Annotated in this window: 56 protein-coding genes (1 of these 56 running past the window's edge); 22 read left to right on the top strand and 34 right to left on the bottom strand. The window is 41.7% G+C overall.

Annotated features, from left to right (window positions below):
- Window positions 1–215: 215 nt before the first annotated feature.
- From AB4160_RS15875 to AB4160_RS15860, 4 genes are all read right to left on the bottom strand, one after another.
- On the bottom strand, window positions 216–842 hold the full coding sequence (locus tag AB4160_RS15875) for an acetate uptake transporter (protein ID WP_372000083.1): 627 nt from the start codon (window positions 840–842) through the stop codon (window positions 216–218).
- A gap of 497 nt (window positions 843–1,339) precedes the next feature.
- Window positions 1,340–3,640 (bottom strand): OmcA/MtrC family decaheme c-type cytochrome, encoded by a 2,301-nt coding sequence (locus AB4160_RS15870; protein ID WP_372005474.1) that lies wholly within the window; start codon window positions 3,638–3,640, stop codon window positions 1,340–1,342.
- Between the two features lie 368 nt (window positions 3,641–4,008).
- Window positions 4,009–4,968, bottom strand: a complete 960-nt coding sequence (locus AB4160_RS15865) for a LysR family transcriptional regulator (protein WP_372005471.1) — start codon at window positions 4,966–4,968, stop codon at window positions 4,009–4,011.
- A 121-nt stretch (window positions 4,969–5,089) separates the two neighbouring features.
- Window positions 5,090–5,794, bottom strand: coding sequence for a 16S rRNA pseudouridine(516) synthase (locus AB4160_RS15860; RefSeq protein ID WP_372005469.1), 705 nt, complete (start codon window positions 5,792–5,794; stop codon window positions 5,090–5,092).
- A gap of 139 nt (window positions 5,795–5,933) precedes the next feature.
- On the opposite strand from AB4160_RS15860, the gene glnD reads away from it, so the two are divergent.
- The 7 genes from glnD to AB4160_RS15825 all read left to right on the top strand — a co-directional run bounded on the left by glnD (window position 5,934) and on the right by AB4160_RS15825 (window position 12,897).
- Window positions 5,934–8,579 (top strand): [protein-PII] uridylyltransferase, encoded by a 2,646-nt coding sequence (glnD, locus tag AB4160_RS15855; protein WP_372005467.1) that lies wholly within the window; start codon window positions 5,934–5,936, stop codon window positions 8,577–8,579.
- Window positions 8,580–8,611: 32 nt separating this feature from the next.
- The gene (locus tag AB4160_RS15850) at window positions 8,612–9,103 is read left to right on the top strand and encodes a YcxB family protein (protein ID WP_102519350.1); all 492 of its coding nucleotides are present in this window, start codon (window positions 8,612–8,614) and stop codon (window positions 9,101–9,103) included.
- Between the two features lie 41 nt (window positions 9,104–9,144).
- Window positions 9,145–9,432 carry a hypothetical protein gene (locus AB4160_RS15845; RefSeq protein WP_102475559.1) on the top strand — a complete coding sequence of 96 codons (288 nt, stop codon included), beginning with the start codon at window positions 9,145–9,147 and terminating at the stop codon, window positions 9,430–9,432.
- A 150-nt stretch (window positions 9,433–9,582) separates the two neighbouring features.
- A complete protein-coding gene (locus AB4160_RS15840) occupies window positions 9,583–10,458 on the top strand; it encodes a MipA/OmpV family protein (protein WP_102475560.1) in 876 nt (291 codons plus the stop codon).
- A gap of 2 nt (window positions 10,459–10,460) precedes the next feature.
- Window positions 10,461–10,880, top strand: coding sequence for a DUF3019 domain-containing protein (locus tag AB4160_RS15835; protein WP_076541170.1), 420 nt, complete (start codon window positions 10,461–10,463; stop codon window positions 10,878–10,880).
- The gene (locus tag AB4160_RS15830) at window positions 10,880–11,593 is read left to right on the top strand and encodes a winged helix-turn-helix domain-containing protein (protein WP_102438828.1); all 714 of its coding nucleotides are present in this window, start codon (window positions 10,880–10,882) and stop codon (window positions 11,591–11,593) included. Before AB4160_RS15835 ends, AB4160_RS15830 begins: the two co-directional genes overlap by 1 nt.
- 17 nt (window positions 11,594–11,610) lie before the next feature.
- Window positions 11,611–12,897 (top strand): ATP-binding protein, encoded by a 1,287-nt coding sequence (locus AB4160_RS15825; protein ID WP_372005464.1) that lies wholly within the window; start codon window positions 11,611–11,613, stop codon window positions 12,895–12,897.
- Window positions 12,898–13,043: 146 nt separating this feature from the next.
- On the opposite strand, the gene AB4160_RS15820 is transcribed toward AB4160_RS15825, so the two are convergent.
- Complete coding sequence (locus tag AB4160_RS15820) at window positions 13,044–13,352, bottom strand: DUF1289 domain-containing protein (protein WP_102438832.1); 309 nt, start codon at window positions 13,350–13,352, stop codon at window positions 13,044–13,046.
- Between the two features lie 210 nt (window positions 13,353–13,562).
- Between AB4160_RS15820 and AB4160_RS15815 the strand changes: the two genes are divergently transcribed.
- Entirely contained in the window at window positions 13,563–14,150 is a 588-nt protein-coding gene (locus tag AB4160_RS15815) for a DUF4136 domain-containing protein (protein WP_102438834.1), read from the top strand.
- Window positions 14,151–14,761: 611 nt separating this feature from the next.
- On the opposite strand, the gene AB4160_RS15810 is transcribed toward AB4160_RS15815, so the two are convergent.
- From AB4160_RS15810 to AB4160_RS15785, 6 genes are all read right to left on the bottom strand, one after another.
- On the bottom strand, window positions 14,762–15,205 hold the full coding sequence (locus AB4160_RS15810) for a YiiD C-terminal domain-containing protein (RefSeq protein ID WP_082419996.1): 444 nt from the start codon (window positions 15,203–15,205) through the stop codon (window positions 14,762–14,764).
- Window positions 15,206–15,270: 65 nt separating this feature from the next.
- On the bottom strand, window positions 15,271–15,915 hold the full coding sequence (locus AB4160_RS15805) for a DsbA family oxidoreductase (RefSeq protein WP_055024797.1): 645 nt from the start codon (window positions 15,913–15,915) through the stop codon (window positions 15,271–15,273).
- A 120-nt stretch (window positions 15,916–16,035) separates the two neighbouring features.
- A complete protein-coding gene (locus AB4160_RS15800; RefSeq protein ID WP_055024798.1) occupies window positions 16,036–16,347 on the bottom strand; it encodes an EthD family reductase in 312 nt (103 codons plus the stop codon).
- A gap of 45 nt (window positions 16,348–16,392) precedes the next feature.
- Window positions 16,393–17,193 (bottom strand): SDR family oxidoreductase, encoded by an 801-nt coding sequence (locus tag AB4160_RS15795; protein ID WP_055024799.1) that lies wholly within the window; start codon window positions 17,191–17,193, stop codon window positions 16,393–16,395.
- Between the two features lie 141 nt (window positions 17,194–17,334).
- Window positions 17,335–18,156 (bottom strand): AraC family transcriptional regulator, encoded by an 822-nt coding sequence (locus AB4160_RS15790; RefSeq protein WP_198589623.1) that lies wholly within the window; start codon window positions 18,154–18,156, stop codon window positions 17,335–17,337.
- Window positions 18,157–18,321: 165 nt separating this feature from the next.
- Window positions 18,322–18,915, bottom strand: a complete 594-nt coding sequence (locus tag AB4160_RS15785) for a TetR/AcrR family transcriptional regulator (RefSeq protein WP_055024800.1) — start codon at window positions 18,913–18,915, stop codon at window positions 18,322–18,324.
- Between the two features lie 109 nt (window positions 18,916–19,024).
- Between AB4160_RS15785 and AB4160_RS15780 the strand changes: the two genes are divergently transcribed.
- Both AB4160_RS15780 and AB4160_RS15775 read left to right on the top strand, forming a co-directional pair.
- Complete coding sequence (locus tag AB4160_RS15780; RefSeq protein WP_055024801.1) at window positions 19,025–19,843, top strand: peroxiredoxin family protein; 819 nt, start codon at window positions 19,025–19,027, stop codon at window positions 19,841–19,843.
- An 18-nt stretch (window positions 19,844–19,861) separates the two neighbouring features.
- A complete protein-coding gene (locus AB4160_RS15775; RefSeq protein WP_055024802.1) occupies window positions 19,862–20,419 on the top strand; it encodes a carboxymuconolactone decarboxylase family protein in 558 nt (185 codons plus the stop codon).
- 198 nt (window positions 20,420–20,617) lie between these two features.
- Here the strand turns inward: AB4160_RS15775 and AB4160_RS15770 are convergent, their stop codons facing one another.
- From AB4160_RS15770 to AB4160_RS15740, 7 genes are all read right to left on the bottom strand, one after another.
- Window positions 20,618–22,783, bottom strand: coding sequence for an AAA family ATPase (locus tag AB4160_RS15770; protein ID WP_372005462.1), 2,166 nt, complete (start codon window positions 22,781–22,783; stop codon window positions 20,618–20,620).
- Entirely contained in the window at window positions 22,780–23,217 is a 438-nt protein-coding gene (locus AB4160_RS15765) for a VPA1267 family protein (RefSeq protein ID WP_102484573.1), read from the bottom strand. The genes AB4160_RS15770 and AB4160_RS15765 overlap by 4 nt, the downstream gene beginning before the upstream one ends.
- A complete protein-coding gene (gene gmtX / locus AB4160_RS15760; RefSeq protein WP_102439775.1) occupies window positions 23,217–23,894 on the bottom strand; it encodes a gamma-mobile-trio protein GmtX in 678 nt (225 codons plus the stop codon). Before gmtX ends, AB4160_RS15765 begins: the two co-directional genes overlap by 1 nt.
- Window positions 23,894–26,563 carry an integrase family protein gene (locus AB4160_RS15755; protein WP_372005460.1) on the bottom strand — a complete coding sequence of 890 codons (2,670 nt, stop codon included), beginning with the start codon at window positions 26,561–26,563 and terminating at the stop codon, window positions 23,894–23,896. Before AB4160_RS15755 ends, gmtX begins: the two co-directional genes overlap by 1 nt.
- Window positions 26,563–28,020: a gamma-mobile-trio recombinase GmtY gene (gmtY, locus tag AB4160_RS15750; RefSeq protein WP_372005458.1), complete on the bottom strand. Its 1,458-nt coding sequence runs from the start codon at window positions 28,018–28,020 to the stop codon at window positions 26,563–26,565. Before gmtY ends, AB4160_RS15755 begins: the two co-directional genes overlap by 1 nt.
- A gap of 166 nt (window positions 28,021–28,186) precedes the next feature.
- Window positions 28,187–29,332 carry an HlyD family secretion protein gene (locus AB4160_RS15745; RefSeq protein ID WP_102475562.1) on the bottom strand — a complete coding sequence of 382 codons (1,146 nt, stop codon included), beginning with the start codon at window positions 29,330–29,332 and terminating at the stop codon, window positions 28,187–28,189.
- Between the two features lie 2 nt (window positions 29,333–29,334).
- Window positions 29,335–29,730, bottom strand: a complete 396-nt coding sequence (locus tag AB4160_RS15740) for a DUF3302 domain-containing protein (RefSeq protein WP_241900959.1) — start codon at window positions 29,728–29,730, stop codon at window positions 29,335–29,337.
- Window positions 29,731–29,961: 231 nt separating this feature from the next.
- Between AB4160_RS15740 and purT the strand changes: the two genes are divergently transcribed.
- On the top strand, window positions 29,962–31,158 hold the full coding sequence (gene purT / locus AB4160_RS15735) for a formate-dependent phosphoribosylglycinamide formyltransferase (RefSeq protein ID WP_372005456.1): 1,197 nt from the start codon (window positions 29,962–29,964) through the stop codon (window positions 31,156–31,158).
- A 179-nt stretch (window positions 31,159–31,337) separates the two neighbouring features.
- Here purT and AB4160_RS15730 read toward each other — a convergent pair whose 3' ends face one another.
- From AB4160_RS15730 to AB4160_RS15705, 6 genes are all read right to left on the bottom strand, one after another.
- Complete coding sequence (locus AB4160_RS15730; protein ID WP_303458881.1) at window positions 31,338–31,796, bottom strand: hypothetical protein; 459 nt, start codon at window positions 31,794–31,796, stop codon at window positions 31,338–31,340.
- Between the two features lie 31 nt (window positions 31,797–31,827).
- Window positions 31,828–32,778, bottom strand: coding sequence for a D-2-hydroxyacid dehydrogenase (locus tag AB4160_RS15725; RefSeq protein WP_372005454.1), 951 nt, complete (start codon window positions 32,776–32,778; stop codon window positions 31,828–31,830).
- 14 nt (window positions 32,779–32,792) lie between these two features.
- Entirely contained in the window at window positions 32,793–33,407 is a 615-nt protein-coding gene (locus AB4160_RS15720; protein WP_102475563.1) for an outer membrane beta-barrel protein, read from the bottom strand.
- A 59-nt stretch (window positions 33,408–33,466) separates the two neighbouring features.
- A complete protein-coding gene (djlA, locus tag AB4160_RS15715) occupies window positions 33,467–34,243 on the bottom strand; it encodes a co-chaperone DjlA (protein ID WP_076541194.1) in 777 nt (258 codons plus the stop codon).
- A gap of 107 nt (window positions 34,244–34,350) precedes the next feature.
- Window positions 34,351–35,049 carry an N-acetylmuramate alpha-1-phosphate uridylyltransferase MurU gene (gene murU, locus AB4160_RS15710; protein ID WP_102475564.1) on the bottom strand — a complete coding sequence of 233 codons (699 nt, stop codon included), beginning with the start codon at window positions 35,047–35,049 and terminating at the stop codon, window positions 34,351–34,353.
- Window positions 35,050–35,107: 58 nt separating this feature from the next.
- Window positions 35,108–36,121, bottom strand: a complete 1,014-nt coding sequence (locus AB4160_RS15705) for an aminoglycoside phosphotransferase family protein (protein ID WP_198590507.1) — start codon at window positions 36,119–36,121, stop codon at window positions 35,108–35,110.
- Between the two features lie 135 nt (window positions 36,122–36,256).
- Between AB4160_RS15705 and lptD the strand changes: the two genes are divergently transcribed.
- The 7 genes from lptD to AB4160_RS15670 all read left to right on the top strand — a co-directional run bounded on the left by lptD (window position 36,257) and on the right by AB4160_RS15670 (window position 45,186).
- Window positions 36,257–38,554, top strand: coding sequence for an LPS assembly protein LptD (gene lptD, locus AB4160_RS15700; protein ID WP_102475565.1), 2,298 nt, complete (start codon window positions 36,257–36,259; stop codon window positions 38,552–38,554).
- A gap of 122 nt (window positions 38,555–38,676) precedes the next feature.
- Window positions 38,677–39,981 (top strand): peptidylprolyl isomerase SurA, encoded by a 1,305-nt coding sequence (gene surA, locus AB4160_RS15695; protein WP_102438850.1) that lies wholly within the window; start codon window positions 38,677–38,679, stop codon window positions 39,979–39,981.
- 9 nt (window positions 39,982–39,990) lie between these two features.
- Window positions 39,991–40,977: a 4-hydroxythreonine-4-phosphate dehydrogenase PdxA gene (gene pdxA, locus AB4160_RS15690; protein ID WP_102438852.1), complete on the top strand. Its 987-nt coding sequence runs from the start codon at window positions 39,991–39,993 to the stop codon at window positions 40,975–40,977.
- 6 nt (window positions 40,978–40,983) lie between these two features.
- Window positions 40,984–41,790: a 16S rRNA (adenine(1518)-N(6)/adenine(1519)-N(6))-dimethyltransferase RsmA gene (gene rsmA, locus AB4160_RS15685; protein WP_076541204.1), complete on the top strand. Its 807-nt coding sequence runs from the start codon at window positions 40,984–40,986 to the stop codon at window positions 41,788–41,790.
- Between the two features lie 50 nt (window positions 41,791–41,840).
- Window positions 41,841–42,221 (top strand): Co2+/Mg2+ efflux protein ApaG, encoded by a 381-nt coding sequence (gene apaG, locus AB4160_RS15680; RefSeq protein WP_102438854.1) that lies wholly within the window; start codon window positions 41,841–41,843, stop codon window positions 42,219–42,221.
- A gap of 4 nt (window positions 42,222–42,225) precedes the next feature.
- On the top strand, window positions 42,226–43,044 hold the full coding sequence (locus AB4160_RS15675) for a symmetrical bis(5'-nucleosyl)-tetraphosphatase (protein ID WP_372005452.1): 819 nt from the start codon (window positions 42,226–42,228) through the stop codon (window positions 43,042–43,044).
- A gap of 120 nt (window positions 43,045–43,164) precedes the next feature.
- Window positions 43,165–45,186: a methyl-accepting chemotaxis protein gene (locus AB4160_RS15670; protein WP_102532203.1), complete on the top strand. Its 2,022-nt coding sequence runs from the start codon at window positions 43,165–43,167 to the stop codon at window positions 45,184–45,186.
- Between the two features lie 222 nt (window positions 45,187–45,408).
- Here the strand turns inward: AB4160_RS15670 and AB4160_RS15665 are convergent, their stop codons facing one another.
- The 7 genes from AB4160_RS15665 to rplU all read right to left on the bottom strand — a co-directional run bounded on the left by AB4160_RS15665 (window position 45,409) and on the right by rplU (window position 49,651).
- Window positions 45,409–45,801 carry a DUF3718 domain-containing protein gene (locus tag AB4160_RS15665; RefSeq protein WP_102438859.1) on the bottom strand — a complete coding sequence of 131 codons (393 nt, stop codon included), beginning with the start codon at window positions 45,799–45,801 and terminating at the stop codon, window positions 45,409–45,411.
- An 80-nt stretch (window positions 45,802–45,881) separates the two neighbouring features.
- Window positions 45,882–46,364 (bottom strand): type 3 dihydrofolate reductase, encoded by a 483-nt coding sequence (gene folA, locus AB4160_RS15660; RefSeq protein ID WP_102475568.1) that lies wholly within the window; start codon window positions 46,362–46,364, stop codon window positions 45,882–45,884.
- A gap of 32 nt (window positions 46,365–46,396) precedes the next feature.
- Window positions 46,397–46,864, bottom strand: a complete 468-nt coding sequence (locus AB4160_RS15655) for a threonine/serine exporter family protein (protein WP_102438863.1) — start codon at window positions 46,862–46,864, stop codon at window positions 46,397–46,399.
- The gene (locus AB4160_RS15650) at window positions 46,861–47,625 is read right to left on the bottom strand and encodes a threonine/serine exporter ThrE family protein (RefSeq protein WP_102438865.1); all 765 of its coding nucleotides are present in this window, start codon (window positions 47,623–47,625) and stop codon (window positions 46,861–46,863) included. Before AB4160_RS15650 ends, AB4160_RS15655 begins: the two co-directional genes overlap by 4 nt.
- Window positions 47,626–47,639: 14 nt before the next feature.
- Window positions 47,640–48,806: an Obg family GTPase CgtA gene (cgtA, locus tag AB4160_RS15645; protein ID WP_076541219.1), complete on the bottom strand. Its 1,167-nt coding sequence runs from the start codon at window positions 48,804–48,806 to the stop codon at window positions 47,640–47,642.
- Between the two features lie 262 nt (window positions 48,807–49,068).
- Complete coding sequence (rpmA, locus tag AB4160_RS15640) at window positions 49,069–49,323, bottom strand: 50S ribosomal protein L27 (protein ID WP_055024328.1); 255 nt, start codon at window positions 49,321–49,323, stop codon at window positions 49,069–49,071.
- A gap of 16 nt (window positions 49,324–49,339) precedes the next feature.
- Window positions 49,340–49,651, bottom strand: a complete 312-nt coding sequence (rplU, locus tag AB4160_RS15635) for a 50S ribosomal protein L21 (RefSeq protein WP_076541221.1) — start codon at window positions 49,649–49,651, stop codon at window positions 49,340–49,342.
- A 280-nt stretch (window positions 49,652–49,931) separates the two neighbouring features.
- Here rplU and ispB point away from each other — a divergent pair, with 280 nt between their 5' ends.
- Window positions 49,932–50,903, top strand: coding sequence for an octaprenyl diphosphate synthase (ispB, locus tag AB4160_RS15630; protein ID WP_102438869.1), 972 nt, complete (start codon window positions 49,932–49,934; stop codon window positions 50,901–50,903).
- A 76-nt stretch (window positions 50,904–50,979) separates the two neighbouring features.
- On the opposite strand, the gene ung is transcribed toward ispB, so the two are convergent.
- A complete protein-coding gene (gene ung / locus AB4160_RS15625; protein WP_372005449.1) occupies window positions 50,980–51,645 on the bottom strand; it encodes a uracil-DNA glycosylase in 666 nt (221 codons plus the stop codon).
- Between the two features lie 68 nt (window positions 51,646–51,713).
- Here ung and AB4160_RS15620 point away from each other — a divergent pair, with 68 nt between their 5' ends.
- Complete coding sequence (locus AB4160_RS15620) at window positions 51,714–52,259, top strand: prepilin-type N-terminal cleavage/methylation domain-containing protein (protein ID WP_102475570.1); 546 nt, start codon at window positions 51,714–51,716, stop codon at window positions 52,257–52,259.
- A 119-nt stretch (window positions 52,260–52,378) separates the two neighbouring features.
- Window positions 52,379–52,711, top strand: a complete 333-nt coding sequence (locus tag AB4160_RS15615; RefSeq protein ID WP_303413759.1) for a DUF3144 domain-containing protein — start codon at window positions 52,379–52,381, stop codon at window positions 52,709–52,711.
- Window positions 52,712–52,781: 70 nt separating this feature from the next.
- Here the strand turns inward: AB4160_RS15615 and AB4160_RS15610 are convergent, their stop codons facing one another.
- Window positions 52,782–53,399 (bottom strand): LysE family translocator, encoded by a 618-nt coding sequence (locus tag AB4160_RS15610; protein WP_102438877.1) that lies wholly within the window; start codon window positions 53,397–53,399, stop codon window positions 52,782–52,784.
- A gap of 196 nt (window positions 53,400–53,595) precedes the next feature.
- Here AB4160_RS15610 and AB4160_RS15605 point away from each other — a divergent pair, with 196 nt between their 5' ends.
- A complete protein-coding gene (locus tag AB4160_RS15605) occupies window positions 53,596–54,126 on the top strand; it encodes a thioredoxin family protein (RefSeq protein ID WP_372005446.1) in 531 nt (176 codons plus the stop codon).
- Between the two features lie 87 nt (window positions 54,127–54,213).
- On the opposite strand, the gene AB4160_RS15600 is transcribed toward AB4160_RS15605, so the two are convergent.
- On the bottom strand, window positions 54,214–56,716 hold the 3' portion of the coding sequence (locus AB4160_RS15600) for a TonB-dependent siderophore receptor (RefSeq protein WP_102438881.1). Its footprint extends 65 nt past the window's final position; only the last 2,503 of its 2,568 coding nucleotides appear in the window; its start codon lies off the right edge, out of view; the stop codon is at window positions 54,214–54,216.

The raw sequence follows: 56,716 nt of genomic DNA, 5'->3' as shown, positions 1-56,716 counted from the left end.
CGATGCTAAAAAACTATGGCATATATGGCGTATAACAGCCACAGTATCGGCAAAGCATGGTACATCATCGCCGCTGTGGGACGATTTCGGCAGTAGGGGTTTATCTTTACGGTAAGTGGTTGTTTAAACTGCAACAGAGCTAAAGTAAATTTAAACAAAAAAGCTGACAAGGCTATTCATAGCATTGTCAGCTTTTTTATGGCGCTAATTTAGTATTACGCTGCTTTTAACGACGCTGGTGCTGCAGTGGTTTCAGCTTTACTTGCTGCAAATCTGACTTTTCCAACAGGCAAAATCACCCGGCCATATTCAGCATTCAGCACTTGCGCCATGGCAAAGTAAATGGCGCTTAAGCCACATAAAATACCTTCAAAGCCTGCAATGGTGCCAATTAGCTCGCTGCCGGTAAAATCTCGCGCAGCTAATAGGAAGAATAAAATAGTTAGCAAGCCAAAGACAATTTGCTTGGCTAATGGGTAACGCATAGAGCCAATAAACATAAAGCCAGTAAACATGCCCCAAAGCGCTAGGTACCAACCCATAAAGCTTGCAGGACTTGCCGCAAAACCCATTTTAGGCATGACAAGTAGACCAACTAAGGTTAACCAAAATAGCCCATAAGAAGTAAATGCTGTAGTGCCAAAGGTATCGCCACGTTTAAAGCACATGATGCCGACAATCACTTGGCCAATGCCGCCATAAAAAATGCCCATTGCTAGGATCATTGAATCAATTGGGAAAAAACCCGCATTATGGATGTTGAGCAAAATGGTGGTCATACCGAATCCCATCAAGCCAAGCGGTGCTGGGTTTGCATATGAATGTGTTTGCGGTGTCGACATTGAGTTCCCCTACAGGAAGTAATCAATTAAGTAAGTAGTGACGATAGTGTCGTCACACTAGATTAACTTTGGTTAATCTTAGCGCCGCGCATAATAATGTAACCGCAGGAGGCAATCAAACTAGCAACCAAGGGAGCTGAGGAATAAGCACACTAAACAATGCGATTAATTAGTGTTGCTTTTCAGCTTGTTAAATAAAAAGGTGGCATTAACCCCTCAAGTGAACACCTGAAGACTTGCCAGCTCACAAATATTGCCAACTACCGATCTAACTCACAATAAATCAGCATTAAAGCCTGCTTATAAGTAAACTAAAACACGCTAGAACGTTTAAAAATTGCACTGACTCACAAAAATGAATAATAACGCCATTGGGATCAATAAAAGGGTTAATGCAAACACTGAGGATAAAAAAAGGGAGCCCGAAGGCTCCCAGTGGTTTATTTGCTATGAGAAGCAGGGGATCTCATAGCTGATGAAACATCTCTTATTGCTAACTAGTGTGCGCCTCCAGCATGCATCACATCAACACCATAAGTTTTACCTTCAGCATGACAAGTTGCACAAGATTCAACCGGCAGATTAGCAGTTGAAGCTGGATCGCCCTCAACTATCGCACCATTACTCTTGAAGTGAGCCATTGCAGAGGCACTTGAGTGTGCGTGACAAGTACGACATGCTTCAGCGGTAGGGCTAATGAACATTGTTGCACCAGCATCTACTGCGATTGCACGTTTACCTGAAGTAAGGCCACCATCTGCGGCGAATAAACTCACATCATCTTTATGACAAGCTGAACATTCAGTAGCAACTGCTGGGTAACCTTCTGTTTCCATATCTGAATTTAAGTGTATTGCAGGGAAACCACGGTTATCATCCCAAAGACCTGAATGGAAACGGTGAGCTACAGTGAATAAGTCACGGTTGCTATAGGTTAAGCCTTCAATTGTTTCAAATACTGGGTCGCCATTTTCATCAACTGCATCTGTTTTATATTCAACAGTCGCATGATAAGAACCACCCCAAGTGTCGTTATGACAACCTACACATTGGTCGAAACGTTCGTTACCGTAATGCTTAGCAATACCTAATGAAGTATGACAAGTATTACATTTAGCTTCATCAGCGGTTACCCGTGCTGGGTCACTAAAGCGAGATATCGTTGCGCCGCTACCATCAGCATTGGCTAGATTCCAGTAAGCTGGCGCCATAGTGACTGCAACATAACCAACATCATATTGCGCTTCGCCGCTTGAATCTAAACACTCAATGAGCATACCTTCTGAATCGGCACATACTGAGAATCTAGGTGTTACAGAAATACTCTTTCCGTCTAGATTAAACTCACCTAATTGAGTCACCATTAACTGGCCAGCGGATGCAACAACACCATTTAGATTAACCGAAGCACTGCCGTAGTAAGTACCATCAGTGTCTACCCAACCGGTTTTCATTTCATCGTATTTAGTAAAGTTAGTGAACTCGAAACCATCTTCAACGGCAACACCATCAATAGTGACATCAAATGTAATCACCATTTCATCCATGTCAACTGTTGCGCTTTCAGTGTAACTCACACTATTTAAAGCAATTTCAATTGAATCAGTGGCAATCGCTCTCGCTGCAACATTATGTGCTTGCATTGGGCTTAAGCTACCTGCGCCATGACAACCAGAACAGGCTGCATCACTTTCAGGTACGATACCTCTGTGGTTTTCACCAGTGGCTAAATCTACATCTGTATGACATGACACACATGCTTCTGCGTAGACATTATCATTCCATTGCATCCCGTTATCATGACATGCGGTACATTGATTGATTTCTGATGGGAAGCCAATTTCGCCAAACATATCTGCAGCTTCACCTTCTAGATCGTCAATATGATGACCAGCGTGTAATGTGTGAATCATTGCATTCCAATTAGCGTTAAAGCCTTTTTCTGGATCGTCTTCACCGCCAGCATAAGCTGGGTTATGACAGGCTACACAATTTTCAACTTTTTGATAATTATGGTGGGCACCAATGTTAGCTATGCGGATATCGGTAGCTTCATACCCATCCATTTGAGTATGACACTTAATACAAGAGGCGTTAGACACTGAATCTTTTTCAGATACCGCTAGCTCACCCGTTGCAGGAATAAAGTCAACCGGAGTAGAAAGCAATTTATCTGCAATGCCTTCACCAGTGCTGTCTACAACATCATAGCTACGCACCATAACGCGATGTAAGTTATTGGCATCACCATCTGCAAGTACAACCGGTGCATTGCCTTCATGTTCCCAAGTACCTGTGTAAGTGCCTGGGTTTGCTTCATCTTCAACTAAGGTACAAGCTTCAACTTCTGCGCCGCCGCGGGCTTCTGCCATACCTGTTGGCGTACAATACATACTTGAACCAAATTCATTGGTTAGGGTATGGCTTTCCCACAATAGTGGCGCGCCAGTATCAGTGGTATTGGCCGCTTGATTCATCACATAAAGCGCTACTTTGTCTAAGCCACTAAAGGGCACATCTTCGCCTTTAGCTGTTTTGCCTGTTACCGTAAATTTGATAGCAAAATCATCACCTCCTACTACCACGATATCTGCAGGGGCTAAGCTCAACACAAAATCAGCAGCAGATGCTACTGTATCAACAACACTTCCCGCTGGTGCTCCTGGTGTACCTGGTGTACCTGGCGCGCCGGGTTCTCCTGGGGCACCATCTTTACCATCATCTCCATCACTACAACCCGCTAGTCCAATAGCAGCGATTAACGCTGCTGCTAGAATCGACCTTTTATATGTTCTCATTATCGGATCCCCTATATAGGTATTTAAATCTGCTTTAGCAGTAACTTTAATATAAAAGATACCCCTTTAGATGTATCAAAAGAGTTTCATATATGTGACTGAAATTTAAAGATTTAGATCTTGCAATTTTACAAATCGAAGTTGGCAATTTCGATATATGAAATTTGTATAGGTTATTGAGTTTTATACTGATAATGATTGTTATTAACGAAACAGATTTGCGCTAAAAGAATGGTGGAAACAAGCATAAAAAATGCACAGTTCAAGGTGAATGACTCGACAGCCATAGCGCTTCTCTAGCCCATTAAAATGATATTCAGCGGCAGATCCCCCAGCACAGGGAAATGGCTAAATAGCACATAAGCGATTTAGGCAGCGATTAACTTAAGCACTGAATTAATAATAATCTTTCTGCTGTCATCACAATAGCGGCGGTATGAGGAGGTTCTTTCAATAAGGTGGTATTGCGGCGCGGCGCCATGGCCAAGCAATTTTTCTCTTTCGGTTTCCGGTAAGCTTTCAACACGTAGTGCATTAAAGTGATTTAACACTGCAGCTTCTGATGTGGCTATAAAGCTGAAACTTCGCATGGTCAACAAGTGACAAAACCACTCTTCAATGGAACTAACTCGACTGATATTAAGCGGCTCAATCCCTGATTGACGGCAGTAAATTTGGAAGAAATCTAATTTATCATTAAACCCCTTGGTATCGAGCAGCAAAAAGGGATAGTTAGCTATGTCATCTAAACTTATAGCATCATAGCCCCAAATAGGATGATTCGTTCTAGCCACAATCGAAGTGGAATCACTGTGACCGAGGCTTTCAGATAATAAATCGCTGGCGCTGGCTGGGCCAAGGTTAATCCCTAAATCAATGTCACCTTGGTGGATCAACTCTTCAGAATGCTCATTCCATGTATGCATTCTGACTTTACCTAACTTATCCATTATGTCGTCGCTGCCAAGCGCCATTGAAAGTGAAGTCATAATGATGGGAGTTACCGCAATATTGAGCACGGTTGATGAATTAGTACAGTTACCTTCATGTACGATGCGTTCAATATTTGAGGCTGACTCGCAAAAACTACATATGGGCTGATAAAGGTGCTCTGCTAGCGCGGTAGGTCTTAACCCTTGTTGACGTCGATAAAATAACTCATCATCAAAGGTTAACCGTAACGCCGTTAAACAACGGCTTATTTTAGGAGCTGAAACGTTTAATTCTTTCGCTGCAAGGTTAGCAAAGCCTGTTTCATAAATAGTTTTAAAGACCAACAAACAGAACACGTCTAATTCGCTGATTTTCTTAAGCGCTTTGAAATCCATGCAATTACCTAGTAATAACCTTGTTAATATTAGGCTTAATCTAACATAATTGTAACAAGTAAAACTTGATCAAGCCCAACCTTATAGAATTAATTTAAGTTTTTTTAAGGTTTTATAAGATTTACTTAAGATTGATTTCAGTTTGAGTGAGCGAGCGAAAATCCCCGACTAACAATTGCTTATCCAAGTTAATATTGCCCACCGACTCACGATGTAAACCAATCACCGGATTCCTGAAGCGGCCAAACATACGCTTAATTTGATGGTACTTACCCTCTTGTAACGTCACCCGTGCTTGATACTCTGAGATGATTTCAAGTTGCGCCGGTAAAGTGGTGATATCTTCAAAACCAAAATACATCCCTTGATTAAAAGCGCTGATATATGAGTCATCAATGGGATTTTCTAACGTCACCAAATACTGTTTGTTTACTTTGGTTTCAGGCGACATCAAAGCTTGCGACCATTGGCTGTCATTGGTAATTAACAGTAAGCCAGTAGAATTTAAATCAAGCCTACCAGCAATATGCATCATTTCAATATTGACGCCAGTTAATAGCGACAAGGCCGTGGGATGAATATCATCTTTTGTCGCGCTCACCACACCCACAGGCTTGTGTAACATATAGTATTGTTTTTGCTGGTTCTGAATAAAGTCACCATCAAGCATAATAGCGGTAAACTCATTAATTTGATGGTCCATCTCTTTACAAGTCTCACCATCAACATTGACCCGCCCAGCCAGTAAAATTAGCCTTACCGCCTTTTTAGGTAGCTGTAATTTTTTAGCTAAAAACTGATCTAAACGACTTCGTTTACTTTGCATTTATAAGCTCAATTTAAGTGATTTATTCTTATTTAACTAGTTAAAAGAATTAACTTATTACTAATCAATTTAGTGGATAGTTTGAGTTGGCAAACTAAATCGCATACCCTATTTGAGAGCGAATCTAAAAGGGAGTGATATGTTTTTGCAGCCAGTCTATCCGATTTTACAGCCAAATATGAGTATTGTAGAGCTAAAACAAGCCATTACTGATTTTGATATTTGGCTAGAGCAACAGATTAGTTGTAGCCCAATTACCGAGATCCTGACATTTCGCGCTCAATTTTTTGATAAACTTCTCAGTCATATTTGGCAAAAGTTTACTTTTGATACAAAAGAAATCTCTCTCAATGCTGTCGGTGGCTACGGCAGGCAAACTCTACACCCTTTTTCTGATATCGATATTTGTATTATTCATGACCACAACTTATCCACCGATGATGCCAATAAACTCAGTGATTTTCTGACTCAATTATGGGACTTGGGTTTAGATTTAGGCCATGCAGTAAGGCGCCTAGATGATACTTTTGTCGCCTGTAAAGAAGATGTCACCATCGCCACCACTTTACTTGAAATTCGCAATATTTGTGTCCATGAAAACCATCAACACCAAGTTATCAGCAAACTCTATGGCGAAAGTATTTGGAGTAGCGCAGCCTTTTTTGAAGCCAAGTTTAATGAGCAACAAGTCAGGCATCATAAAGCCCAAGGCACCGCCTTTAATATTGAGCCCAATTTAAAAAATAGCCCTGGCGGCATGCGTGATATTCAAACGATTACTTGGATAGCTCGCAAACATTTCTCCATTGACGATCTTAAAGATCTTCGTCGTCTTAATTTTTTAACTGCTGATGAATACGCAGAACTAATGGAGTGCCAAAACTTTATTTGGCGAGTGCGATTCTCATTGCATCAAGCGTCAAACCGCTCTGAAAATAGACTTTTATTGCAACATCAAGCTGAAGTCGCTCGCCTACTGGGATTTGGTGACAGCGGTAATATCACCATTGAAAAAATGATGCGCCAATTGTTTAGAGCAATGAAGCGTATTCGTGAATTAAACCTGATGTTGATGGCTTATTTCCAACGCGAGATATCGCCACTGAAGCACAATAATTGTATCGATATCAATGACAATTTTGAGATCTTAAATGGTCAAATAAATGCAAAAAATCAAGATGTGTTTATTGATAGACCGCAGATCATGTGGATGTTTTATTATATTGCCGAATACCATCAACAAGTAAAAGGCATTACCCCTGAGACCTTAAGATTGATCAGGCAAGTACGTCGTCGTTTAATGGGTGATTTACAAGACTTTCATGTCTGCCGTGAACTGTTTGTCAAACTATTCAAGCACCCACAAGGCATGGGGCTGGCAATTACCTTAATGCATCAACATGGCATCCTTACCTCATATTTACCCCAATGGCGTGAAGTGGTTGGCCAGATGCAGTTTGATTTATTTCATGCTTATACTGTGGATGAACACACTCATAAACTGCTAAAAAACTTATATGCACTAACCCATGATGACATTAGTCACGATCACAAATTGGCCGCTGATATCTATGCTCGGTTCCAAGCCAAAGAAACCATTTTATTTGCCGCACTATTTCATGATCTTGCTAAAGGACGTGGTGGTGATCACAGTGAACTCGGCGCAGTAGATGCCAAATTATTTGCCAAATTCCATGGTTTAAAAAACTCACAGCAGCAATTAATTAGCTGGTTAGTGGAACAACATCTATTAATGTCCATCACCTCCCAGCGTATGGATATTCAAGATCCTGATGTCATTACTGCTTTTGCAAAATCCGTGGGCAGCCTCACTAAACTTGATGCTTTATATTGTTTAACGGTGGCCGATATTCAAGCCACCAATGATGATCTATGGAATGATTGGAAAGCCAGTTTATTAACCGACCTCTACTTTGCCACCCGTAAAGCCCTCAGGAATGGTCTTGAAAATGTATTGCAACTGCGCAGCGTGGTTAGGGAGCACAAACAAGAAGCCCTTAATATCATCAATGCCGATTCACAATTAACAGATGAACACCAAATACAGGCTCAATCTGCTGCTATTCAAAAACTATGGAAAAACCTGCCGTTATCCTTTTTCGGTAATGCAGAATCCAGTGAAATAGCAAAATACACCCTAGGAATACTTTCGCATCAGCAACAAGCTCAAGCAGATTCTGAATCGTTAATTATTGTTGATGATAGTAATGTCAAAGGCTGTAGTGATGTTTTTGTGTATACCAAAGACAGAGCAGGCTTGTTTATTTCTCTGTTTAATACCCTATCAACCTTGAAGATATCAGTGAAGCAAGCACAGATTTCACAAACTAAAGACGGTTACGTGGTTGAAGCTTTTAAAGTACTCGACTTTGACGGTAAACCGATTTTCAGTGCTCAGCGCCGCAAACAAGTCACCAGCAAGCTACGTCAAGTGATAGACAATAATGTAATGCCGCCGAAAAAGCGCCCTTTAAGACACACCCAAAGTTTTGATAACAAACCCACCATTGAATTTATTCACTCTAAAAAAGCTAACCGCACCTTAGTGCATATTTTAGCGCTAGAAACCCATGAGTTTATGGGGCAAATAGCCAGTGCATTCAGAGCACTAGAGCTTACAATTCATTCTGCAGCCATCAGCACAGTCGGTGAGCGAGCTGATAACGTGTTTACCCTTTCCAACCAATACGGTGCACAGCTTTCAGAAGAAGAACAAACCGATTTACAGGAAAAATTAGTGAAATCGATCACTTCAACCTTATAATTATCTCAATTAATGTTGTCAATGAGCGATACATGTCTACCAGCGAAACAAAAACAACAGCTTATAGCTATAGTGTTGAATATATTTTAGATCGATCTCATTTTGAAGAAACCTTCGATGAGTCAGTTGTCATTAATACCAGTCCAAAGCGTTACTTAAAATCTGTGGCATTTTTAGTCGCTGGATTTTTAATGACCATCACCGAGTTAAGCCCCTATGTTGCTTACTTCTTTATTGGTTTAGGGGCAGTTGAAGCACTGCAAGTTAGGTTTAATCGCGCTTGGTGGTTAATGAGGCAACTAATAAGTAAGTCAGCGAATAACCCAGTAAATTTAACCATTGACGATAACGGTATTCATTCAAAGTCGACTTATATTGATCATCATTTAGCTTGGGATGATGTTTATCGCATTGCAGAAACAAGCCAAGGTTTTTTACTCACAACCCAATTAACCAAGCATTATGTTTCTAAGCGCTGCTTAGATGACACTTGCAGTGATTTTATTCGCAAAAAAATGAACTAAGCATCTGTTTACATAACGTGTTAACACTTAGAGGAACAATTATGACTAAACCATCATTAAGTTTAAGTATTGTCGTAAGCCTTGTTATCTGCAGTTTTTTCAGCACAGATACCAATGCCAATGGAATACCAGCCCCTGAGGATACCGTAAAATCATTAACGGCGGCCTGTGAAAATATGGCCGCTGAAGAACAAATTGAAGCCATCGAAAAACAGCAATTTATTACCGACTGCATCAATGCTCAGTTAATTGAAATGGGCTATCAAAGGCAAGCACCGCTAGAGATTGAACAATCAAATACTGAACCAGTTGAGCAAGAATTAAATTAACGCCGTGACGCCTTTGGTTAAAAACGGCTTAATGTAAATTAATCACACCAGTATCAGTTTGTATCATTAAGGTAAAATCAGTGTAGCTAAATAATGAACAATGTTAACATTATGTTTATTGAAGTTTTATTGATTAGGTAGCAGCCTTAGATGTATCGATTATTGCTCATACTTACCATTGTTATTGCTGGTATCAAGCCAGCGCAAGCTGAAGACACCTGTCAAATTGATGGCGACTGCATTGTGGTTGGTCAATGGGATGTCAGTCTAGCTTTGGGCTGGGGCAATAAAACCAACCCAGTAAGTACCTATAAAGATATACCTATCTATGTCATACCCTCCGTCGCCTATTATGGTGAAAGCTGGTTTTTTGACAACTTCAATTTTGGCTACACCCTGGTAGAGCAAGAAAGTTTTACCCTTAATCTCGCGAGCAGTTATAGCGATGAGCGTGCTTTCTTTTATCGCTGGGACCCATCAAACATTTTTTTACCCCAAGCCAGTAGCTTTGATGAGACGGTTGAACTCCCTGCAGCGGATCTCACAGAATCTAGAGGTATATCACAACCTGAGGTTTTAAATGAGCTTGAAACCAGACACTTCACTGTATATGGTGGTGTGGAATTTTTTTGGTACGGCAAATTAGGTATATTAAGACTCACCGCAGCCCATGATTTACTTAATGTTCATAATGGACAAGAAGCGAGTGCCAGTTGGTCGTACTCTTTAGCTCTTGATAAATTCCGCTTTGATTTATCATTAGAAGCTGATTGGAAAAGTTCGCAAGTTATTGCTTATTACTATGGTATTAGATCAACTGAAAATCTATACTGGAACACGCAATATCAGCCAGGTTCTGGCTGGAATAAAGCGATTGAGCTAACGACACGTTATAGTCTTTCACAACGCTGGGATTTACTTTTAGCGGCACGTTACACCCGGTTAGCTGATGAAATTATTGACAGTCCAATTATTAATGAAAATTACTCTCGCTCCTACTTCATTGGAGCTGCATATAGGTTCTAATCTTGTTCAGTAAACAAGAATATAACCTCTATCACTTTTTCGGTATATTAATACTGATATTTAGTGCTTTCTGCGTCAAAGCTGATACGCTTGAAACGCAAGCACAGCTTTCGGCTACGCCTCATTTATGCCTCAAAGACGCTCAAAACAAACATTGCGAGATGGATATTGAGCTAAATTGGCAACTGAAAACTGACCAACTCATTTGTATTGAATCTAACTATCAAGCAATGAGTCGCTGGTGTAGTGATTCTACTGATGATCATTCATTGCAATTTTCAGTAAAAACCAATAAAGACATTCACTTTGTCTTGGTAAGTAAAAATAATAATAATGAATTGGCGGACGTAATCCTAAAAGTCACCACAATGTCCGAACCTAAAGTTCGCAGACGTTACCGAAATCCTTGGAGTTTATTTTAATGGCACCCCCCCCATCAACTCATAGAGTTCTGTTGGTAGAAGATGATATTCGTCTTGCCAACTTAATTGTGGACTACCTAAAATCACACGATATGCACGTTGAAGTTGAACGACGTGGCGATACCGTTTTAACACGATTGATTAGTTACAAGCCTGATATCATCCTACTTGATATTATGCTGCCTGGACTTGATGGATTAAGCCTGTGTGAAAAATTACCTGACTACTTCTCAGGCCCTATATTGTTAATGAGTGCGCTTGGCTCTCCAGAAGACCAAATCAAAGGCCTAGAATTAGGCGCTGATGATTATGTTGTCAAACCTGTCGACCCAAGCTTGTTAGTGGCACGTATAAACAACCTATTACGCCGTCAGGCACAACCGCCAAAACCAGAATCTCATTGTTTAAGCTTTGGTAAGTTAAGCATCGACCCGCATACCCAAGCGATTCGCTTAGGCAATACCGAGGTTGATTTAACTAGCCATGAGTTTGAATTATTGTGGTTACTGGCGTCACAAGCGGGGCAAGTATTAAGTAGACAATACATCTACCAATACTTACTCAATATCGATTTTGATGGTAAAGACAGAAAAATTGATGTGCGCATATCTCGCTTACGTAAAAAGCTTGGAGATAGTATCGAAACACCATTCAGAATAAAAACTGTTTGGGGACAAGGTTATTTATTCGCGCCTGAAGCGTGGAATAACTAATTAGGTCATAGAAGACTTTGAAAAGACTCTTCATCAGCCTATACCTATTACTTAGCTTAAGCTTTTTAGGTATAGGCTGGACATTAGATAGCCTCTGGCAACAGCAAGTCGATGAATACGAGAACATTGACTCGCCATTAATCGCCTTTGCATTATTATTGTCTTTGCAACCTAAAGAGCAGCGCTTAGCGCAGCTTAAAATCATTCAAAAGCAACACCCCTACCCGTTAGCTTTATTTGAAAAAGATGAAATTGCTTTAAGTGGCAATGTCGAATTCTTGGCCAATGAAATAGTCACCACCACCACTGATAGCAGCCACGAATTGCAATTTATTGCCGTGGGTGATCAAGTGTTAATGGCAGGCCCAGTAGATATCGATCCCCGCGGGTTGCTGCGTAATATTTTTACGATATTCTTTTATTTGATGCTGGCCTTTGTCGCCTTAATTTGGGTATGGCCATTATCCAAAGATCTCAAAACCCTTAAAAAAGCCACGCAAAACTTTGGTGAAGCCAAATGGGATACCCGTATTGAGCTCAATCCCGGCTCTCAAGTCGCACCGTTAGCCAACACCTTTAATGACATGGCGCGGCATATCAGTGATTTAATTGAAAACCAAAAACACCTCTCTAATGCCGTATCACACGAAATCAGAACCCCGCTAGCACGGTTAAAGTTTGCTTTAGCCTTACTACCACAATATTGTTTGCCCAATAGCGATGAGCAACGACGCCAGCAATTTCTTGATGACATGCAAATTGATATCAAAGAAATGGAAACCTTACTGCAAGAGCTATTGACCTATGCCAGCTTAGAAGTGCAACAAGAGCCCACATTAGAGCGCTGCGGCTTAGTGTCCATTACAGAAGAGCTGATCACGCGTTTAACCCCATTAAGCGATAAACCGATTAAATTTAAGCATATGTATAGTGAGTTATATGTGATGGCAGAACCACTGCTGATTGAGCGTGCGATTCAAAATCTTGTTACTAACTCCCAACGCTACACCCATAATGAAATTGTTGTGTCTTTGTCTGAAGATGACCAACACCTGCTCCTAACAGTATCTAATGATGGTCCCGTGATCCCTGAAGAAGATCATGAAAGATTATTTGAGCCTTTTTATCGCAGTAAGTCACAGCACCAAGGCAATAAAGGCCATGGTTTAGGCTTAGCCATTATCAAACGCATCATGTTGCGCCACAAAGGCGATGTCACATTAACCAGTGATGATGACAACACTTGTTTCACTTTAATGTGGACAAAAAGTAAACGCGAACTAGCTGCAGAAAGCGCACATTAATCTCAATGGTTAGCTTAACGCTGAAGCTGACGATAGAAATAATGGAGATTGGCCGTTAGCGGCGCAGGCTGTAATAGACCCACCACATCAAACTCAATAATATTAATTACAGCTAAAGCCTACCTAAAACCACAAGGTTGCAATCACTAATCTAAGCTAAAATCAGCCAAATCAATGTTGTCATCATCAGTTTGTTCATCAAAGTCAAATTGTGGATTAGCCTGAGCTTGCTGCTGTTTTATCGCTATTTGATGGGCTTTAAATTTGGCATATTGTCGGCGGCGCTTTCGCTGCTGGCATAAGCGAATAATATTATGCTTTTGTGCATCAGAAAAATGCAGCCAGTTAAAACGCTCATCTCGATTTCTCAAACAGCCATTACAATATCCGCGCGCATCAGTTTGACACACACCTATGCAAGGACTTGGGACGGAAAAAAAACTTAACTGTTCCATATTTAACTGACGTTTCTCTCCGACAAAATTGAAGTTTTATGCTTCTAACTTAGCATTAATTAACCAAAAAGCCATGTTCAGCGCTGGTTATTTGACCGACGAATTCTGTGTAAGATTGGTTTACTGCAGGCTTTTGATTTAAGCTGATTATTAATTCGCTCAAGAAAACATCCTATAACAAACAGATTCATTGATTAACCGGAGCCACTTATGCTATTTCGTGCGTTATTTACAATGTTACTTCTACTAGGATTAAGCGCCTGCCAAAGCACCACAGGAAAGTCAGACTTTGATACCAAATATGACTTTAGTCAGTTAAAACGATTTCATTTTATTGAAGTGTCAAATCAAGGGGATCAACTTAGCGCCGAGCGGATCAGAGCCAGTATACGTGCCAATTTATTAGCCAAAAACTTTATCGAGCAAGTAGAAAATGACTTAGCCGTGAGTGGTGAAGCCACTGGTAATGACATAACTGGTGACTTTGGCGTCAGCTACGCCTTTTTAACCAAGGACAAACCAAAAAGCTCAGGGCTTTCTATTGGTCTAGGTACTGGTACTAGTGGCAGTAATGGTGGTATTGGGATTGGTACTAGCATGGGAATCCCCATCGGCAGTGACAGCGCTAAAATCCAAGTGATTCAAATTGATATTATAGATTTAAAAGATAACCGACTCATCTGGCGCGGCACTGATGAATATGACTTTGAATCTGGTGGTAATGAAAAAGTCACTGAAACGACCAAAACCATTAATACCATTCTGGCTCAGTTCCCGCCTCAGGCTGCTGTAAAATAACAATTAATCTTATTCTTTATAAGTTGCTAAAATAAAAAGTCCGCGACCAGAGTATACAGTAAAAACCATGTTCATTTGCGCGTGAGTGAGTGACAAACCTTTACTGGCAATGCTTCTTGTGACATTTAAAGCGTACACACTATGTATATTGGTGTGTACGCTTTTTATCCCTGAAGGCTTAGCAAGGCGATGGCATCACTGCGTGAAAACCATCACCCTGCCAAAAGGGTATTTAAGGGACATGATGGTAAAGTAAAATAATAAAGCCACTCCTTACGCTCGCACAGCTCACTACTCGCTAGGCATTTATGATTTTTCTTGACCACCCGCTGAAACACGTTTCTGGACAGAAATCATTTAGAGTACTCTGTCTACGTCGACTAATATTGATTAGAAAAAGTATCCGAAATTATCAAAGATCTATAATTAGTTTCACCCTCTTTATCTACAAAACGAGCGGTGAACGGTAGCCGAAGAGTACAGGGCAAGATCACGAAGCTTTACCTTGTGCTAAGTTTTTTATCTTATACTTCTTTTTGATAACAAACCAAGTCAACCATGTCTAAGCTCAATTTATTCAAGTACTTTGTAGCCTTCATTGCATTTTGACCTTATAACTCTTTATTAAAAACGACGTATACTCCCTCAAAAGTAGCAACCAACTCATCCGCACAAAATAGATTGCAGGCTATTTGAACACGACCTTTTCCCTTGCGTTGAAACGCACGATGAAACCGAGACCACGCCGTAAGGTTGTCATATTTACATACTGCTGTTACATCTTTGCTGGCGGGTTTCAAGTATCGAATGCTATTTTTTTGAATAACAATTTGATGTTTTTTACCCTCCAGCTGGGCATAAACTAAAGACCAACCTGCCAAAATACCAACAACAGACAAGCTGCCGCCAAACACCGTATTCATGTGGTTTGTATTCATTCTCAATGGTGCAGTAATCTCGATATTTTTGCTGCTACAAGTATTCACACCGATACCGAGAGACTTTGATACTGGTATATGATGATGAAGGTAGACTTCAAGCTCTCTATGTTTCATATAGACCGTTGCCTTTTTTAGACCGCCAAAATATTGCAAAAGTCCGTTTTAGAGGGATGCAGGAATTACATTTTAGCTAATTCAGTTAATACTTGCTTATACGTATCCACTGATTGGGCTCCAGAAATAGCGCTCTCGCGATTGAATACAACTGTTGGAACACCTGATATACCCGCTTGTTTCCATTTCTGTTCCAGCGACTGGACATGACTTCGCATATTATCGTCATCTAGGCATTGCATTGCTTCGTCAACATTAATACCAAGACTTTGCAACTCTTGCTCGAGGGTACTCTTGCTGGATATATCTTTTTGCTCGCTATAAAACGAAGCAAATAACCGGTTTTTAAGCTCGGTTTGCTTGCCTACACTTTTTGCATGCTCCAGAAGAATATGAGCATCAAGGGTATTTACAGCTTTTAGCCCGTCAAAGTAGTCGAATTTAAACCCAACGTCTTCTCCAAGCTCTGTCATCTCTTTTCTGAAACGAATGCTATCTTCTAATGTAGTACCGTACTTCCTTTTAAGGTGGGCACGTAGGTCTTCACCTTCAAGCGGCATATCTGGATTTAACTGAAAAGGTTGCCACTCAATCTCAATGCGATCTTCTATCCCAAGCTCTTTTATCGCGGTATTTAAACGCTTATAACCGATAATACACCAAGGACAAATCACATCTGACACTATATCCAATTTGATTTTCTTATTCATATTTAACTCTTTTTTATCAAGCGTTTAGCTTCAATTTTATTTCATTAAATAACACTAAGCTGAATCCAAATTGTTTATTATTCGGTATCCTGCTCATTTTCACCGTAGAGAGTTGCGGTTCTATATTTTTTGCTCACAAAGCTGAATTGTTGGAACGGTATTAGTGAAGTTCGGTACATCAGCTTTTATCTTCTCTGCATTTGGGCCAAATGCCGTTTGAAATGACTCTATAGATTCAAATGAAATTGTACTAATCGCCACATATGCCGCTGCTTCACCAGGAACAACACTTGTTAGCCCTGCATCTACTGTCGCCCCTTTTAGTGCGTCTCCCAGAAGCTCTCCTATCATAGGAACATGTTTGTTGCAGTAGTAATCAAAATCAAAAATCACATCATCGTTATTTGGGTATATTACGTATACTTTAATCATTGCTTTTTCCCTTTTTCTTTCACTAAAGTTTTAAACTGTTGGGGGTTACATTTTGTTCTTGGGCATTGCTTTTCCAATCATTGATTCACCCATTATTGCCTGCTTTTGGTGGGAGATGATCCCAGAAAGAATAGCGGTCATTCGATTACGTTTACCTGGAACCACAACTGCTTTTCTACCCAAACCATTGATAGCTATTTCTGCTACTTCCGCAGGATCTTTTGCAACCATAGGTAGTTTTGACCAGTCAACACCATTATCAGCAGTCATCGGTGTAGTTGTTAACCCAGGAGAAAGAACCGTTACATCAATACCTTTGGGTTTAAGTTCGCCATGAAGAGATGCACCTAGCTGAAGAACATAGGCTTTGGTACCTGCATAATTTGAAAAATATGGGGAAACCATATGACCAGAAAGACTTGATACCATTAAAATACCGCCTCTTTTTCTTTCGATCATCGCTGGTGTAAAGTGGTGAGTCAGTTGCAATACAGAGGTAACGTTAAGCTGTATCATCTTCAACTCTTGCTCTAGAGATGATTTAGCAAACGAACCATTAACTTCAATACCAGCGGCTAGTACAAGTAGCCCAATACTTTTGTCAATTTGCTTAACTTTTTCGACGCCTTCTGACGTACTTAAGTCAGCAGAAACTGTCATTGCTTTAATTCCGTAGCGTTCCGTAAGCAACGTAGCTTGCTCTTCAAGCTCTTTTTCTCGACGAGCGACCAAAACAACGTTCAATCCTTTTGCCGCAATCTGGCTTGCCATTTCTGCGCCAATGCCTGATGTTGCCCCTGTGATAAGTGCCCAATCACCATATTTTTCTTTAAAGCTGATACCCATAATTCGTTACCTTTCTCTGTGTTTAGTTGATGGGGTAACTATATGGAATTTGGAGGTACAGAGCTCTCCATAAAAGTTCAAAAATTGCTCACATTAGTTCAAACGAGCCAACCTGAATAGAAAGGTTAAAATGCGGTGGTGTCAAGTTAAACGAAATTGAGAAGGGGATAGGCCTGTTTGTCCTTTAAAGGCACGGTTAAACGTGGAAACCGACTCGAAACCCGTTTCAAAAACGATGTCGGAGATACGTAAGCTATTATCTTTCAGTAACACTTTAGCTTTGTTGATTTTTAATTTGCTAATGTATTTTATTGGGGGTTCTGAATACACCTCTTTAAACTTACGTTTAAAAGTAGAAACACTCATATGACACAGTGCTGCCAACTCATCCACACTCAGATCCGCATACAGATTACTTTGGATAATATCTTCAAATTTGGCAAAGTTAGGTTTAAACATAGAAGCAAGAAAATCGAGTTCAGAAGGTGCGCCGGTTCTTTTCGCCATAAGAATGACAAATTCACGTAGTTTGCTCTCGATAAGCAAATCATCCGCCAACTCTGGAGAATCCAGCAATATACTGATGCTATCACGATAGTGCTCTAGCAATTTGTCCACTTCAACCTGCAAAATATTATAATCGACCCTGTATTTTGACTGGCTAATATCAAAGTTAAACAGTGACTGAAATATTTCAGGATAGAGAAGGATACCAATCGCTTCACCTGCACCTTCATCATTATGATAGCTAGTGTTTTCATAAAAGTAGTTAGTGCATTTTGCCAGTATTCCGCAGTTTTTGTTCAATGAAGCAGATTCTGTCTGTTCCCTGACGTTAAAATCGCCATTTGTGACAAACGCAAAACACGCTTCACTGTCTACAAATACGCGCGGCATACGTTTGAAACTGGGTATATCTTGTTTTTGAAAAACAATACGTCCATTATATTTTATTGTTTTCATTTAAAGGCACCATTCAATAGTATTGCGATAAGGATAAAGCAGTCTACCTGCTCGATTAACTAATTGGCTCAACTAGAATCGTGTTGCTACGGTGCTGCATTCATAATCATTAGACATCTAAAACTCGACAACAAAACTAAAGCTCGAGAATAGCCTACGCATAATCTATTTTTCAAATGTACTCAATACAAGCATGAATACGTGTATAGATCGAGCGAGAGATTCATGTGGTCTTTGCCCTCTTGATTGAACTTTGAGTCCTTGACGAAACGTAAGGAAATAGTCGGTCAAATGCTCCGCATCTATACCATCAATAAGTCGTTCTGTTTTCTCATATTGAGTAAAAAATGCCAGTGTTGCAATACGACCTTGTTCAAACTTCTTAATAACATACTCATAGAGGGCTGGTTCGTTTGATTTTAATTCAACAATACTGTTTGTAATTAAGCAGCCGTAAGTGAGTAGATCATTCTCTGGATTTAAGAACTCACTATCAAATAAATATTGAAGATTCTCTGATATTAATTTATCTGAGTCGAGTTTCCTGAGTACCACAGACATGTGATGCTCAACATAGAAATCTACTATACATTTAAACACGGTTTCTTTGTTGCCAAACGCGTTGTAAATACTGGTTTTAGTTAATCCTGTAACGGTCGATAATTGATCCACCTTAGTCGACGCATAACCATGCTGCCAAAAATATTTGGCCATAACTCCAAGCACTTCTATCTCGTCAAACTGTCTTTTCTTTGCCATTTATCTATACAACTACATAAAATTCTTATTGACACCTATTGTACTAGTTAGTACATTAATTGCAAATGTACTAACTGGTACAATTAAACAAAACAATGAGGAACAAACGATGTTTTCAGCTATAGCACTATCACTACTTGGATTTGCCTCAACGGTGATTGGAAGTTTGCATTACTTTCTAAAAGTAAAAAAGAACAAGCCTCCCAAAAATCCTATCATCCTTATGCTAGCACTTGCGGCAGGTGTCCTTTTGGGGCTAGGTGCAATTATCAGTGGGATTATAAATATGCATTGGAGCTTTGTTTTCGTTGTCTTAATGTCCAGCTTTTCCATATTTCTTGGTGGTAAATTCATTTGGGTATTCAGTCAAAAAGATACTCCTCTAGGTGATATTAAAGTTGTAATTGGAGATAAGTTCCCACAATTCGAATCAACAACATATGACAACGAGATTTATTCGGCTGATGACATAAAAAATCAACGCGTTCTACTCAAGTTTTACCGAGGTGCTTGGTGTCCATACTGTAGTGCTGAATTAAAAATGTTTAACGATATGAAACCGACCCTAGATCGATATGGCGTTAAGGTCGTTGCGTTGTCGGGAGATACGGCAGAACAAGCAAAAATGCACATCGAACGAGATAGTTTAGATTTTCTTCTTTTGTCAGACCCAGAACTCAAAGTAGTTAAACAATACGGCGTTGAACACCACAAGGCTTTAGGGGCTGACTCGTCTAAAACAAAAACAGTATTAGGGCTGCCATTTCCTACTTCATTTGAATACAAATCAATGTCTATCCCAACATCGGTCTTAATTGATGAACATGGTGTCATCCAATGGATAGATCAGTCTGAAGACTATCGACTAAGAGCAAGCGAAGAACGATTAACTCAAGCCTTACGTAACGCTTTCACCATTAATAAATAATAAACCGAGAGAATTATTATGTTTAACTACCACAATATTGAAACAGCACCAGAAGCTTCAAAGCAAATGATGGAGCAATCTAAAAAATCACTTGGTTTAATTCCAAATTTACATAAAGTGCTAGCAGATGCTCCCGCAACTTATCAAGCTTATTTGAAGACTTATGAGTTATTCACGCAAAGTACACTATTCAGTCCACTCGAAGCTCAAGTGGTTCTGATGACCTCAAACTTTGAAAACAACTGTCACTATTGCGTTCCTGGTCATACGTGGATCATGAAATCAGCTAATATGCCAGAAAGCATTATTGAAGCACTACGGGAAGGAAATGAGTTACCTGATGTCAAACTACAAGCGTTGCATGTCTTTACTAAAGAGCTACTAGATAATCGTGGTCATATAGGTGATGAAAAGTTGCAGAACTTTCTAACGGTAGGATACACTGAGCGGCATGCACTTGAAGTGTTGACAGGCTTAGCTTGCAAACTCATTTCAAATTTCACCAATGCATTATCTCATACACCAGTTGATGCCCCATTAAAGGCTTTTGACTGGACTCACCCTTCAGAGAGGTAAGATCAATCTGAAGAGAGTATCTACTGATACTCTCTTTTAATGGCCGTGTATTTTCATAAGTATATGTGTTGTGGATTAGTAAATTTGGCCACATAGTCAGAACTCTAGGCATAAAGAAAAGTAAGTCAAATTACGAATCTTTAGTATAGCCTCATTCCTGCTCTAGCTTGTTATGGGGCATAAACGAGTTTGAAATTGCTAACTCAATAGTTCTTTTAGGTAACTATTCCGCTTATGAGAGTGACTAGGTGCCTCGGTGATCTGCTTCATGTCATCACTACTACCAACGATATGGATTTCACTTTCAGCTCTCGTGATTGCCGTATAGAACCATGCTCTATCTACTATTCTTCCGTTTTGCAGAGCGATGATGATGCGTGGAAACTGTGACCCTTGAGCTTTATGTAGGGTGATTGCGTAACCCAACTCCATGCAGTCGAGAACGGATTGTGTTATCTCAACCTTTTCACCTGTATCTAGCGTCACTTCACCGTAACTATCCCCAGAAGGTTTGGCGTTAGTTAGTGTGCCAAGCGAACCGTTCTGAACACCTTTGTCGTAATGGTTCTGCGTGAATAGCACCGCATCATTCATGCGAAGGGGCAAAAAGAACTTATCCCCATTGATTTCGAACTCAAGGCTAGTGCTATCTGGGTTAACGGCTTGTTGGGTGAGCTTATTGATTTCTGATACGAGTGCCTTGGTTGGAGCCATGACGCGACTGTTTTCAGGACACTGTTGGTAAAGCTCACAACAGACTTTGGCAATGTCTGTTTTACTGGTTTCGTGAAAGTGTATTGCACCTGTACTTAATTGCTCAGGCGTCACACCTTGATTAATGAGCTTTGAGTATTCGGGGATACCCGTTGAACCTTCCTGTCTCTTAACGATATCTAGCATCGTATTCGCCACCGTTTTTGCTTCAACGATGTCTGCCAACACCTTGCCGCAGCCGATGGGTGGAAGTTGATCGGGGTCGCCAGTGAATATCAATCGTACAGAGGGGTGAATGTGATTCACAAGACGATACATGGTTGGCAAGTCAATCATACTTGCCTCATCAATCACCAGTAGGTGATTTGTTTTCTCGACACTGGGTTCTATGGGGTCTTCACGCAGCAATTTGGCAATAGTCGAGGTAACAAAACCGATGGACTCATGAAGTCTCATTGCAGCACGACCGCTGAGCGCAACGGCGTGTATTTCAAATCCAAGTTGATGGTAAGCCCTGAGAGCCGTTCTGAGTACCGTTGTCTTGCCTGTTCCTGCACCGCCCGTAATACAGCTTACCGAATTATCCAGACACGTTGTTACGGCTTCGATTTGTTTAGGGGTTAATTCGTAGGGAAGCTCCGCAACCGCAGAGCAATACGCAGCATTGGCGTTTTCATCAAACAAGTCATTCCGCTTAATCAGTATATTTAGCCGTTTGGCAACGACACTTTCCATCAGAAGTTGCGCCGTTGGATGGTAGGTTCCTGTGTCGGGGTTTAAAATGTACTGAGCTTTATCATGACCTGATTTGAACGCCTGAGTGACCAGTGTTTTGTCTCTTAATAGCTTGTTGAGGTAAGGGCGCACATTGGCATGAGTGGTATAGGTGTGACCTTTTTCAATCTCCTTGCGAATCGCCATTTCCAGAGCAGCGCTGAGCCTTCTTGGGTCATCCTTCGCAACATCGCTCTTAAAATCCGTTAACTTGATAATGTCTTCAATGGCACCGAACGAAAGACCAAAGCCCATTAAAGCATAAGGATTATCCTTGATAACATCGATGGAGGCTTCACCGTGATGCTTGAGTAGTCGTTGCTGCACACTGGCAGGGATGTTGTACTCGCTCATCCAGTTGCAATGAGCCAGATTTTTATATTTGGCGTACCCCTTAAAGAGCGCTTCCACTGAATCTTCACTCAAAATCGATGTCAGACGCTTTCTGGACTCTGGGGTGTCATTTCTCAGTGTGGCATGGAAGTCTTTACCCAAGAGCTGCCAGAGCGCTCTAGCTTTGCTTTCGCCAATACCCTTGAAGTCACTTTCTCTGGCGATAAATCGTATCAGTTGCTCACCTGTTTCGGGTAAAGTGCATTCAATATGCTTGGGTGATTCATACGTGTGCTGCTGCATTACATAATCACCCATCTCCATATTTTCTATCTGTCGAGCACCTCTGACTGACCAATGCTGACCCAGCGTTGGAAGCACAGGGATGCTATCTGGGTCGGCTTTGATGGTGACGTAATACTTCCCACTATTGGTTTTGTAAGAGTCTTTCGCCAGCGGTACACCGCTGAATATCACCATCTTGGTCGAGCGATAAGGGATACTGGTTACACGCATTTGGTCTTCATGCAAAGCGGTATTCATCGTGGCATCAACCCCATTTCGGATAAAGTTTCAGATAGCTCACCAAAGCGCTCAAGTCGCTTTTCAAGCTCCTTGACCTTGGCTTTCAATTCAATGTTCTCAGCTTCTAATGACGACACCCGCTTTGAATCGAGAAGCTTTCGATTTGCTGTGTTGTCATAGGCTTGAGGTTTGCCCTCATTCTTCTTGGCAGCGTCGGTCAACGGTGGCAGGACACCTTTACCGCGCAGCTCATCTTCTAAGGCTTTGAGTGCTTTCTTGAGGGCAGGATTTTGGTTTAAAGCCGATTTTCCACAACCAATACCCTTTGCCACTTCAATGCGATTAAGCTGACCTCTAAACACGATTTGTTTAAACTCATCGTCCGTCTGTGTGGCTTTCCAGACCTCAAATGCCTCAAGGTTTTGTTGCGCTTTCTGCTGCCCACTTGCCATTAGTCATCTACCTCACCCAATAGCTTGCGAAGCCCTGTGACAAAGCCTCTAGGGAATACTTCGCTGTTGTATTCCATGTCTTTTACCTGACCCGCCTGAGTAGTTTGCCAGTCGTTCTTTTCCATACATTCATCAGAAATTGCATACGCTAAGGCTTTTTTCTCTGATTCGGTGAGTACGCCTGATAGGGATGGCAGCACTTCAACACTTGGCTCTGCGGTGGTGTCAAACTGGCGCACAGGGCGTTTGTCGATGGTAATATTGGCGTGTTGCTTGAGCAAATTAACCTCTTTGCGGTAACGGTTACGCTCCGCAATAATTTGACCAAACAAGGCGCGTACCGCAGGGTCTGGGATGCGCTCTAGCAGTTTATTATCCGCAGGGATGGATTTAGACCGTGAGGTGTTGGATAACGGTTTTTTGGTATTGGTATTGTACTTTGCCGCCCATGCTTCGATGAGTGTTCGGTAGTGCTTGTTACGGGTAGCACGCAACGCCTCATACGCCACCCCGCCATTTTCGACAGACACCCGCCCAATTTGCGTAATGGAGAAGTCACGCTGACCTGATTCTGCATAGGCTTTCAGCGTGTCGTTGAGCTTATCGAGGTTTTGTTGCGTGCGAGGCACTTTACCTTCTTTTAAGTCAGCCAGAATAACATCAATATCGAGTTCCATTAGTCCTCCAATAAGTTCGGTAGTGCGATGCCATCTAGATTAATGGCTTTATCAGTCAGAGCATGAATGCCCTCAGAGAACAGCTTGTTATCAGTCAGGTATTCACCCGCTTCTATGTAGCTCGCCACCTTACGGTAACCTTCGAGCTTGTCGTCAGGGTCAGCAATTTTCGCCATTTGGCGCAGCATAGCATTGGCGGCGATGAGCTGTTGTTTGTCGTCCATTTCCATGAAAATCGGCTCGAAGCCTTTTTTCATCAGCACACGACTGAGTTGCATCGAGCGCTTTTGAATAACAGGGGTTTTACGCAGTTCGTCCTGTAAATCAGGGTAAAACTCCGCGTCATCACAAAGCAGCGATAAGTGCAGTAATTCAGAGTCGGTTTCGATAAACTTCAAGGCATGGCTGACATCTTGCTCAGAGCCAACCGCAATCAGCTTATCTTTGGCGTCATCCTCATTCCTGGCTTCTTCGACGCGAATGATTTTGTTGATAAGCTCAAAGCACGCTATCCAATCTTTGGCGTATTCATCGGCTTCGATTTGCTGTTTTTCATAGCGGCGCTGTAGTGCTTGCAGTTCATCATGCTTGATGAACGGCTTACCTTGCTCTTCACAAAAGAACTGTTCATCTTTGAGGGCTTCTAGTTCACCCTCAATTTCCACAGAGAGGTTAGCCGCTTGATGCGCCTTGTAACTCAGTTGATTGAAGTGGGCATTAAGCGCAGGTAGGTATCGAGCCTCGGTAATAAACCAGCGACAGCGAATACAGTTTTCAGAGCCATGTGGCACGCTACCATAAATGCGCTTACTGACAGTTTTTGCATTATTAATCAACTCACCACCATTCCAGCAGCCGCCAATGGTACTGACTTCATCCGATTTCACGGTGTTGCCTCCAACCAGACACATCCCACACGAGCGTTCTTCCCAGCCTATCGGATTGCGATTAACCAGTGCCGCTTGAATGCTATCATCACTGTGATACACCATCTTGCATTGGATTTGCTCCATCGAAGCATCTTTAAGGAAGTTGCGCACTGATTGTTTGGATTTCGCATCCAACTCACCATGCGCTTCATCCATTTTCTCTGCCATCACGGACGGGGTAATTTTGTTGTAGTAGATAGTCATCAACAGGCGTGTATGCCCCGCCAATAGCTTAGAAATGACAGGCAATGGTAGTTGCGTATCCATTGTATACGCCGTGATGAGTGAGACACGCAAACTGTGCAAGGGAAAAAGTGTGGCAGCCTTATCCCGTTTTGGCGTACCCTCTGGATAATCCACAACCAGTTTTAAGCGCTCGCCGTTATCTAGTGTGTTGCCTTGCTCTGCGAGTTGGTTTTCTAGCGTCAGTAAGAGTTGATACCAGAAAATCGCTGTATTTGAATCGCCTCTAACTGGTTTGTGCTTATTCTCGCCCTTTGCTGATGCATCACGAAACAAAAAGGCAATCTCACCCATGCTTTCTAACTGTTTGTCTGATTTTTTAATTCCAGTATGCTTTCTCAGTAGAGTGGTGCAATCGGTGGGCTTTGCAATCGGGTTGTATTTTTCTTGCCAGTTACGCAGTTTTTCCAGCCAGTACAACACTTCCTCGTTTTGCCAAGGAATGATGTAGCCACGCTCCAGTTCATCTTTGTTCTGGTCAGCGGTTTTGTTGGTGTTGATATACAAGCCTGTGGAATACAGCCCTGTCATGGTGTCGTGAATGCGGCGGAAGACACCTTTTCCGAATGGGCGTTTCTCGCTGCCAAGGGCAAAATCATGTTGGGTGTTCTTTACCCATTGACCGTTTTCATAGCGCCATGTATCGGCTTCACCACTGTCCAGCATACGCACCTGATAGGAACGCAGTGGTAGATGGAGCTTTATTAAAATCACCATCGCTTTGACAGGCGACCAGATTTGGTGAAGGGTGATTTGTTCGCCTTTTCGAGTCACTTCTTTGGTACGCCACACACAATCAGGGTCGGACGCATCAATCAGCTCTGGCTCGACTTCAAACCAGTCACCATCACCGCCAGAAGTTCCTTGTCCTGTTTGCTGCTGCGCCCATGTCCAGTGCTTGAAATGTCGATAGTGATAGGCAGGAAGCATGGATTCATCGTCCTTGAGATTTTGCTCAATGACGGTGAGTTCAGTTTTATCAGGCAACGGACAAAGGATTTGGCGCAAATCCTGAATGTAGCGATACGGTAAAGGGTTACGCACGGTTTCCGTAGTATTATCTTGCCCTTTGATTTTGCTGAGCGGGTTTTGAACCAGTGGCACAAGGTTGCCATTGTCATCTTCTTCGGAGAACACTTTTTCAATAACAAAGTCGATGAAATCACAAGGGATATTAACGCTCTTTGAAATTTCATACGCATCTGTAAATCGACCTTTTGCTAGTTTCTCCAACTCTTCACTGGAGCATTGATATCCCTTGTAGCCCTTAAAAAACAAATCTATATTGTCAATGGCATAGGGTGCATATTCAGCAATATAAGCCTCAAAGAAGCGGCTTAACGCATCCCGCTTATGGTGAATACCAGTGGTTTGTGTCGCCATCCACTCAGCAGCCAACTCCTGCCATTGTTGCCACTCCGCGCCAAGCGTGGTGAGCATCCATGAGAAAGTTAAATCCGATGAGCGTCCGTCGTGTTTTCTGCCTTTGTTCGCCATTATTTACCTTTCAATTTTGGATGTTTGCCAGTGAAGTAGCCCTGCGGGTCGATGTCATCAAAGCCATGCTCAACCAGTGCTTTCCAATCGAGCGCTTTGACTTTGGATTCAGGGTTTGCCAGTTGTAGTGTCGCTTGGGTCAGTTCATCAGAGATTTCCTGCTGACCTTTGCCTGTGTAGGGAATTTGTGAATCTAGGGACTTATGGTGCATGCAGCGTCGAATCACCAACGGGTTCAATCCTGAGCGTTCTAATCGTCTACCGTAATTATGACGATGCCCGTGAGGGTCTTTACCTTCAGCCTTGCTTTGCTCCAAACCAATGCGCTTCAAGCCGTTGGCGTAGTTATCATGGAAAGCGTTGATGGTGTAAGGGTTGCCGAAAGCACTGTGATGAAACGAAATAAACGCATAAGGGTGGTGACAGTCGATGCTGGCTCGGTACTTTTGATAGTTTTTCCACAGTGACATAAACACTTTGCCATAGTCGGTTGGAAACCACTGAACTTGTATGTAGTTGTCTTTATGGTCAACCACACGATTCTTCCAGCCAAGATGAGCTGTACCTTTCATGCGCTGGCGAGGGATACGCGCATACTTTTCTTTTAAGTACGTTTCTCTATTCTGATTTTTAGAGCGAACTTCAGGGTCACTTGGCGCTTTGCCATCGACTTCATTATAAATTCGAACGATTGCACTATCTGGGTTATAGGGATCTTCAAACACATCTGTCACCCAAAGGGTTAAAGCCTCGCTTTCGCGTAGTCCGCCACCGTGCATGAGTAGGAGTATTAATTTGTCCCTGAGTGCCACTCGTGGATCGCTTGCGCCACCAATACCGTTCATATAAAAATCTGTCCAATGCTTTTCAGGAAAGGCGATGGCGTCATCTTCGGTTTTGGTGAGCGGCGTGCGTCCTTTAATGGTTCGCGCCTTACGGATGGTTTTGTTCACAGTCTTATCTTCGATATGACCAAGGAAATCGTTTTGGTTTTTGCGATACCATGCAGCGTAATTCAATCGCTGCTCATGCGGGGTAGCATTACGCAAGGGATTCATGGACGCAGTGCCGTGCTTGTTTGCCAACCAATCTGTAAATGCCGTCAATCGATGAATATGCTTATTCACGTTACTGGTTGAACTTGGCACCCAATACAAACCTGATGGGTCAAGTCCATCCTCACCAATCGTTCCTGTATACAACCGCTTAGAAAAGGTCTGAAAGAGCAACTTCGGATCGTCAAACAATCCTCTATTTGCTTCCATATAATCCAGCAACAAGGACACCGCTTGAATAAACCCATTCATGACGGAGTTACTCACACCGTCTGCCTCTAGCTTGAGTAGGTAGTCTGTGACCGTACTTAACTCTCCTTGCTCAGTTAGCAAGATAGGCAGTTGGCTTTTGATGCCCGTATTGTCCTCTACAATCGTTGCTCTAACTTTTACTGATGACAAACCATGTTTCCCTTATACATATCGTACACACCATTTACTATACACCTGTCATGTTAACTGTGCAAAAAAAAGGCAGATTTCTCTACCTTAATACACATTATACACCCTTTAAGTTACTATATATAACAATCGCGGACTTTTTTATAAAAGAATAATCACATTATCACTAATGCCCTTCAGCAAACAGATAATTGAGCCAACCTTGCATCCGCAATAACACTTTACGAATAATCGAAACATGAGTGAAATGCTCGGTATAAATTGCCGCTTGCCCAGCTACACCTGCAGGCAAGCTGGTGCGTAGTTCATCGTCAGCTAACTCGATTAATACTAACACCCGGCCACGCTTAAATAACTCATTTGAAGAGCGCAGCGCACCGCCAAATTGCAGCTCACCTTCTGACATTGCAGGTAATACCTTAACGACTTTACCTTTATGTACTTGGCCAGGCATAGCATCAAGGATAATTTCCGCTTCATCACCTTCTTTTAAGCGCAGTAATGAATTTTGCCAAAATGCACCAGCAAAGTAGCGGTCTTCATCAGGTATAAATGTCATAGTGGGTCGCAGCGGAATAGGCACAGCCATCACCCCCGGACGCAACGCCATTTGAGTGACTATGCCATCAACTGGTGCTTTCACTTCGGTTTGTTCTAAATTAAAGATAGCGGCATCAAGTTCGGCTTTAACCACTGCTACATCAGTATTTACCCCGTCGATGTTTGACTCAAATGCCAGTCTAAAACGGATTTCTTCCGCTAACGCCGATTTAAAAGCAGCTTCTGCTGCTAAATATGATTGGCGTTTATTATCTAACTCAATTTCAGAAAATGGCGAGTTTCTACCACCTTTACGGCGACCTTCATCATAACGCTCAAAGGCAGATTTGGTTCTGTCACGATTAGCCTCTGCTTGCGCTGCGCGGGCAATCGCACTATCCCATGAGGCTTTTAATTGTGGCACGGCTTGCAGTGCATCTTCCAGTGCCGCTTCTTTTTGTTTAACGACAGCAATGAAAGGGGTTGGGTCGATTCTAAATAGCACTTCACCTTTTTTGACAGGGACATTGGGCTTAACATTGACTTCAACCACTAAGCCTTTTACTGCAGGATTGATTGGGATTGAAACGAAATATTCACGGGCAAACTTAGTATAAGGATGGTTATAGTTCATCAGTACTAATAAAGTACCAATTAATACTATTCCGCCTAACACCGCCGTTGGCACAGTCCATTTGTTGAGTGGGATTTTAAAAATTTTGAATATCGCCACACATAAAGCGGTATAGGTTAATATCAGTAACAGATCCATCGCTACGCTCCTTGTTCTGGCTGCGGTTGAGGTTTAACAGCATCGGTGACGCTTGCTTGTTCCGATGGCGACTCAATAGAGATTAAACGCTCATTTAGGTCATTAACCTTATCTAACAATTCTTTCACTTCACCTTCCAACATAAGCTCTCGCTTCTTACCATCACTAAAGCCCCAGCCTCTATCTTCGCGGTATAAGGTTGCCCAAATCCATAAGAATGGCCAAATAGCGTGTAGGGTAAATAAACTGACCCAACCAGCGATATGCAAAGCATCCTGCTGTGGGTGATTACGCTTTTTAGCAATTTCATAGGGGATATCATGAATCGCGATAACACCGTAAAAAATAACTAATGCTACAAAAAACAGCAGTCCTAGAGCAAAATAATCCAAAAACATATGACACTCCTATCACAATCAAAGCAAAAGAAATAACAACCAAAATCAACAAGCTGGCAACCTCAAGATAACACAAGGCAATAGCTAAAATAACCAATTAAAGTGCTTTATTCGCTATAAAAATAAGAGTTTTCACGTGATCTTTTACACACTTATCGGTTTAGCTAATCAATCAAATACGAATAAAAGGTAAACTGCCTCGGCTATTTTTTCCCCCTACAAGGTTAAATAATGAATAACAATGTCCCTTTCACCTTTGGTACCGCTGAAACTGACGGTGCAGTTAAAGCCATGCTGCTAGGTTGTGGTGAGCTTGGTAAAGAAGTCGCTATCGAATTACAACGCTTTGGCATCGAAGTTATTGGCGTAGATCGCTACCCTAATGCTCCAGCCATGCAAATTGCACATCGTTTTCATGTGGTAAACATGTTGGACGAAAAAGCATTACGAGACGTTATTGAATTAGAACAACCGCATCTAGTGATCCCAGAAATTGAAGCTATCGCTACTCAAACCCTAGTTGAGTTAGAAAAAGGCGGCATCAATATCATTCCAACAGCTAAAGCGACTCAGTTAACCATGGATAGAGAAGGCATTCGCCGCCTAGCCGCTGAAACCTTAGGTATTCCAACATCGCCTTATTTCTTTTGCGATACATTCGCTGAGTTTACTGCCGCAATTGAGCAAATTGGTCAGCCCTGTGTGGTTAAACCTGTAATGAGTTCATCAGGTAAAGGTCAAAGCGTGATAAAAACCAATGCGCAAATTGAACAAGCTTGGCAATACGCTCAAGAAGGTGGCCGCGCGGGTGGTGGGCGAGTGATTGTGGAAGGCTTTATTGATTTTGATTATGAAATCACCTTGCTGACCATTAGTGCTGTCAATGGCATTCATTATTGTGATGCCATTGGCCACAGACAAGAAGACGGTGATTACCGTGAGTCTTGGCAGCCTCAAGCAATGTCAGCAGCTGCACTTACCAAAGCGCAGCAAATTGGTGAGCAAGTAGTAACCGCGTTAGGCGGCTATGGTTTATTCGGTGTTGAGCTGTTTATCAAAGGTGATGATGTTTACTTTTCAGAAGTATCACCGAGACCCCATGATACTGGTTTAGTCACGCTTATCAGCCAAGATTTATCTGAGTTTGCTTTGCATGTTCGGGCTATTTTAGGCCTGCCTATTACCGAAATTAAGCAACATGGCGCAAGTGCCTCTGCGGTTATTCTGGCTGAAGGAAAGTCTGAAAATATTCGCTATCAAGGCGTTGCTGAAGCATTAGTGCAAATGGATACCCAAATTAAGCTGTTTGGTAAACCTGATATTGATGGTAGACGCCGTCTGGGTGTTGCCTTAGCCCGTGATAACAATATTGATAATGCCATAACGAAAGCCATAGCATCGGCGGCAAAAGTTAAGGTTATATTTTAGCTTTACACTATGATAACTCGCCTATTACCACGTCATAATTACGCTTTGTGACCTAGGTTAATGATTGCTCGCTGTAGACATAAACGCCTAACCTCAAGCACATAAAGTACTAAGGTTAGGCTTTTTATTGGATAAATTCGATGTGGTATTAACATCACCTTGAAGGGCTTATGAAGCAGTTAGCTGCTTTTTCTTTTAGGCAGTGCTCTACCTTGCAAATGAAATAACACTAAAATTAACATCCTTAATAAGGATTTAAGTTTACCAGCTTGCTCGAAACGCCCCGCTATCATCAACTTTTGCAAAACAAATATTTTACCGTAAACATTGGCAACCAGCTCATCAGAGCTTTTACCGATATATTTATCAAACTCAGGGTAATCAATAATGGCCTTGGCCAATAAGCTATTAGCAGTTAAACGATTAAAGTCATAACCTTGTATCATTGATTGCTTAAACACATCGACATCAATTCCTGCCACGATTTGATCAGCACTAAGACCCTGTTTTAGCCCTACAGCGATAAAATTGATATTGGCTTCAATTTCAAATAACAGCGCGCGTTGCTGGCCTTTATGCTTCTCAACCCGCGCATGCTCTTTTTCAAATACATCGTAAAGCGCTTTCCATAAACTCATATTGCACAAATATCCTTATTTGTTTTTCTGGCTAAGTAACCTGATTACATGGGCTGTTTTTTAAAAATTGCGCCACATTATCCACGGCAATATTTAACAGATTTTGCCTTGCCTCTGTTGTTGCCCAAGCGATGTGAGGGGTAATAATGGTATTTTTAGCCGCTAATAACGGGTTATCAGCCATTGGCGGCTCGCTTGAAAGCACATCAAGTGCAGCGCTAAGGCGGTTGTCATTTAACGCATCTGCCAATGCTACTTCATCCACTAAACCGCCTCGAGCGGTATTAACCAATAAAGCGTTAGGCTTAAACAACTCAAGACTTTGAGCATTGATCATTTTATCAGTGGCTTGATTAAGCGGACAATGCAACGACACGATATCTGACTGGCTTAATAACTTATTGAGCGTCTGCCATTGAACACCTGCAGGTAAATCCGTTTTGGGTGTCGATGTGTTAATTAACACATTCATATTAAATGCCAGCGCTAACCTTGCCACTTGTTGACCAATATCACCATAGCCAACAACCCCCATAGTTTTGCCTTTAAGCGATGCTAAAGGTGAAAGCGTAAAACAAAAGTCTCTTGATTGACTCCACTGACCTTTTTTTACTGCTTTATCATGTAAATCCACCTGCTGGGTATGTTGCAGTATTAAAGCAAATACCATTTGCGCCACAGCATCAGGGCCATAAGCAGGCACATTGGTTACAACTATCTGCTGCGCGCTAGCCGCTGCGATATCAACCACATTGGTACCTGTTGCCGTCACACCTATGTATTTAAGCTGTGGACATTGGCTTATCACCTCAGCATTGATTACCGCTTTATTGGTTAAAATTATATCGGCATCTTTGCTGCGGGAGATAATATCTGCCGCCATAGTGTGTTCATAAACGCTAAGCTCACCCAGCGCAGCTAACGATGACCAATCTAAATCACCCGGATTTAATGTATGGCCATCAAGTACAACAATTTTCATGTTCGGTCACCTAATTAAAATTTAACCTCTAAACCAATATTGCCCTGCCCTTGCCACATGATATCGGCAGAAATATTCCACACACATTCATTGGGGCCGCAGAAAAAGCTATTGTTTGAGTTAACGAATGTAGCGTAGCCTCTTACATCGGCAAATAAGGCCACTTGAGAGGTAATGTCATAGGCTACGCCGCCGCCAAATCCCATTGAAAAACGGGTTTCAGTTGAAAAGTCATTGCTCGGTCGCATGTGCGTGACACCGGCAGTGACGGTAACGTAAGGTTTAACGCGGCCATTGGGGAAAAATAAACTTCCACCGACATGGAAATAATCAACATCAAGATCAGTAAAGACATCCGCACTAAAAGCATTGCTTCTCAAATCAGTTTTTTGCGTGCTATACAGAAAGTAGATATTACCTGGGTCTTTGGTCGTGACTCCTGCCATAAAGCCATAATGCTCAGATTCGGTTATTTTTAGCTTATCTGTTTGCTGACTATTCAGATCGCCAATGTCAAATTCTGTACTGCCAAAACTATAACCGCCAAAAGGAGCAACAAACACCTCAGCTTGAACAGAGGTTGCTAACAACGCCAAACTTACTAGACTCACAGTCGCTTTATATTGCATAGAAAACTCCCTTTAACATCACTTCTTAATGATGATTATTGTGTTTACCACCCCTGCGCTTATTTCATTCCTCGAGATGTTTTAACTGTTTCATAAGCAGATTGAATGTCTTGAGCTTTACTTTTTGCCAGCTCCATCATTTCTTCTGGCAAACCTTTAGCGACCAGTTTATCTGGATGATGCTCATTCATGAGTTTTCGATAAGCACGTTTGATTTCTTGGTCGCTGGAAGACTCCTGCTTACCCAATAGTGAATAAGCGTCTTCAAGCTGCATGTGGCTGCCATTAGCCGTTTGATGATGGTGAAACTCTGCCTGCCAACGATTAAGTAGCGCATCCAAATGAGCTTGGCCTAAGCCTAACTCTTTGGCTATGGTTGATAAAATCTGCTTTTCTTTGCTATGTAATTCGCCATCAGACAGTGCGGTTTGAATTTGAATTTCAAGAAACATTTGTAATATTTCACGGCGACCTTGGGTCATCACTCGAAATTCGCGCAGGGTTTTGACTAAGTCGAAATTGGCATCGCGTCCATTTCTAAATGCTGTTTGCGCATCACGTCTTGCATCGCCAGTTAACTTCATTTGATCCATCAGCATAGTGGCAATACGAATATCCACATCCGTCACATGGCCAGAAGCTTTGGCAACATGGCCCATAACTGTAAAGGTTGTATTAAAAAACTCAGCTTGACGCTGATGCCCCTTACGCAGCATCTCGGCAAAACCACTGCGTTTATCGTACATATGCCCAAGCCAAAGCCCTAATAGGGCGCCGAAACCTTTACCAAACATGTAGCCGATAATAAAACCGAAAACCTTACCCCAAATACGCATTCATCTTCCTGTTGTTAATTTGTCTTACTGCTGAGCTCATCACTGTCTATGTCGACTGGTTATTTATGGCACATGTCGTCATGTGCTTACTGCGGCTTGCTTACAATTTACGTTTCTGCCGATATGGTGCCTGTTGCCAAGTAGTTTGTTAACAAGTCTAACCGCTCAATGGTACCTACATCACACCAGTAAGTACTGGTACGACTACCGATAATCTTTTTATCAGCCATTTTGTGACGTAATAATGGCCCTAAGGCTTGCTTACCTGCGCCAATGTCAGCAAACATTTTGGGATGATAAATCCCCATGCCTGAATAGGTTAGCTTATTGGCACCCGCTTGCGCTAATTGCGCTCCAATAATCGCAAAATCACCTTCTGGGTTATGCTGAGGATTATCAACTAACCATAAAAAAGCCTCTAATGCGGGTTCTGCTTTTAATTGTGCCATTGCCTGGGTGATATCAGGCAGTTCATCGATATATATATCGCCATTGATAACCAAAAAAGCTTCGTCACCTAATAGGCTTAGGGCTTGTTTAATACCGCCAGCAGTTTCTAAGGCGTTCTCTTCAGCACTATAGTTAATAGTGAGCCCCCACTGACTGCCATTGCCTAGCGCTTGTACTAATTTATGCCCTAACCAAGCATGGTTGATGACAACTTCTTTGATGCCAGCGGCGGCTAACTTTTCTAAATGGTAAACAATTAGCGGTTTACCCGCTGCTGCAACCAAAGGTTTGGGAAGTGAATCTGTAAGCGGTCGTAATCGCTCACCACGACCCGCAGCCAAAATCATGGCTTTCATATTTTAATGTCCATAAGGTTAAGCTTATCTGTGTATATTAACGGTAGCCGCACGAATATCATTGATCTGTCGCATCTGCAGTAAAATGCGTTAGCACCTTTTGTTGCAACCATTGACCAAAGTCTTGTAGCTCTGGGTATAAAGCGGCAATATCAACGATGTAACTAAGGGTAAGTGGAATATCCTTCAAATAACCGGCTTTGCCATCACGCAAATTCAGCCGTACAAAAATGCCGGCGGCTTTTATGTGGCGCTGCATTCCCATTAAATCAAACCAGCGCTGATATTGGCTAAAGCTTACACCATCATCAATTAATCCATGCTGAATACATAAATTAAAATGATCCATTTGAAGCTGATTAACCACAGCATCTGGCCATCTCACATAACAGTCTCGCAGTAATGACACCGCATCATAGGTAACAGGGCCAATCACCGCATCTTGAAAATCAATTAAGGCTAATTGTTGCTGATTTATGAGAATATTGCGGCAATGAAAATCACGGTGCATTCCGACACTAGGCTGCTCAATTGCATTGGCGGTTAACACCCCAAAAGCATTCTCGATAATGCCATGCTCATCTTCACTCAGGGTTAATTGCAAATGCTTCAATAACAGCCACTCGGTAAAAATGGCTAACTCTCGCTGCACAAAAGCGGCATCGTATTGCGGTAAATCCCCCTTAATGGTGGACTTAACCTGTGCCACTTGCGGCAATAACCCTAACGCTTGCTGATAAAAATCAATCACAGATTGGTCATTCAGGCGTGTTATGAGTTGCTCATCGCCTAAATCTGACTGCAATACAAAGCCGTTAATATCATCTTGTGCTATAACTTCAGGTACCTTTAATCCTGATTGTGCGTATGCAGCTGCTAGCTCAATAAAGGGCGCTATAGGTACCAGTTCAACAGGCGAATCAGAGACGATATACGTATTTGCTAAATGCTGAACGCGAAAATAACGACGAAAACTGGCATCACCACAAATGAGTGTTGGGGTGATATCTGTGTTGAAATGTTGACTTAACCACTTACTCAGTAAAATAAATCTTGTATCAGATAAACTCATCTCAATGGCTCTTATGTAAAAATTGCTTTATTATAGCCAACATAACATTTGGAAACAGCTAAAGATAAAATGTTAGCTGTGGCTCTTTTTTCAATTCATTTTGTCTAGACTAAGAATTCATAATCAATTATTAACATGCAGATCCGTTATTTCCTGGCATTAAGCCTGTTACCAAACCTAGTCTTGGCACAAGAGTCTCCTGAAATTGAAGAGGCTCAGCTTCAATGTGCAGTGCAGGCCCCCGTTTCACCGTCAATAAACGACCGTGATAGCATTAGCAATATTTCAGCTGAAGATATTGTCATTATTTCCGATCGCTCTGAAGCAGCCATGGGCGATAAAGCCCATTTTTCTGGTAATGTCAGTTTCAGCCAAGGTAGTCGCCATATCAGTGCTGACGAAGCCATCTTAGATCAAAAAAATGAACAATTAGATGCTAATGGCAATCTGATTTTCAGTGATGAGCAATTTACCGTAACCGCAGATTCATTAAATGCGCAAATGCTGACCAACAGCGCCACCCTTACTGGGGCTAAGTATTGGCTTAATGGCCAACAAATTAACGGCGATGCTCAGCAATTAAAAATTACCGAACAAAACAATTTAGAGCTCAGTAACACCAATTTCACCACCTGCCCCCCTGGCGATAACTCTTGGCGCCTTGAAGCCAAAGAAATACGCATCGACAGCAGTGAAGAATGGGGTGAGATCTGGGATGCTAAATTACGCATAGCCGATGTACCGATTATGTACATCCCCTATATGACCATTCCGGTTTCAGATAAAAGAAAGTCAGGCTTCTTATTTCCCAGTTTTAGCACCAGTACCACCAATGGCGTTGAAGTCAGTGTGCCTTATTATTGGAATATCGCCCCAGAATACGACTTAACCTTTACCCCAACCTATATGTCAGCCCGTGGGTTTTACAGTAAAACAGAATTTCGATACTTAGCCGGTGAACAACAAAATGGTCAATTCAACTTTGAATTCCTTGCTAATGACGACAAGTTAGATAATAGCCCTGACCGTTACCTGTACCATTGGCGCCATCAAGGCGCAATAAATGACAATTGGCGTGTACAAGCTAACTTTACAGATGTCTCAGACAATAACTATTTCAATGATCTCAGTTCTGATGTTAATCGATCAACGGATAATCAGCTTTCACGTATTGGTGAAATTAGCTACTTTGAACGAGATTGGAACCTCGGCATGCGGGTACAAGACATTAAAGTTCTCGGCGAAGAAGAGAGCCCTTATCAGGTTATGCCTCAGCTGAACTTTAACTATCAGACTAATGATTTTTGGAATGGGTTAGATTTTAAATTCAATTCTGAGCTAACCAATTTTCAACATACAGAAAATGACTATGCCACGGCGACACGTTTTCATATGGAGCCTAGTATAAGCTGGCCGATACAGGGGCCTGCAGGTTCTGTGACCAGTGAAGTTAAATTACTGCAAACCCAATACTGGCAAGACAACAATAACAGCAATGATGAACTGGATGACACGGTTAACCGAACCATTCCTCAAGTGCGAATTCACGGTCAAATTAATTTTGAACGTCAGTTAGCCATGCTTGGCAGTAATTACAAACAAACCTTAGAGCCACAATTTCAATATTTATATGTCGGCTACGAAGACCAATCTAATATTGGGATTTATGATACTGCCCAGTTACAAGAAGATTACTTTGGCTTATTTAGAGACCGCCGCTTTTCTGGTTTAGATAGAATTGCAGACACCAATCAAATAACCTTAGGGGTTACAACGCGCCTCTTTGATGAGTCCAATGTTGAAAAATTTAAATTCAGCATAGGTCAAATTGTGTTTATTGAAGATAGTAAAATAAATAGTTACAACGACATAGAAGCGGACGCATCAACCTCTGTGCTTGCCGCTGAAATCGATGCCAATATGTATCAAGATTGGTTTATTAGTGGTGCTGTGCAATTTGATACTGAAAACGGTGAGAATAAGAAAAGTGAAGTCACCTTAGATTTTAGGCCCAGTAATGACAAATTATTACAGTTTAGCTATCGCTATGTGCCTGATTTGCTTAACACCAACACTAATGACAGAGTGAACATATCTCAAATAGGCATGCGCACCTCATGGCCAATAAGTGATGATTTATATTTTGTCGGTAACTTTTATTACGACTTAAATGAATCAAGAAATATTGAAACCTATACCGGTGTCCAATACGAATCTTGCTGCTGGGCATTGCGCTTAAGTTACCATTACCGCATTAAAACTAATTACGATGATGATTTAAATCCAAGTTTAGATACCCGAGAAGAGTTTGAAAGTGGTGTATACCTTAACTTTATCATTAAAGGCTTAGGTGGTTCTGGCCCCCTAGGTGTCGAAGACATGCTTGATGACGGATTATTTAACTATCGTAAACCACTTTACTTGAGGAATTAGCCATCATTTGTGGTAGATTGCTGAACCTACTGGAAAACAAACAGTCCTAATAAAAGATAACAACACTGTATGTGGTATATATTCCACTGCAATTAAAACTAAAAGTGCCAAGGATTTCGTGGATGAAACACTGTAAGAAAATGATTTTTGCTTTATTTACTTTGGCAATGAGCCAAGTAACCATCGCGGCGCCAGTTCCCCTCGACCGCGTATCAGTACAAATTAATGAGGGTATTATTCTTGAAAGTGAAATCACTCATATGGTGGCGTCGGTAAAAGCCAATGCGCTAAAAGCAGGCCAAGGCTTACCGTCAGATAATGCACTTCGCACTCAAGTTATTGAACGTTTAATTTTGACTCACTTGCAATTACAAATGGCAGAACGTATTGGTCTATCTATTGGTGACCTACAGCTTGATCAAACCATTGAGAATATTGCTAAAGAGCAAAAGCTAACGGTTTCTCAAATGCAACAACAAATTGAAAGCGAAGGCATGAGCTATGCGCAATACCGTGAGCAATTACGTGAAGAAATCACCCTAGGTGAAATCCAACGTATTCAAGTTCAGCGTCGTATTCAAGTCTCACCTCAAGAGATCAGTAACTTAGTTAAAATGATCCAAGAGCAAGGTTTAAAAGATGTCGAGTTCCAAGTTGGACATATCTTAATTGAAGTGCCAAATAACCCAAGCAGTGAACAACTAGAAGCATCGAGCAAACGGGCGAATATCGTATTAGACCGCTTAAATGAAGGTGAAGATTTTCGCCGCACAGCTATCGCATCTTCATCAGGGCCTAAAGCGCTTGAAGGTGGTATCTGGGATTACATGAGCGTGAACGAAATGCCAACCTTGTTTGCTGAGGTAGTAACTGACGCTAAAACTGGTGATGTCATTGGCCCAATTAAAAGTGCCTCAGGTTTCCATATTATTAAAATCATGGACGCTCGCGGCCTGCAAACCAAAGAAATCAATGAAGTAAGATCACGACATATTCTGCTAAAACCATCACCGATCCTTTCAGAAGATCGTGCTAAAGCAATGCTAGAAAGCTTTTTAGCTCAAGTTCGTTCAGGCGAAGCTGATTTTGCAGCACTTGCCCGCCAATACTCTGAAGATCCAGGTTCTGGGGCAAAAGGTGGTGAATTAGGCTGGGCAGAACCGACTGTATATGTACCTGAGTTTGCTCAAACATTATCAAGCTTAGAAATTAATGAGTATAGTGAACCCTTTAGAACAACCCATGGATGGCACATCGTTCAACTTGAAGAAAAACGTAAAACTGATGCTACTGCTCAGTTTAATAGCAATCGTGCTCACCAGTTGATTTATCGTCGTAAGTTCAATGAAGAGCTACAAAACTGGTTAGATGAAATGCGTTCAGAAGCCTATATTGAAGTTTTTGAACCTGAGAGTACTCGAGGTTAAGCTAACTTAATGACAATACGTATTGCGATTACGCCGGGTGAGCCGGCGAGTATCGGCCCAGATCTTGTTATTAAACTTGCTCAGCAGCCATGGCCTGCTGAGTTAGTTGTTTGCGCCGACCCAGAATTATTAACTAGCCGAGCAAAAATGCTTGGCTTGCCGCTGACATTAAGACCTTACCAGCCAACGTTACCTGCTAAGGCTCAGGAAGCTGGCACCTTAACCATTGCGCCATTTACTCTTGCTGCAGAAGTTGAATGCGGCAAATTAAATGAGCTTAACAGTGAATATGTGGTCGACACCTTGCGTTATGCGGGTGAGAAAAACATGACCAATGAATTTGAAGCTGTGGTAACGGGCCCTGTTCATAAAGGTATTATTAATCAAGCGGGTATACCTTTTAGCGGCCATACTGAATTTTTTGCATTACAAGCAAATTGCCAAGATGTGGTAATGATGCTGGCAGCGCCAGGTCTGCAGGTGGCGTTAATGACCACCCACATTCCACTGGCTTATGTTGCAAAAGCCATTACACGCGAGCGTTTACATCATATAATACAAATCTTGCACAGTGAGTTAGTGCAAAAGTTTGGCATTACTTCACCTAAAATATTCGTCTGCGGCCTTAATCCGCATGCTGGTGAAGATGGACACTTAGGCCGAGAAGAGATTGATATCATGATCCCTGCTCTGAATGAACTTAGAGAGCAAGGTATTGATATTGTAGGTCCATTACCTGCAGATACTTTATTCCAGCCTAAATACTTACAAGAAGCAGATGTGGTTCTTGCTATGTATCACGACCAAGGACTTCCAGTACTTAAATCTTTAGGTTTTGGAAAATCGGTTAACATTACCTTAGGTCTTCCGTATATCAGAACCTCTGTCGATCATGGCACAGCTTTAGAGCTAGCCGGAACCGGTGAAGCTGATAGTGGTAGTTTTACCTGTGCATTAAATAAAGCCATTGAATTGGCCTCAAAAGTAAGTAGTTAAATTTTAATGAGCAATAAAGTACATTTAGGCCACACGGCCAGAAAACGTTTTGGACAAAACTTTTTAACTGATGAAAGTGTGATCAGTCGGATCGTGGGCGCCATCTCGCCAGATAATGACCATGTTATGGTTGAAATTGGCCCAGGCCTTGGCGCATTAACTGAACCTGTTGCTGAATCAGTTGATTGCTTAACTGTAGTCGAATTAGATAGAGACTTAGTCGAGCGTTTAGAAAACCACCCAGTATTAAAGCATAAGCTTAATATCAATCAGGGTGATGCACTGAACTTCGACTTTAGCCAGTTGCAACAAGACGGCAAAAAGATGAAAGTATTTGGTAATTTACCGTACAACATCTCAACGCCGTTAATGTTTCACTTATTTGAGTTCGCTGAAATAATTGAAACCATGCACTTTATGCTACAAAAAGAAGTGGTTTTGCGCCTTTCTGCAAGTCCAGGCACTAAAGCTTACGGCCGCCTAACTGTGATGGCGCAGTACTACTGTAAAGTGGTACCTGTACTTGAAGTGCCGCCACAAAGCTTTACTCCGGCGCCAAAGGTCGACTCTGCAGTGGTACGTTTGTTGCCATACGATGTAAAACCATTCCCGTGTAAAGATGTCACCGTTTTACGTCATCTATGTACCACAGCCTTTAATATGCGCCGTAAAACACTACGGAATAACTTAAAGCACATGATAACAGATGATGAGTTCAGCGCGCTGAACATTGATTCGACTCTTCGACCGGAGCAAATAACTGTCGAGCAGTATGTGGCACTTGCAAATTTAGTTTGCGATAAAAATCTATAATTCTAAGGGCACTTTTCATTGAAAGTGCCCTTTCGTTTTTAGGAAGTTTAATGTCCTCTGTAGCCCCCAAAATTAAAATAAAAGTTGAGACTAACTATTTAGAAGAGCAGTCATCAGCAGCAGAATCAAAATATTTATTCAGTTATACCATTACCATCATTAATCTGAGCGACATTGCAGTGACACTCAAAGATCGCCACTGGATTATTACTGACTCAAACGGTGAAAAAAGTGAAGTGCAAGGCCCTGGCGTGGTCGGAGAAACACCGACTATCGAACCTAATACAGCTTACCAATACTCAAGTGGCACAGTATTAGAAACACCCGTTGGCTTTATGGAAGGCTCATACGGCATGAGCAGCGCCCAAGGTGAAGCTTTTAAAGCTGCAATCCCAACATTTAGATTAGCCGTCCCAGGGATTCTACAATAATCCTATGGCACATTATTTTGTTGGCGATATACAAGGCTGTTTTGAAGAATTACAACTGATCCTCGCTAAAGTGGACTTTAACCCTTCAAAGGATGAACTATGGGCTGTCGGCGATTTAATCGCCAGAGGTAATGGCTCCTTACAAACTTTACGCTATTTAAAATCATTAGAGGCCAGTGCCAAAATAACTTTGGGTAATCACGACCTGCATCTATTAGCCCTTAACGGCAACATTAAAAGACCCAACCCCAAAGATAAGCTTGCTGAATTGCTAAGCGCTGATGATTTACCCGACTTAATTACTTGGATAAGAAAGCAACCCTTGGTGCAGACACTGCCCTCCCACAATATCATCATGAGCCATGCAGGCATTCCACCGCAGTGGGACTTAGCGACCTTACTCACAGAAGCTAATGCGGTGAGCCAAGCATTACAGCAAGATGATTATATCGATTCACTAATTGCAAAAATGTACACCGATGATGCAGAGCGCTGGGACAGTACAGCCATAGGCTTGCCAAGACTGCGATATTGCATCAATGCCCTAACGCGAATGCGCTATTTGTTTGCTGATGGCAGTTTAGACTTTAAATGTAAATCCCCCATTCAAGACAAACCACCACAACTCACGCCTTGGTTCGAATTCAACTCCCCGTTAAAACAAAGCCACACTTTGGTATTTGGTCATTGGGCGGCGTTAATGGGCGTGGTTAACCAACCTAATATGCAAGCACTGGATACAGGATGTTGCTGGGGAGAGCATTTAACCCTATGGCATTTAGAAACCAACGAAAAAATACAACAGCACAACATAAAATCATAAATAAATAATTAAACTTTCCAGTAACAAAGCCGATACAGTTATTGGATCTCCAATGATCATACAGCCCTGAGTGATCAAAGAGATAAATTCGGGATAAAATAATAACAGCCGGAGTATGCTATGAAAATTAATGTTGCCACCAGAGTGATTGGCGGTTTTACCGTTGTGACTCTCCTTTTGATAGTTTTAGGTGGCGTGTCTTTGCTCACCAACAATAGCATCAAGGACAGTACTAGCACCTTACAACAAGTTAGTTTGCCTGCCCTTACTGCTACCGGTGAATTAACGCAAAACTTAAGCGCCCAGCAAATTCACATTCTATTCGGTTACTACACTGATCAATCAGCTCAAATTCCAGCAGTCAAAAAAAATATAAACACTGAATCAGTGGAATTTAACAAAAAACTCAATAACTTGACTGGGTTAATTTCTGGTAGACAAGAGTTTTCCAGTAACCTTTCTCAGCTTAAAAACAGCTACCATAATTTTGAAAAAAATAGCGCTTTAATGCTAATAGAGCATGAAAATGCATTATTAAAACATGAACAACTATTACAACTTCGAGATAATTTAGAAGACAGCGCAGATGATGCATCATCGATTTTATTAGACCTGATAGATCTAGAGTTGAGTGAAGATACCACTAAACAAAGTATTGCAGCTGCAGCGGGAGTCGTTGATAGTAATTTCATCAATATTATTACCACCATTTATGATTTAGTTGCCGCTAAAGAAAACGCTAAATATGAAGTAATAGTGAATGAGCTAGAGTACATGCTCAACGATACCCGCACAAAGATTGAGCATATCAACTTACAAGGCCGCGGTATTATTAGCGATAGCACTCTTAATGATTTAAACGTAGAAAGTGATGCTGTATTTGCCCTAGTGACAGGTAATAACTCCATAGTTACCTTGAAAGGCCAGCAACTAAAGCATGATCAAACCGCTGCCGAAATGTTAGCTGCAACCGATAAAGACCGTTTAGACGTTAATGCTAGAATGAACGAGCTAGCTAATAAAATTGAAAACTTCACAGCTAAAATAAGTGACGATGCAATTAAAAATATCGATTCGGCTACTATCCAAACAATGCTGGTAGTTATTCTGGCCATTGTGGTGGCAATTATCGTCAGTTACGCCGTAGTGAAACCATTAACTCGCTCATTAGAAAAAGTAAACCAGGCGCTAAATATTCTTGCCTCTGGAGATTTAACTCATAAATTAGATGATACTGGTCACGATGAATTTGCCCTATTGGCTAAAAACTGTAACAGCCTAGTCGATAGCTTAAGTAATTTAATTGTCGGCATTTTAGACCGCTCGAATCAGTTGGCTGCTGCAGCAGAAGAAACGTCAGCAATAACCACCCAAACTACATCTGGTATTCAAGAGCAAAAAAATCAAGTGGATCAAGTGGCCACCGCAACTACTGAGCTAAGCTCTAGCGCCCAACAAGTTTCAATGAGCGCCGATCAAGCCCTTGAACAAATTAAGCAAGCCGATCAAGAAACTCAGCATATGCGCACACTTGCTGAAGAGAATAAAGTCACTATTCTTGCCTTAGCAGAAGAAGTCGCTAAAGCGGGCGTGGTGATCAATAAGGTCCATACTGATAGCGCATCAATCGGCTCTATTCTTGATGTAATTCGTGGTATTGCAGAGCAAACTAACTTACTGGCATTAAACGCTGCGATTGAAGCTGCCCGCGCGGGTGAGCAAGGCCGTGGTTTTGCTGTTGTCGCCGATGAAGTGCGCAGTCTTGCTTCTAGAACCCAAGAATCGACTAGCGAAATTCAGCAAATGATTGAAGTGTTACAACAAGGTGCACAACAAGCAGTGACGGTCATGGAATTAGGCCGCACACAAGCAACCAGCTGTGTCGATAAAACAGAACAAGCTAACTTGGCCTTAGAAACCATTAGTCAGTCAGTACATAAAGCTTACGACTCTGGTAATCACATTGCCCAAGCCGCTCAAGAGCAAAACTTGGTCAGTCAGCAAGTCTCTGAAATGCTAGAGCACATTGCTGCTATTTCAGAAGAAACCGCCATAGGCGCAGATCAAACAGCACAATCAAGTCAGCAAGTAGCAATGCTGTCTGAAGAGCTACAAAGCTCTGTGAAGGAATTTAAAGTTTAACGACTCACAGTATCTAAATGTAGAAAAGGCTCTTTAGAGCCTTTTTTATTGCCTTTAAAGCCTAATAGCGCCATGACTTAGCAATGATTTGCGGCAATAAAAACCATAAGCAACAAAAAACCGCCCTAAGGCGGTTTTGGCAGTCAAAGCTATCAACTTTATTTATGCATAAGATTATATTTGATAATTCACAATTGCTATCACCAAATTAATCAATGCGCTTTACTCACCACTATTAATGCGATCTTGAACTGCAGCAGTAATAGCACTACCACTATGGCCATTGCTATTAGCCCAATCAAGAATGCTTTTCCCGTCGGCTTCTGGTGAACTTAAATCACCAGCAGGAAGACGTTTAGCGATGTACTCACCCACTTCAAATGAATTTGCATTATAAGCGGTTCTTAATAAGCTTGCGCCATCACAAGAAACACCGGTATAGATATTACGTAATTTAACACGACTTTCTTTGAGTTTTTTACGTAGTCGATTTTTATCATTCGATTTAACGTAATCACAAATACTTGCCACAAGTTGATCGGTATCAGCGACTGCTGGGGTTGAAACTGAAGATGCTGCAATTAGGACGGCGACGGCCACAGGCATTAAACGCATCCGATACTCCTTTGTAGGTATTATTATTTTCAGCTTACCATCAAGGGTAAACCTCTATTCAGGGTAAAACAGCTTGTAATTTAACATTTTTTCACAAAAGTGTTAAAGCTATATTGCAATTGTGCTGCATTAACCTGATTAACCTTATCTTGTAACGTCCAGCTATCATCATCCCACTCGGGGAAAAAAGTATCGCCATCAACAGTTAGCTCAATGAAGGTTAGATATAATATATCGGCCAGCGGTAAAATTTCTTTATAGAGCTGCCCACCACCAATGACAACTAATTCATCACAATCTGTAACAAGTTGTTTAGCTTGCTCAAATGAACTCACACATGAAACGCCTTCAATGTGATAATCTGCTTGGCGGCTGATGACAATATTATGTCTACCTGGAAGCGGTCTACCAATAGATTCAAAGGTTTTACGCCCCATCACCACAGGCTTACCTAAGGTCATCGCCTTAAAATGCTTTAAATCTTCAGGTAAGTGCCAAGGCATTTTATTATCTTTACCAATGACACGATTATTGGCCATGGCGGCTATCATTGCGATGCGCATATAAAAATCCTTATTTGATGCTAAAACGGGGGTTAAATAATAGGTCTGGTTCGATAATACACTAATGAGGGCATTGCTAAGCCGACTGATAATGCCCCAAGAATGAATACGGTTTTCAGGCCATTAAGAATGACTATCGAAGTTAAATCACTGCTGACTTGCTCTTGAACACTCAGTTGTACCAAAGCTATCAAGGTATTGTATGCATAGGTACCCGGTACCATGGGTATGATAGCTGCAACAGCATACATTAGCGGCGGCGCGAGGTGACGCTTAGCAAAGCGTATCGTAATAATACCAACGATGGCTGCAGCTGCAAATGTCGCCCACTCTATGGGCATATCAAAATGCATAAGTAGGCTTCTTGAACTATGCCCTATGGCGCCAGCTACCGCACAAAAAGGTAAGTATCGCTTCGGAACATTAAACAACATCGCAAAGCCTAGCGCTGGTATTGCTGAAAAAAGTCCATCATGCAGCAATTCTAAAATAAGATTCATATAAACAAAATCCCACCCAATGCCATTGAAAGTGTAATCCCAATGACAGTAGCCAGTGTTAAGAGTGTCGCGTGGCCCCAGCGAGATATACCCACATTCATATGGCCTTTAACCATATCTGATATCGCATTAATTAACGGAAAACCGGGCACTAACATCAGCACACTGGCAGCCATTGGGGTTTTAGGGGTTGAGGTTAAATCAGTGATGAAGCCGATTTGGGCAATGATTGTGGTGATAAAAGCGGTAATGGCAAAGATAATGAGTGCATTAAAGTGCTTTTTGACTAATGATAATCGCACTGACATACCAATAGCTGAAGCACAGAATGTAATAAGACACGCGGTAATATCACCACCAAACAAGTGACAAAAACTCGCACAAGATAGCCCAATCATCGGGATCAAATATTTTGCCGGATAACTCTTAGGCTCAATGATCTCTAAGCGGCGTTTAACTTGTTTGGCATTGCACACTCCGCGCTCTGCCAAGAGGCAAATGCGTTGTACTTCACACACCACCTTCATATTGATGCCATGCTCTCGAATGCGTCGGGTTGTAGTTATACAGCGGCCATGGACTAAACTGGTCAGTACAAGGGAGTTGGAGGAAATTGAAAGTTCAACGCTGGCAAGACCCAGCGCTTTACCTAAGCGCTGACTGATCTCTTCAACAAGATCAGACTCAGCGCCATAGGCTAGAAGTAATTGTGCACTTCGTACAACAAGACGAGTGATATCATTTTGAGTTTCTGCGTACACTTGTCTCTCGACTATTAACGTTGGTAAATGATTTCCACATCGTAGTCATCGTCATCGAAGTCATCATCAAAGTCGTCGTCGTAATTTTCATTTACCGATTCAACGCTAGCTTCATGGTAGTTATCCCATTTAAACTCAACTTCATCATCTGGGCTAGTGCCTTCATCTTCAGGAGGAAGTGAATTGATGAAATCTAATAGTTTTAAGCTAATGTCTTTAGTGTTCGTTCGGTTGAATGCTGACATAGTGTAAATGTCACCCTTCCAATCCATTTCCTTAACAATGCGATCCATTCTTTCTGCAAGTTCATCTTCATGCAATAAATCGATTTTGTTAAAGACTAACCAACGTGGCTTAGCTGCAAGCTTTGGTGAATACTTTTCAAGTTCAGCCACAATTGAACGCGCAGATTCAACCGGATCACTGCCATCAATAGGATCGATATCGATGATGTGTAATAACACACGACAACGTTCCAAATGCTTCAAGAAACGAATACCAAGACCAGCACCATCTGAGGCACCTTCAATCAAGCCAGGAATATCGGCGATAACGAAGTTTTGCCCAGGTCGTGGACTTACCACACCAAGGTTTGGTACTAGTGTCGTAAACGGATAATCAGCAACTTTTGGTGTTGCACGAGATACCGCACGAATAAAGGTTGATTTACCTGCATTTGGTAAGCCCAATAGGCCGACATCAGCAAGTAACAATAATTCCAGTTTTAAGAAACGTACTTCACCAGGCGTACCTAATGTTTTCTGTCTCGGCGCACGGTTGGTACTGCTTTTAAAGCGCGTATTACCTAAACCGTGGAAACCACCTTTAGCCACAAGTAACTTTTGGCCATGGGTAGTCAAATCACCTAATAATTCTTCAGTATCGAAATCAACAGCACGCGTACCCACAGGTACTTTAAGCATTAAATCTTCACCGCCATGACCGGTACAATCACGGCCACGTCCATTTTTACCACGCTCAGCAATATGCGAGCTGACAAAACGGAAATCAATAAGCGTGTTCATGTTTTCATCTGCGACTAAAAATACACTACCACCATCACCGCCGTCACCACCATCAGGGCCGCCGTCTGGCACATATTTTTCACGTCTGAAGCTAACGCAGCCACTGCCACCGTCACCCGCTTCAACTCTGATTTTAGCCTCATCAATAAACTTCATACATACTCCTGACACCACTTAATGTGTCAATTATAACCTCAAAAGATTGAGATGTGCAGGGAAGCGTAGAAGATACAATCACCATAAATCGCTTACTGCAAAATAAATAATCAACGATGCAAAACATCGCAAATACCGCACGTAAATTTAATCCACTAATTTTTAATAAACTAAAGTCTAGCTAACTAAATCAACAATGAAGTAAAAAAACACAAAAGCCCCGCCAGAAGGCGGGGCTTTCAAAGACTGATTAGAGTCTAGATTAAGCTTCGATGCTAATAAACTTACGGTTATTAGGACCTTTTACTTGAAACTTAACTTTACCGTCTGTTAATGCAAACAAAGTATGGTCACGACCAATACCTACGTTTACACCAGCGTGGAATTTAGTACCACGTTGACGAACGATGATGTTACCAGCTACAACTGATTCACCACCAAAACGCTTAACACCAAGACGTTTACTTTCCGAATCGCGGCCGTTACGAGTAGAACCGCCAGCTTTTTTATGTGCCATGAGTTAGACTCCTAAATTATGCGCTGATCGCTGTGATTTTAACTTCAGTGAACCATTGACGATGGCCCATTTTCTTTTCGTGATGCTTACGACGATTGAACTTTTGAATAGTTACTTTCTCACCGCGACCGTGGCTAACCACTTCAGCAACAACTTTACCAGTTGCAACTAGAGGTGCACCAACGTGAACGTTCTCACCATCAGCAACCAATAATACTTGATCAAACTCTACAGTTTCACCAGTAGCAACTTCAATTTTTTCTAAACGAACTGTATGACCTTCAGCAACACGATGTTGCTTTCCGCCACTTTGAAAAACAGCGTACATAGCTATTTCACTCCAAATGGACTAACACTCCGGTTCATTGTTATGTTGATACCGGGTGCTAAAAACTTTTAATGACAATGGGCGCGGATTCTACGGCAAGATTTGTATTCTGGCAAGCGTTAAATTTGAATCAATAAAAAAAGCTCGGCTTAACTCCCACTATCTAAGAACAAAAGCTGCCTAAAGCATGAAAATTCGGTAAAATTTGTTAATATACAATTTGAACCTTATATAGTGGGCAATATAATTTTGTCCGGTAGCCTAATAACTAGAGACCATTATGGATTTAAACGCCATTCGTCAACTAGCTGATAACGACATGCAAGCCGTAAATCAGTTAATTTACAAACAACTTGAGTCTGATGTTGCATTAATAAACCAACTCGGTTTTTACATTATCAATGGCGGTGGTAAACGACTACGTCCATTGCTTTCAGTTTTAGCCGCTCGTGCTATCGACTATAAAGGTGAAGAACACCTAAAGTTAGCTGCCATTATAGAGTTTATTCATACGGCATCACTACTACATGATGATGTTGTTGATGAATCAACCTTACGACGTGGCCGTAAAACCGCTAATGCCCTTTTTGGCAATAGCGCTAGCGTGCTTGTTGGTGACTTCTTATACACTCGCTCATTCCAGATGATGACTGAGTTAGATAGCATGAAAGTACTGCGCGTACTGGCTGACACCACTAACATTCTTGCCGAAGGCGAGGTTTTACAATTAATGAATTGTAATGACCCTGAAACCACCGAAGAGAATTATATGCGAGTGATTTACTGCAAAACAGCTAAATTATTCGAAGCCGCGACCTTACTCACAGGTGTTATTGCAGATGTGAGCAAAGAGCAACAACACGCATTAGGTGAATACGGTAAATTTTTAGGTACCGCATTCCAACTAACCGATGACTTGCTTGATTACACTGCAGATGCTGATGAGCTAGGTAAAAATATTGGTGACGACTTAGCCGAAGGGAAACCTACCTTACCGCTAATCTATGCCATGGCACACGGTAATGATGAAGCTAAAGCGCTGATCAAAGACGCAATTGAAAATGGAGATGGCACCAAAGCTATCGACGAAATCGTCGCAGCCTTAAAAGATTCAGGTGCATTAGAGTACACCAAGCAAAAAGCCGATGAAGAAGCGGATAAAGCCATTGCGGCATTAGCGCCAATTGCTGATAGCGAATACAAAACCGCGCTTATCTCATTAGCTAAGATTTCAGTTCAGCGTAATAACTAAAAACCACTAAACTAAGCTGTTACTGAATATTAAAATGCACTTGATTGCTATCAAGTGCATTTTTTATTGCTAAGACCTACACTTGCCAATCAATTGGCGCACTATTTTTTGCCACTAATAATTGATTAATAATTGAAAAATGTTTGCAACCAAAGAACCCACGATAAGCCGATAACGGCGACGGGTGCGGCCCTGAAAGACTATGATGCTGAGGTGAGGTTATCCAGCGGCCTTTTTTTATCGCGTGAGCGCCCCACAGCACAAATATAATAGGTTCAATTTGTTGATTAAGGCATTGCATTACTTGGTCAGTAAAATGCTCCCAGCCCGCTTTTGAGTGCGAATGAGCCTTACTTTCTTCAACGGTTAATACCGTATTAAGCAATAACACCCCTTGTTTAGCCCAAGCCGTTAGGTTGCCATGTTCGGGAATGATAAAACCACTGATATCTTGCTTAAGCTCTTTGTAGATATTTACCAAAGAAGGCGGCGTTTTCACTCCAGCTTGTACCGAAAAACATAAACCGTGAGCTTGCCCTGCCCCATGATAAGGATCTTGCCCTAATACAACCACTTTTACCTGCTTCAATGGCGTTAGATCAAAAGCTGCAAAGGTCTCATTTTCTGGAGGGTATATCACCTTGCCTTGCTGGCGCTCTGTCGCTAAAAAATTCATTAATTCAAGATAATAGCCTTGCTGTTGTTGCTCATTAAACAGCTGCTGCCAATTCGCATATTTCATCTCATACCTACCTATAACCCCTAAACCAATCTACAATTATTTAACAACACATTACTAAAGATGCCTAAATGCAAATTGAAAAGCTCAAAATAACTCAAACTGGGTTTACGCTTATTGAACTGGTTGTCGTCATTATTATACTGGCTATTTTAGCCGTCATCGCTTTGCCTAAGTTTATCAACCTTCAACAAGATGCGCATGTGGCAAATGTAAAAGCCACTGGCGGCAGCTTCGCAACCGGTATCAGCCTCGCGCATATAAAATGGGCTGCGTTAGGCTATTCAGGCCCTGCTGATAATCTGCCAATATTTGAAAATGCCGGTACTGATGGCCAATTAGATATTAATGAGTGGGGATATCCAGCACAAAACTGGCCTCCGTTTGAGCCATCACCAAGGCTAAACAACGTCGCTGATTGTATATCGGTATGGGAAACCGTACTACAAGATGCCCCCAGTGTTTCCACCACTGCCGATGAAAACGTATCAGATTACCAAGCCACCTATATAAATCCTGATCAATGTCGCTATTTTTATAACTCTCTAACGACTTTATCTATTTACTATGACTCTCGAAATGGTCAAGTGATCACTGACTCTGACCCAGACAGTTAAAATGACGTTATTGCTTAATAATTGGATCGAATCCGCAAACTCAATGGTTTTTTACCTGAATTTAAGTTTTAAAGTGGGTAAACTAATTGCAATTAAACCAGTACTAAAAAGTGGAAAATATGTCAGAAGAAAAAACTGAAACAACAATGTACCAAATTGCTGATCAATTTATCGCGCTAGCAAACCAACTTAGCCAGCAAGAAAACGATATTGGCAAAGTCGGTACTGCCCTTCGCTTTGCTGCAGCACGTTACAATGCATTTGAAGCTGCAATTAAGTCTTCAAATTTAGAAGCTGAAAAAGATAATGCCTTAGAGTGGTTTTCTGAGGAGTTCAAAGGAATGTTAAGTGAAAACTTAAATGACCATATAAAGAACCCACCAGGAAGCCAGCAGGCATCAGAAGAGGACGTTGTAGAGAAAGACGATTCAGTACAAGTATTTAAGAACTAACAACTGCTTTCACCAAAAAAAGCCATCGCAAGATGGCTTTTTTGTTCTCTCTATCTGTAATAAATACTATTTAAAATAGATTTATCAACACCCGAACTGCCAGCAAGATAAGTACCACACCCGATAACTTATCAATCAATGCCGCTTTGTTTCGTAACCGATTTAAGATCGGCCCATGGGATAACACCACGGCAATAAGGGTGTACCAAAGCCCATCAACAACCAAGGGCGTTAGCACAATAACGGTTTGACCTGCCATGGTTTCAGCTGCAAGCACAAACTGACTAAATAATGCTAAAAAGAATAATAAAATCTTTGGGTTAAATAATGATATCGCTAAACCGTCTCTTGCAGCCTCAAGTAAAGATGCTGGCACTCCTGCTTGTAGCTTTTGCTCCATACCACCTTTAGAGTTTAGTGCTTGAAACCCCATCCAGGCCAAATAAAGCGCCCCCAGAATCGCAATACCGTTAAACACAATTGGCGACTTTTCTAGCACCACTGCAAGCCCTAATAAGGTCACCAAAGCATAAACACCAATACCTATTGAATGTGCCCAGGCACAAACAACACCATGTAATCGCCCACCAGATAAAGTATGTTTTAACACCATAGCTAAACTAGGACCTGGAGACATGGCTCCTAAACAACAGATAGCTAATAGACCTAACCACGTACTAAACGCCATTTTGTTTCCCAAATCATTAATGAGTGAATATTCTTACAATTAAATACAGATGATTATATTCATTTAATTATCTGCAGTTTAATAAAGGCGTAACGTTACCATGAATGACCACTGACAACATGGGTTTAACCTCAAATTAAGTAAAACTTGATATAGTCGCCTATATCTTCTGCATAATTAACTGAGAACACATCCTATGGCCTTATTGCTGCCAATATTACTTGGATTACTACTAACCGGTATCGGTTTACTGATTATCCTAAAAATAAAAGGGAATAATATTCCTACTGCGATCATCGTGTTACTTAGTTTTATGACCTTATGTTTTGGCGGGGTGTATGCTTTTTTACACAAAGATGAAGATTACAATGCTTATAAACGCTTGCAGTGGCAAACGCTTAACCCAAGCCAAATAGCGCCTTTAGTTGAGCAAGGCTATACTGTATTTGTGGATGTATACGCGGACTGGTGCTTGCCTTGTCGAACCAACCAAGCCAATGTCACCCATAGAGAAAAAGTCGTTAATGTACTTACTGCAGATAATATCATTTTAATGCAAGGCAATTGGACTGAACCTAATGCACTTATCGAAACCTATGTAACCAATGAAGGCGGCATGGGTACGCCATTCAATAAAGTTTACGGCCCTAAGTACCCACAAGGGGTTAAGCTGCCAACAGTGCTCACCATTGAATCATTGTTTGATACTTTAGATGCGGTTAACTGATTCGATTAGTGTTTAGCAAGTTCAACTCAATAAATTTATCGCAAAAAAAAGACTGCAGATGCAGTCTTTCTTGTTCAAGTTAAACGCTTAAAAGCTGTAAGTTAACTTACCGTAGTAGAAGCCACCGTTATAATCGAATGGACCACTTTCATAGTAAACTGCACCTAGAGCACCTAAAGTACCGTCTTTAAGCTTTTGAGCTTCTTGGTCGAAGATATTATTCGCACCCACTGAAATAGTTAATGCATCAACTACCGTATAACTCACTTCAAGGTCAACAGTGAAAGCAGAATCTGCCGTTTCAGAACCCCAATCAGACGTATCATCAGCATGGGTTGCATAGTATTCACCAAAGTAATTACCACGTAACGATACGTTTAAATCGTCCCAGGTTTGATTCCACGTTAAGGTCGCACGATGAGCAGGAATACCATCTTCTAAACGACGCACTTTACCTTCGTCAGTAGTATCTGGATCAAACTTATCAACATTTGTATCCGTCCAGCCATAGGCAAGACTGAACATTGAGTCACCAGACATCAGCTCTGTTTCATACGAACCCACAATATCAATACCTTGAGTTGTAGTATCAAAGTCATTGGTATAATAAGTAACCGCCGAAATTAACTCAGGAAACTCTACTCCCGCCGCTCTTAACGCATCATAATCATCCGCTTGTACTTCAATTTGACTTGACTGCGCCAGACGACCTGTCACTTCAATATTGTAGTAATCAACCGTTAAGAAAAAGTCTTCATACTCAAATACCGTACCTAACGCATAGCTGATGGATTCTTCCGGTTCTAAAACTTCACCACCATAAAATGCCGCTAATGGATCCGTTGGTGGAGCAATAAATGTCTGGATCAAATCACCGTTTACAATCGAGGTTTGAGTGTTAACCACATTCTCTTGACCGACTGTTGGCGCTCTAAACCCAGTGCTGTGTGAGCCACGAATTGACAAGTAATCATTCACTGAATATTGGGTTGAAATCTTATAATTTAAGGTATCGCCGAAAGTAGAAAAGTCCTCATAACGCAGCGCTAAACCCAATAACCAATCATCAGTTAAATACGCTTCAACATCGGCATAAATACCAATATTGGTTCGAGAGTTTTTACCCGCAGCTTCAGGACCAAAACCTTTAAAGCCATGGGAACCAATATTGAAACCTTGATCTGCGTATGGGCCAGCTAACCAAGAAGCTTCTTCACCTTGAGTAATTTCAAATGACTCTTCACGCCACTCAAAACCCGTTGCAAAGCTAATATCTTCAATTGAGCCAATGGTGAAATAACGCGAGAAGTCGAGGTTGACTGTGGTTTCAACTTGCTCGTAAGCACCGGTATCAAAATCAGTTTGAGTATCTTCAGGGTTAGCCGCTAAACCTAAAGAAGGGTTAAGCGAGTTCCTTAAGCTAAAACTTGCTTTGTTGGCACCGGTACCTGCACTGGCATCATAAGCCCACTCACCAAATTCGCCTTCAAAACCTAAGAAGAAAGACATATCTTCAATGGTCCCAGCAAATTGAGGGGTATAACCACCTGGGCGCACTTGGTTCATTGAGAAACAGTTAGGATCTGCAACCATTGCTGCATATTCAGGGGTATCAAGTACATTAGGTACATTTGCAGGCACAACATCACATGTTGATGGATCGCCATTTACTGCCCCCACTAGCAAGGTTTCGCCGCCATCAAGGGAGTAAACATTGCCACGGTTATGGGGGTTACGGTAATAGAAGCCACCCACAGCATCTCTTGACGATACGTTACCAAATGCATAAAGGCTGTGCTTGTCATTAAAGTCAAAGCCAAGATTCGCAAATACAGTGTAATCATCTTTAATTTCTGGGTTACCCCATATTTGGGCAGGATCATTAACGAATGTGTTTCCTCCCGCAATTAAACCCGCAGCATCAGGGCGCTGTACACTGCGACTGGTTGCATCAGCAGTTTTGTATTGCGCACTAATATTAACGAAGCCAGCATCTGTTAACGGCAATCCGATGTTGCCATCCACGGTTGTCGTTGCACCATCGCCTTCATAATATTCACCGTGAGAAACAGAGACAGAGCCACCTTCAGCGCTATCTTTTAATTGGAAGTTCATTACACCTGCAATGGCATCAGAACCATATTGCGCCGCGGCGCCATCACGCAGCACTTCAACTTGCTTTAACGCAATACTTGGAATCACCGAAATGTCAGGCCCTTGAGCACCATCATTTATGCCACCTCCTTGGAATGCAATGACAGACGCACGATGACGTCGCTTACCATTAACAAGGATTAAAGTACTGTCTGAAGGCAATCCACGTAAATTGACTGGGCGTACAAGGGTTGCAGCATCACTAATCGGCTGAGCGCGCGAGTTAAATGATGGTACTGAGGTGACCAACATATCAATCATGTCGGTAGAGCCATTCTTCCTTAAATCATCAGCGCTAATGATATCGATAGGTACAGGGGACTCACCCACTGAACGAGGTGCAGCGCGGCTACCTACAACAGCAATTTTTTCTACATTGTCTGCAACTTCTTCCGCAGCTGCGACTTGAGTAGACATGACTGAACCAGTCAATGCT

Source organism: Shewanella sp. 10N.286.51.B8, assembly GCF_041469325.1.
GTDB lineage: Bacteria > Pseudomonadota > Gammaproteobacteria > Enterobacterales > Shewanellaceae > Shewanella.
Note: the sequence above shows the minus strand (reverse complement) of the source record. Positions and strands in the feature narration are given on the sequence as shown.

What these genes read in the sequence shown, in the direction of transcription:
- AB4160_RS15870 (WP_372005474.1), bottom strand. Translation starts at nt 3,640, where the DNA reads ATGAGAACATATAAAAGGTCGATTCTAGCAGCAGCGTTAATCGCTGCT.
- AB4160_RS15860 (WP_372005469.1), bottom strand. Translation starts at nt 5,794, where the DNA reads ATGCAAAGTAAACGAAGTCGTTTAGATCAGTTTTTAGCTAAAAAATTA.
- AB4160_RS15780 (WP_055024801.1), top strand. Translation starts at nt 19,025, where the DNA reads ATGTTTTCAGCTATAGCACTATCACTACTTGGATTTGCCTCAACGGTG.
- apaG (WP_102438854.1), top strand. Translation starts at nt 41,841, where the DNA reads ATGTCCTCTGTAGCCCCCAAAATTAAAATAAAAGTTGAGACTAACTAT.
- AB4160_RS15730 (WP_303458881.1), bottom strand. Translation starts at nt 31,796, where the DNA reads ATGAGTTTATGGAAAGCGCTTTACGATGTATTTGAAAAAGAGCATGCG.
- AB4160_RS15775 (WP_055024802.1), top strand. Translation starts at nt 19,862, where the DNA reads ATGTTTAACTACCACAATATTGAAACAGCACCAGAAGCTTCAAAGCAA.
- AB4160_RS15675 (WP_372005452.1), top strand. Translation starts at nt 42,226, where the DNA reads ATGGCACATTATTTTGTTGGCGATATACAAGGCTGTTTTGAAGAATTA.
- AB4160_RS15765 (WP_102484573.1), bottom strand. Translation starts at nt 23,217, where the DNA reads ATGGCAAGTGGGCAGCAGAAAGCGCAACAAAACCTTGAGGCATTTGAG.
- AB4160_RS15655 (WP_102438863.1), bottom strand. Translation starts at nt 46,864, where the DNA reads ATGAATCTTATTTTAGAATTGCTGCATGATGGACTTTTTTCAGCAATA.
- lptD (WP_102475565.1), top strand. Translation starts at nt 36,257, where the DNA reads ATGCAGATCCGTTATTTCCTGGCATTAAGCCTGTTACCAAACCTAGTC.
- AB4160_RS15725 (WP_372005454.1), bottom strand. Translation starts at nt 32,778, where the DNA reads ATGAAAATTGTTGTACTTGATGGCCATACATTAAATCCGGGTGATTTA.
- AB4160_RS15620 (WP_102475570.1), top strand. Translation starts at nt 51,714, where the DNA reads ATGCAAATTGAAAAGCTCAAAATAACTCAAACTGGGTTTACGCTTATT.
- AB4160_RS15745 (WP_102475562.1), bottom strand. Translation starts at nt 29,332, where the DNA reads ATGGATCTGTTACTGATATTAACCTATACCGCTTTATGTGTGGCGATA.
- rsmA (WP_076541204.1), top strand. Translation starts at nt 40,984, where the DNA reads ATGAGCAATAAAGTACATTTAGGCCACACGGCCAGAAAACGTTTTGGA.
- pdxA (WP_102438852.1), top strand. Translation starts at nt 39,991, where the DNA reads ATGACAATACGTATTGCGATTACGCCGGGTGAGCCGGCGAGTATCGGC.
- AB4160_RS15670 (WP_102532203.1), top strand. Translation starts at nt 43,165, where the DNA reads ATGAAAATTAATGTTGCCACCAGAGTGATTGGCGGTTTTACCGTTGTG.
- glnD (WP_372005467.1), top strand. Translation starts at nt 5,934, where the DNA reads ATGTTTTTGCAGCCAGTCTATCCGATTTTACAGCCAAATATGAGTATT.
- AB4160_RS15845 (WP_102475559.1), top strand. Translation starts at nt 9,145, where the DNA reads ATGACTAAACCATCATTAAGTTTAAGTATTGTCGTAAGCCTTGTTATC.
- ispB (WP_102438869.1), top strand. Translation starts at nt 49,932, where the DNA reads ATGGATTTAAACGCCATTCGTCAACTAGCTGATAACGACATGCAAGCC.
- AB4160_RS15740 (WP_241900959.1), bottom strand. Translation starts at nt 29,730, where the DNA reads ATGTTTTTGGATTATTTTGCTCTAGGACTGCTGTTTTTTGTAGCATTA.
- AB4160_RS15875 (WP_372000083.1), bottom strand. Translation starts at nt 842, where the DNA reads ATGTCGACACCGCAAACACATTCATATGCAAACCCAGCACCGCTTGGC.
- AB4160_RS15795 (WP_055024799.1), bottom strand. Translation starts at nt 17,193, where the DNA reads ATGGGTATCAGCTTTAAAGAAAAATATGGTGATTGGGCACTTATCACA.
- gmtX (WP_102439775.1), bottom strand. Translation starts at nt 23,894, where the DNA reads ATGGAACTCGATATTGATGTTATTCTGGCTGACTTAAAAGAAGGTAAA.
- AB4160_RS15605 (WP_372005446.1), top strand. Translation starts at nt 53,596, where the DNA reads ATGGCCTTATTGCTGCCAATATTACTTGGATTACTACTAACCGGTATC.
- djlA (WP_076541194.1), bottom strand. Translation starts at nt 34,243, where the DNA reads ATGCGTATTTGGGGTAAGGTTTTCGGTTTTATTATCGGCTACATGTTT.
- AB4160_RS15800 (WP_055024798.1), bottom strand. Translation starts at nt 16,347, where the DNA reads ATGATTAAAGTATACGTAATATACCCAAATAACGATGATGTGATTTTT.
- purT (WP_372005456.1), top strand. Translation starts at nt 29,962, where the DNA reads ATGAATAACAATGTCCCTTTCACCTTTGGTACCGCTGAAACTGACGGT.
- AB4160_RS15770 (WP_372005462.1), bottom strand. Translation starts at nt 22,783, where the DNA reads ATGAATACCGCTTTGCATGAAGACCAAATGCGTGTAACCAGTATCCCT.
- cgtA (WP_076541219.1), bottom strand. Translation starts at nt 48,806, where the DNA reads ATGAAGTTTATTGATGAGGCTAAAATCAGAGTTGAAGCGGGTGACGGT.
- AB4160_RS15705 (WP_198590507.1), bottom strand. Translation starts at nt 36,121, where the DNA reads ATGAGTTTATCTGATACAAGATTTATTTTACTGAGTAAGTGGTTAAGT.
- AB4160_RS15790 (WP_198589623.1), bottom strand. Translation starts at nt 18,156, where the DNA reads ATGAAAACAATAAAATATAATGGACGTATTGTTTTTCAAAAACAAGAT.
- AB4160_RS15820 (WP_102438832.1), bottom strand. Translation starts at nt 13,352, where the DNA reads ATGGAACAGTTAAGTTTTTTTTCCGTCCCAAGTCCTTGCATAGGTGTG.
- ung (WP_372005449.1), bottom strand. Translation starts at nt 51,645, where the DNA reads ATGAAATATGCGAATTGGCAGCAGCTGTTTAATGAGCAACAACAGCAA.
- AB4160_RS15815 (WP_102438834.1), top strand. Translation starts at nt 13,563, where the DNA reads ATGCTATTTCGTGCGTTATTTACAATGTTACTTCTACTAGGATTAAGC.
- AB4160_RS15610 (WP_102438877.1), bottom strand. Translation starts at nt 53,399, where the DNA reads ATGGCGTTTAGTACGTGGTTAGGTCTATTAGCTATCTGTTGTTTAGGA.
- AB4160_RS15850 (WP_102519350.1), top strand. Translation starts at nt 8,612, where the DNA reads ATGTCTACCAGCGAAACAAAAACAACAGCTTATAGCTATAGTGTTGAA.
- AB4160_RS15665 (WP_102438859.1), bottom strand. Translation starts at nt 45,801, where the DNA reads ATGCGTTTAATGCCTGTGGCCGTCGCCGTCCTAATTGCAGCATCTTCA.
- murU (WP_102475564.1), bottom strand. Translation starts at nt 35,049, where the DNA reads ATGAAAGCCATGATTTTGGCTGCGGGTCGTGGTGAGCGATTACGACCG.
- AB4160_RS15615 (WP_303413759.1), top strand. Translation starts at nt 52,379, where the DNA reads ATGTCAGAAGAAAAAACTGAAACAACAATGTACCAAATTGCTGATCAA.
- AB4160_RS15785 (WP_055024800.1), bottom strand. Translation starts at nt 18,915, where the DNA reads ATGGCAAAGAAAAGACAGTTTGACGAGATAGAAGTGCTTGGAGTTATG.
- AB4160_RS15840 (WP_102475560.1), top strand. Translation starts at nt 9,583, where the DNA reads ATGTATCGATTATTGCTCATACTTACCATTGTTATTGCTGGTATCAAG.
- AB4160_RS15720 (WP_102475563.1), bottom strand. Translation starts at nt 33,407, where the DNA reads ATGCAATATAAAGCGACTGTGAGTCTAGTAAGTTTGGCGTTGTTAGCA.
- AB4160_RS15865 (WP_372005471.1), bottom strand. Translation starts at nt 4,968, where the DNA reads ATGGATTTCAAAGCGCTTAAGAAAATCAGCGAATTAGACGTGTTCTGT.
- rpmA (WP_055024328.1), bottom strand. Translation starts at nt 49,323, where the DNA reads ATGGCACATAAAAAAGCTGGCGGTTCTACTCGTAACGGCCGCGATTCG.
- AB4160_RS15755 (WP_372005460.1), bottom strand. Translation starts at nt 26,563, where the DNA reads ATGGCGAACAAAGGCAGAAAACACGACGGACGCTCATCGGATTTAACT.
- surA (WP_102438850.1), top strand. Translation starts at nt 38,677, where the DNA reads ATGAAACACTGTAAGAAAATGATTTTTGCTTTATTTACTTTGGCAATG.
- folA (WP_102475568.1), bottom strand. Translation starts at nt 46,364, where the DNA reads ATGCGCATCGCAATGATAGCCGCCATGGCCAATAATCGTGTCATTGGT.
- AB4160_RS15810 (WP_082419996.1), bottom strand. Translation starts at nt 15,205, where the DNA reads ATGAAACATAGAGAGCTTGAAGTCTACCTTCATCATCATATACCAGTA.
- AB4160_RS15805 (WP_055024797.1), bottom strand. Translation starts at nt 15,915, where the DNA reads ATGAATAAGAAAATCAAATTGGATATAGTGTCAGATGTGATTTGTCCT.
- AB4160_RS15830 (WP_102438828.1), top strand. Translation starts at nt 10,880, where the DNA reads ATGGCACCCCCCCCATCAACTCATAGAGTTCTGTTGGTAGAAGATGAT.
- rplU (WP_076541221.1), bottom strand. Translation starts at nt 49,651, where the DNA reads ATGTACGCTGTTTTTCAAAGTGGCGGAAAGCAACATCGTGTTGCTGAA.